The organism is Acidovorax sp. LjRoot129 (genome assembly GCF_964253765.1).
Lineage (GTDB): Bacteria > Pseudomonadota > Gammaproteobacteria > Burkholderiales > Burkholderiaceae_C > Acidovorax.
Window position 1 is genome coordinate 3,823,229 of the sequence record NZ_CAXUSE020000001.1, and the last position, 57,671, is coordinate 3,880,899.

The 57,671-nt window shown below is 67.2% G+C and carries 44 protein-coding genes and 1 pseudogene (2 of these 45 running past the window's edge); 18 read left to right on the forward strand and 27 right to left on the reverse strand.

The window, feature by feature from the left end:
- The 6 genes from ACSQ3Q_RS17525 to ACSQ3Q_RS17550 all read left to right on the forward strand — a co-directional run.
- Positions 1-260: the 3' portion of an ABC transporter permease gene (locus ACSQ3Q_RS17525; protein ID WP_436135607.1), read on the forward strand. The gene continues 535 nt to the left of window position 1, outside the view; the window shows 260 of its 795 coding nt (coding positions 536-795); its start codon lies beyond the left edge, outside the window; the stop codon is at positions 258-260.
- 6 nt (positions 261-266) lie between these two features.
- Positions 267-593, forward strand: coding sequence for a (2Fe-2S)-binding protein (locus ACSQ3Q_RS17530; RefSeq protein ID WP_436135608.1), 327 nt, complete (start codon positions 267-269; stop codon positions 591-593).
- On the forward strand, positions 590-1,996 hold the full coding sequence (locus ACSQ3Q_RS17535) for an FAD-dependent oxidoreductase (RefSeq protein WP_436135609.1): 1,407 nt from the start codon (positions 590-592) through the stop codon (positions 1,994-1,996). Before ACSQ3Q_RS17530 ends, ACSQ3Q_RS17535 begins: the two co-directional genes overlap by 4 nt.
- Positions 1,993-3,180: an NAD(P)/FAD-dependent oxidoreductase gene (locus tag ACSQ3Q_RS17540; RefSeq protein WP_436135610.1), complete on the forward strand. Its 1,188-nt coding sequence runs from the start codon at positions 1,993-1,995 to the stop codon at positions 3,178-3,180. Before ACSQ3Q_RS17535 ends, ACSQ3Q_RS17540 begins: the two co-directional genes overlap by 4 nt.
- Before the next feature lie 44 nt (positions 3,181-3,224).
- Complete coding sequence (locus ACSQ3Q_RS17545) at positions 3,225-4,295, forward strand: ABC transporter substrate-binding protein (RefSeq protein WP_436135611.1); 1,071 nt, start codon at positions 3,225-3,227, stop codon at positions 4,293-4,295.
- Positions 4,296-4,513: 218 nt separating this feature from the next.
- Positions 4,514-5,500, forward strand: a complete 987-nt coding sequence (locus tag ACSQ3Q_RS17550; RefSeq protein WP_436135612.1) for a c-type cytochrome — start codon at positions 4,514-4,516, stop codon at positions 5,498-5,500.
- Positions 5,501-5,719: 219 nt separating this feature from the next.
- Here the strand turns inward: ACSQ3Q_RS17550 and ACSQ3Q_RS17555 are convergent, their stop codons facing one another.
- The 9 genes from ACSQ3Q_RS17555 to ACSQ3Q_RS17595 form a co-directional block, all read right to left on the reverse strand.
- Positions 5,720-6,478 carry a plastocyanin gene (locus ACSQ3Q_RS17555; protein ID WP_436135613.1) on the reverse strand — a complete coding sequence of 253 codons (759 nt, stop codon included), beginning with the start codon at positions 6,476-6,478 and terminating at the stop codon, positions 5,720-5,722.
- A gap of 7 nt (positions 6,479-6,485) precedes the next feature.
- Positions 6,486-6,950 carry a group I truncated hemoglobin gene (locus tag ACSQ3Q_RS17560; protein ID WP_436135614.1) on the reverse strand — a complete coding sequence of 155 codons (465 nt, stop codon included), beginning with the start codon at positions 6,948-6,950 and terminating at the stop codon, positions 6,486-6,488.
- Between the two features lie 21 nt (positions 6,951-6,971).
- Positions 6,972-7,904: a DUF3034 family protein gene (locus ACSQ3Q_RS17565; RefSeq protein WP_436135615.1), complete on the reverse strand. Its 933-nt coding sequence runs from the start codon at positions 7,902-7,904 to the stop codon at positions 6,972-6,974.
- Positions 7,905-8,022: 118 nt separating this feature from the next.
- Positions 8,023-9,282 (reverse strand): HupE/UreJ family protein, encoded by a 1,260-nt coding sequence (locus tag ACSQ3Q_RS17570; RefSeq protein WP_436135616.1) that lies wholly within the window; start codon positions 9,280-9,282, stop codon positions 8,023-8,025.
- A 20-nt stretch (positions 9,283-9,302) separates the two neighbouring features.
- Positions 9,303-10,448: a hypothetical protein gene (locus tag ACSQ3Q_RS17575; protein WP_436135617.1), complete on the reverse strand. Its 1,146-nt coding sequence runs from the start codon at positions 10,446-10,448 to the stop codon at positions 9,303-9,305.
- A gap of 103 nt (positions 10,449-10,551) precedes the next feature.
- Positions 10,552-10,800 (reverse strand): hypothetical protein, encoded by a 249-nt coding sequence (locus ACSQ3Q_RS17580; protein ID WP_436135618.1) that lies wholly within the window; start codon positions 10,798-10,800, stop codon positions 10,552-10,554.
- A 16-nt stretch (positions 10,801-10,816) separates the two neighbouring features.
- The gene (locus ACSQ3Q_RS17585) at positions 10,817-12,370 is read right to left on the reverse strand and encodes a DUF4331 domain-containing protein (RefSeq protein ID WP_436135619.1); all 1,554 of its coding nucleotides are present in this window, start codon (positions 12,368-12,370) and stop codon (positions 10,817-10,819) included.
- Between the two features lie 143 nt (positions 12,371-12,513).
- Complete coding sequence (locus ACSQ3Q_RS17590) at positions 12,514-13,308, reverse strand: anti-sigma factor (RefSeq protein ID WP_436135620.1); 795 nt, start codon at positions 13,306-13,308, stop codon at positions 12,514-12,516.
- A 12-nt stretch (positions 13,309-13,320) separates the two neighbouring features.
- Positions 13,321-13,896, reverse strand: coding sequence for an RNA polymerase sigma factor (locus ACSQ3Q_RS17595; RefSeq protein WP_436135621.1), 576 nt, complete (start codon positions 13,894-13,896; stop codon positions 13,321-13,323).
- A gap of 257 nt (positions 13,897-14,153) precedes the next feature.
- Between ACSQ3Q_RS17595 and ACSQ3Q_RS17600 the strand changes: the two genes are divergently transcribed.
- Positions 14,154-14,561 (forward strand): c-type cytochrome, encoded by a 408-nt coding sequence (locus ACSQ3Q_RS17600; protein WP_436135622.1) that lies wholly within the window; start codon positions 14,154-14,156, stop codon positions 14,559-14,561.
- Positions 14,562-14,576: 15 nt separating this feature from the next.
- Here the strand turns inward: ACSQ3Q_RS17600 and ACSQ3Q_RS17605 are convergent, their stop codons facing one another.
- From ACSQ3Q_RS17605 to argH, 7 genes are all read right to left on the reverse strand, one after another.
- On the reverse strand, positions 14,577-15,743 hold the full coding sequence (locus ACSQ3Q_RS17605; protein WP_436135623.1) for an alpha-hydroxy acid oxidase: 1,167 nt from the start codon (positions 15,741-15,743) through the stop codon (positions 14,577-14,579).
- 354 nt (positions 15,744-16,097) lie between these two features.
- Complete coding sequence (locus tag ACSQ3Q_RS17610) at positions 16,098-18,380, reverse strand: bifunctional diguanylate cyclase/phosphodiesterase (RefSeq protein ID WP_436135624.1); 2,283 nt, start codon at positions 18,378-18,380, stop codon at positions 16,098-16,100.
- A 159-nt stretch (positions 18,381-18,539) separates the two neighbouring features.
- Entirely contained in the window at positions 18,540-21,014 is a 2,475-nt protein-coding gene (gene pbpC, locus ACSQ3Q_RS17615) for a penicillin-binding protein 1C (protein WP_436137028.1), read from the reverse strand.
- A 150-nt stretch (positions 21,015-21,164) separates the two neighbouring features.
- On the reverse strand, positions 21,165-21,611 hold the full coding sequence (locus ACSQ3Q_RS17620; protein ID WP_436135625.1) for an SRPBCC domain-containing protein: 447 nt from the start codon (positions 21,609-21,611) through the stop codon (positions 21,165-21,167).
- A 132-nt stretch (positions 21,612-21,743) separates the two neighbouring features.
- Positions 21,744-27,758 carry an MG2 domain-containing protein gene (locus ACSQ3Q_RS17625; protein WP_436137029.1) on the reverse strand — a complete coding sequence of 2,005 codons (6,015 nt, stop codon included), beginning with the start codon at positions 27,756-27,758 and terminating at the stop codon, positions 21,744-21,746.
- Positions 27,759-28,032: 274 nt separating this feature from the next.
- Positions 28,033-29,025 carry a Bug family tripartite tricarboxylate transporter substrate binding protein gene (locus ACSQ3Q_RS17630; RefSeq protein ID WP_436135626.1) on the reverse strand — a complete coding sequence of 331 codons (993 nt, stop codon included), beginning with the start codon at positions 29,023-29,025 and terminating at the stop codon, positions 28,033-28,035.
- Between the two features lie 48 nt (positions 29,026-29,073).
- Entirely contained in the window at positions 29,074-30,546 is a 1,473-nt protein-coding gene (gene argH, locus ACSQ3Q_RS17635; RefSeq protein ID WP_436135627.1) for an argininosuccinate lyase, read from the reverse strand.
- Positions 30,547-30,597: 51 nt separating this feature from the next.
- Here argH and ACSQ3Q_RS17640 point away from each other — a divergent pair, with 51 nt between their 5' ends.
- Positions 30,598-31,884, forward strand: coding sequence for a sensor histidine kinase (locus ACSQ3Q_RS17640; RefSeq protein WP_436135628.1), 1,287 nt, complete (start codon positions 30,598-30,600; stop codon positions 31,882-31,884).
- Entirely contained in the window at positions 31,865-32,629 is a 765-nt protein-coding gene (locus ACSQ3Q_RS17645) for a LytR/AlgR family response regulator transcription factor (RefSeq protein WP_436135629.1), read from the forward strand. Before ACSQ3Q_RS17640 ends, ACSQ3Q_RS17645 begins: the two co-directional genes overlap by 20 nt.
- Positions 32,630-33,008: 379 nt before the next feature.
- On the opposite strand, the gene ACSQ3Q_RS17650 is transcribed toward ACSQ3Q_RS17645, so the two are convergent.
- Together ACSQ3Q_RS17650 and ACSQ3Q_RS17655 are read right to left on the reverse strand one after the other, a co-directional pair.
- A complete protein-coding gene (locus ACSQ3Q_RS17650; RefSeq protein ID WP_436135630.1) occupies positions 33,009-33,842 on the reverse strand; it encodes a ZIP family metal transporter in 834 nt (277 codons plus the stop codon).
- A gap of 127 nt (positions 33,843-33,969) precedes the next feature.
- On the reverse strand, positions 33,970-34,866 hold the full coding sequence (locus tag ACSQ3Q_RS17655) for a dienelactone hydrolase family protein (protein WP_436135631.1): 897 nt from the start codon (positions 34,864-34,866) through the stop codon (positions 33,970-33,972).
- A gap of 255 nt (positions 34,867-35,121) precedes the next feature.
- Between ACSQ3Q_RS17655 and ACSQ3Q_RS17660 the strand changes: the two genes are divergently transcribed.
- Positions 35,122-37,545, forward strand: coding sequence for a PAS-domain containing protein (locus tag ACSQ3Q_RS17660; RefSeq protein ID WP_436135632.1), 2,424 nt, complete (start codon positions 35,122-35,124; stop codon positions 37,543-37,545).
- Here ACSQ3Q_RS17660 and ACSQ3Q_RS17665 read toward each other — a convergent pair.
- The 3 genes and pseudogenes from ACSQ3Q_RS17665 to ACSQ3Q_RS17675 form a co-directional block, all read right to left on the reverse strand.
- Positions 37,514-38,482 carry an amino acid ABC transporter substrate-binding protein gene (locus ACSQ3Q_RS17665; RefSeq protein WP_436135633.1) on the reverse strand — a complete coding sequence of 323 codons (969 nt, stop codon included), beginning with the start codon at positions 38,480-38,482 and terminating at the stop codon, positions 37,514-37,516. The genes ACSQ3Q_RS17660 and ACSQ3Q_RS17665 overlap by 32 nt on opposite strands.
- Before the next feature lie 58 nt (positions 38,483-38,540).
- The gene (locus ACSQ3Q_RS17670; protein WP_436135634.1) at positions 38,541-39,320 is read right to left on the reverse strand and encodes an aspartate/glutamate racemase family protein; all 780 of its coding nucleotides are present in this window, start codon (positions 39,318-39,320) and stop codon (positions 38,541-38,543) included.
- A gap of 12 nt (positions 39,321-39,332) precedes the next feature.
- Positions 39,333-40,223: pseudogene (locus tag ACSQ3Q_RS17675) on the reverse strand (transporter substrate-binding domain-containing protein).
- A 414-nt stretch (positions 40,224-40,637) separates the two neighbouring features.
- Here ACSQ3Q_RS17675 and ACSQ3Q_RS17680 point away from each other — a divergent pair.
- On the forward strand, positions 40,638-41,852 hold the full coding sequence (locus tag ACSQ3Q_RS17680) for a D-amino acid dehydrogenase (protein WP_436135635.1): 1,215 nt from the start codon (positions 40,638-40,640) through the stop codon (positions 41,850-41,852).
- A 64-nt stretch (positions 41,853-41,916) separates the two neighbouring features.
- Here ACSQ3Q_RS17680 and ACSQ3Q_RS17685 read toward each other — a convergent pair whose 3' ends face one another.
- The 3 genes from ACSQ3Q_RS17685 to yghU form a co-directional block, all read right to left on the reverse strand.
- The gene (locus tag ACSQ3Q_RS17685; RefSeq protein ID WP_436135636.1) at positions 41,917-42,843 is read right to left on the reverse strand and encodes a LysR family transcriptional regulator; all 927 of its coding nucleotides are present in this window, start codon (positions 42,841-42,843) and stop codon (positions 41,917-41,919) included.
- A gap of 382 nt (positions 42,844-43,225) precedes the next feature.
- Complete coding sequence (locus ACSQ3Q_RS17690) at positions 43,226-43,858, reverse strand: glutathione S-transferase family protein (protein WP_436135637.1); 633 nt, start codon at positions 43,856-43,858, stop codon at positions 43,226-43,228.
- 20 nt (positions 43,859-43,878) lie between these two features.
- Complete coding sequence (yghU, locus tag ACSQ3Q_RS17695) at positions 43,879-44,790, reverse strand: glutathione-dependent disulfide-bond oxidoreductase (protein WP_436135638.1); 912 nt, start codon at positions 44,788-44,790, stop codon at positions 43,879-43,881.
- 412 nt (positions 44,791-45,202) lie between these two features.
- On the opposite strand from yghU, the gene ACSQ3Q_RS17700 reads away from it, so the two are divergent.
- Positions 45,203-45,727, forward strand: a complete 525-nt coding sequence (locus tag ACSQ3Q_RS17700) for a GFA family protein (RefSeq protein WP_436135639.1) — start codon at positions 45,203-45,205, stop codon at positions 45,725-45,727.
- Between the two features lie 148 nt (positions 45,728-45,875).
- On the opposite strand, the gene ACSQ3Q_RS17705 is transcribed toward ACSQ3Q_RS17700, so the two are convergent.
- Both ACSQ3Q_RS17705 and polA read right to left on the reverse strand, forming a co-directional pair.
- Complete coding sequence (locus ACSQ3Q_RS17705; RefSeq protein WP_436135640.1) at positions 45,876-46,640, reverse strand: SDR family oxidoreductase; 765 nt, start codon at positions 46,638-46,640, stop codon at positions 45,876-45,878.
- A 117-nt stretch (positions 46,641-46,757) separates the two neighbouring features.
- The gene (gene polA / locus ACSQ3Q_RS17710) at positions 46,758-49,616 is read right to left on the reverse strand and encodes a DNA polymerase I (protein ID WP_436135641.1); all 2,859 of its coding nucleotides are present in this window, start codon (positions 49,614-49,616) and stop codon (positions 46,758-46,760) included.
- 54 nt (positions 49,617-49,670) lie between these two features.
- Here polA and ACSQ3Q_RS17715 point away from each other — a divergent pair, with 54 nt between their 5' ends.
- From ACSQ3Q_RS17715 to ACSQ3Q_RS17730, 4 genes are all read left to right on the forward strand, one after another.
- Complete coding sequence (locus ACSQ3Q_RS17715; RefSeq protein ID WP_436135642.1) at positions 49,671-50,030, forward strand: hypothetical protein; 360 nt, start codon at positions 49,671-49,673, stop codon at positions 50,028-50,030.
- Positions 50,031-50,163: 133 nt separating this feature from the next.
- Entirely contained in the window at positions 50,164-51,114 is a 951-nt protein-coding gene (locus ACSQ3Q_RS17720; RefSeq protein ID WP_436135643.1) for a homoserine kinase, read from the forward strand.
- A gap of 235 nt (positions 51,115-51,349) precedes the next feature.
- On the forward strand, positions 51,350-52,198 hold the full coding sequence (locus ACSQ3Q_RS17725; protein WP_436135644.1) for a BPSS1780 family membrane protein: 849 nt from the start codon (positions 51,350-51,352) through the stop codon (positions 52,196-52,198).
- Positions 52,149-53,009 (forward strand): iron dicitrate transport regulator FecR, encoded by an 861-nt coding sequence (locus ACSQ3Q_RS17730; protein ID WP_436135645.1) that lies wholly within the window; start codon positions 52,149-52,151, stop codon positions 53,007-53,009. The genes ACSQ3Q_RS17725 and ACSQ3Q_RS17730 overlap by 50 nt, the downstream gene beginning before the upstream one ends.
- Positions 53,010-53,112: 103 nt before the next feature.
- Here ACSQ3Q_RS17730 and ACSQ3Q_RS17735 read toward each other — a convergent pair whose 3' ends face one another.
- Complete coding sequence (locus tag ACSQ3Q_RS17735) at positions 53,113-55,344, reverse strand: PhoX family protein (protein WP_436135646.1); 2,232 nt, start codon at positions 55,342-55,344, stop codon at positions 53,113-53,115.
- Between the two features lie 312 nt (positions 55,345-55,656).
- Between ACSQ3Q_RS17735 and ACSQ3Q_RS17740 the strand changes: the two genes are divergently transcribed.
- Together ACSQ3Q_RS17740 and ACSQ3Q_RS17745 are read left to right on the forward strand one after the other, a co-directional pair.
- Positions 55,657-56,877, forward strand: a complete 1,221-nt coding sequence (locus ACSQ3Q_RS17740) for an imelysin family protein (RefSeq protein ID WP_436135647.1) — start codon at positions 55,657-55,659, stop codon at positions 56,875-56,877.
- A gap of 2 nt (positions 56,878-56,879) precedes the next feature.
- Positions 56,880-57,671, forward strand: the 5' portion of a protein-coding gene (locus ACSQ3Q_RS17745; protein ID WP_436137030.1) for a di-heme oxidoredictase family protein. It continues 690 nt past the right edge of the window; 792 of the gene's 1,482 nt are visible here — the first part of the coding sequence; its start codon is at positions 56,880-56,882; the stop codon falls past the right edge of the window.

A 57,671-nucleotide genomic window follows, 5' to 3' on the forward strand; every position in this document is an offset into this window, starting at 1 on the left:
CGCTGCCGATGATCTTGCCGGGCGTGACGGGCGGGTGGATGCTGGCCTTCATCAACAGTTTTGACGAAGTGACCATGTCGATCTTTGTCACTTCGCCCAGCACGGTGACACTGCCGGTGCGCATGTACATGTACGCCACTGAATCCATCGATCCGCTGATGGCGGCCGTGTCGGCGCTGATGGTGGCGGTGACCGCTTTTGCCATGGTTCTGCTCGACCGCGTGTATGGCCTGGACCGTGTGCTGGTTGGCCGGAAATGACGCAACATGACTGAATCCACCGCCCTGCTGCACCGCGTGGCAGAAACCTCGCGCCGCGCGGTGCCCTTCATGCTGGACGGGCGCCCCACCACGGCGCTCGAAGGCGACACCGTGCTGACGGCCATCCTCACCCAGCGTGCACAGCTGCACCGCAACGAGTTCAGCCACGAGCCGCGTGCTGGCTTCTGTTTGATGGGCGCCTGCCAGGACTGCTGGGTGACGACCAACAGCGGCGAGCGCCTGCGCGCCTGCAGCACCTTCATCACACCCGGCATGGCGTTGCGCACCGAAGCCGCCGACGCGGCCACCTTTGCCAGCGGGGGCCAGCCATGACGACGGCGCCTGCTTTGCAACCCGTGATCGTGGGCGCAGGCCCGGCCGGCATCCGCGCCGCGCAGACGCTGGCGGCGCACGGCGTGAGCCCCGTGCTGATCGACGAAGCCGCGCGCGGCGGCGGGCAGATCTACCGGCGCTCGCCTGCGCACTTCCAGCGGACCCCCGCCACGCTGTACGGCACCGAGGCAGCGCGCGCAACCGACTTGCACAGCACGCTGGATGGCCTGCACGCACAGATCGATTACCAGCCCGACAGCCTGGTGTGGAACGCGCAGAGCGGCCTGCTGGACGTGTTGCACGGCCCCATGCAGACCACGCGCACCGTGGCGTACGGCCAGCTCATCGTGGCCAGCGGCGCCACCGACCGCGTGCTGCCCCTGCCGGGCTGGACACTGCCGGGCGTCTACACGCTGGGCGGCGCACAGGTGGCACTCAAGTTCCAGGGCTGCGCCATTGGCAGCCGGGTGGTGCTGATGGGCACCGGCCCGCTGCTGTACCTGGTGGCCTACCAGTACGCCAAGGCCGGCGCCATGGTCGCTGCGGTGCTCGACACCGCGCGCTTTGCCGACCAGCTGGCCGCCGTGCCCGCCATGCTCACGCAGCCTGCGGTGTTTGCCAAAGGCGTGTACTACGTGGGCTGGCTGCGGGCGCACGGCGTGCCCATGCACAGCGGCATCCGCCCCATGCGCGTGCTAGGTGAGGACCGTGTGGCCGGCGTGGTGTGGGCCGATGGCGCGGGGCGCGAGCACACGCTGGACTGCGACGCCGTGGGCTTTGGCTACGCGCTGCGCTCTGAAACACAGCTGGCCGACCTGCTGGGCTGCCGCTTCGCCTGGGCCCCCATGCACCGCGCCCACCTGCCCGAGCGCGATGCCGCGGGCCGCAGCAGCGTGCAGGGCGTGTACCTGGCGGGCGATGGCGCGGGCATCCTGGGCGCCGACGCGGCCGAATGGGCCGGCGAGCTGGCCGCACTGGCTCTGCTGAAGGACCACGGGGCGACCGTGGATGCGGCGCGCATGCAGACACTGCAGGGCCAGCTCAGCCGCCTGGTGCGGTTCCGCCAGGGGCTGGAACGCGCATTCCCCTTCCCCACCGACTGGGCCACACACGCGCCCGATGCGCTGGTCGTGTGCCGCTGCGAGAACATCACGGCCGGCGAGCTGCGCGCCTGCGTGCGCGAGAGTGGTGCCGACGAGATGAACCGACTGAAAGCGCTTACCCGCGTGGGCATGGGCCGCTGCCAGGGCCGCAGCTGCGGCGTGGCCGCGGCCGAGATCCTGGCCCAGGCCACCGGCCAGCCCGTGGAGCGGGTGGGCCGCCTGCGCGGGCAGGCGCCGATCAAGCCGATACCGATCCAACTGCAGACCCGGCAGACCGCCGACGCGGGAGCCGGCGCATGAGCCGCAGCACCAGCAACACCCGCAGGGTCAAGACCGACGTCGCCATCGTGGGCGGCGGCATTGTGGGGGCATCGGCCGCACTGGCCCTTCGCCGCAAGGGCGTGGACGTGGTGCTGCTCGAACGCGACCTGTGCGGCTCGCGCTCCAGCGGCGTGAACTACGGCGGCGTGCGCCGCCAGGGCCGCCCCCTGAGCCAGCTGCCGTTGGCGCAGCGCGCCCATGACATCTGGGCACGCCTGCCGCAGCTGATCGGCACCGATGGCGAATACGCGCGCACCGGGCACTTCAAGATTGCGCGCAGTGAGGCGGACCTCGCTTCGCTGGAGCACTACGCCGCCCAGAGCCGCGACTTCGACCTGGGGATCGAGCTGGTCTCAGCCGCACGGCTGCGCGTCCAATGCCCCTGGCTCGGCGGCCGTGCGGTGGGTGGATCGCTGTGCGCGCAGGATGGCCAGGCCAACCCGCGCCTGGTGTCGCCCGCGTTTGCAATCGCGGCACAACGCGCGGGCGCGCAGATTTTCGAGCGCTCGCCGCTCACCCACATCGAGCACAACGGCCAACAGTTGTTCACGCTGCATTCAGGCTCGGCGCTTGAGGTGCAGGCACCGGTAGTGCTCAACTGCGCAGGTGCATGGGCCGGCGCCATGGCAGAGCAATTTGGCGAACCCGTGCCGCTGCGCTCGGGCCACCCGGCCATGATGGTCACCGAGCCCCTGCCCTACTTCATGCACTGGAGCCTGGGCGTGGAAGGCGGCGGCATCTACTGCCGCCAGGTAGCGCGCGGCAACCTGGTGCTGGGCGGCGGCTCGGGCGTGGGGCTGGACGATGACCGCGCCCGCTCGGAGCGCAGCGCCATCGCGGCGCTCACGGTGCAGGCCATCGAGCTGCTGCCGGCACTGAAACACGCGCACTTCATCCGCACGTGGAGCGGCACCGAAGGCTACCTGCCCGACCGCCAGCCCGTGCTGTGCAAGAGCCGCACGACGCCCGGCCTGATCCATGGCTTCGGTTTTGCGGGTGCGGGCTTTCAGATCGGACCCGCCGTGGGCGAGGTGCTGGCGGAACTGGCCCGCGACGGGCAGACCAGCACACCCATCGACGCGTTTTCCATCGCGCGTTTTGACGAGTCGCCAGCGCCCATCGCTTCTGCCACTGCCACCACAACCACAGCGCAGGCCCACTGAGCCCGCCGATCTCTCACCCCCCTTACCCCCGAAAGGCAATCACCATGAACTTCGCTTTCCGCTCTCACGCTTTTCTGCGCCACGGCCTGCTGGCTGCGGCTGCCGCAACGGCCCTGGCCGCCAGCGGCATGGCTGGCGCACAAACCAAGACGATCTACATCGGCATGAATGGCGGCACCATGGAGAAGGCGTACACGCAGTACGTGTTCCCCGCGTTCGAGAAGCTCCACGGGGCCAAAGTGGTGGTGGTGCCGGGCACGTCCTCCGACATCCTGGCCAAGGCCCAGGCCAACAAGGACAAGCCGCAGATGCACGTGATGTTCCTGGATGACGGCGTCATGGTGCGCGCCATGGGCATGGGCCTGTGCGAGAAGCAGCGCCCCAACCCGCACCTGAACGACATCTACCCGGCAGCCCGCTTCAAGGACGACTTGGCCAGCGGCGTGAGCCTGGGCATGACGGGCATCGCCTACAACACCAAGATGTTTACCGAGAAGGGCTGGGCGGCGCCCACCTCGTGGATGGACTTTGCCGACCCCAAGTTCAAGGGCAAGGTGGTGTTCCAGTCCATGCCGTCGTCGTCGTTCGGCCTGCATGGCTTCTTGATGTTCAACCGCATTCAGGGCGGCAACGACAAGAACGTGGAGCCAGGCTTCAACAACTGGGCCAAGACCATCGGCCCCAACGTGCTCGAATACATCCCGAGCTCTGCCAAGATCTCCGAGATGGTGCAGACCGGCGAGGCCGCGATGTTCCCGCTGACGCCCACGGCTGTGGCTGCGCTCAAGACCAAGGGCATTCCGGTGGAATACGCACAGCCCAAGGAGGGCTCGGTGGTGCTCATGACCGGCCAGTGCGTGATCGCCAAGAACAGCGAACCCGAGCTGGCGCAGAAGCTCGCTGAGTTCTTGCTGAGCCCGCTGGCGCAGGCCAACGTGCTGCAGTTCGGCGCGCAGATCCCCACCAACCCCAAGGCACCGGCCGTGGGCGAGGGCGCGGCGCAGGTGGCGCAGATCAGCCAGTGGATGAAGAACGCCGTGACGCTGGACTGGGACAGCGTGAACGCGAACCGCCCGGCCTGGAACACGCGCTGGAACAAAACCATCGAGCGTTGAGCATCGCGCGTCGAGCCGGGGCGCGAGCGGCAGTGCCTCGGCTTCGACAAGCTCAGCCCGAACGGTAGGCACACCTGCGGGCCATTTGCCACAACGACCTGTGACAAATGTCACCAGCCCCGCAACACCCTGCGCCAGCAGAGTGCGCCAAACCGCTTCTTCGACTTCAGAATCCGCCGCCTGAACACGGAATTCATTCGAAGAAGAGGGTCCCCACCATGAAACGCTGGATCAAATGGACTGCAGGCGGCGCACTGCTGCTGGGCATGATCGTTGCCGCCACCGCAGCCAGCGGCCTGTACCTGGCCGAGCAGCGGCGCAACCGATACATCGACATCAAGCCGCGCCCAGTCGCCTACACCACCGACGCGCAGACCATCGAACGCGGCCGCTACCTGTACACATCGCGCGGCTGCACCGACTGCCATGGCGCGCAGGGCACGGGCCGCGAGTTCGTCAACGACGGCAAGGGCACGCGCATCGCCGGACCCAACATCACCTCGGCCGGCGTGGTGGGCCGCTACCAGCCCGAGGACTGGAACAGCGTCATCCGCCACGGTGTGAAACCCAATGGACGACCCGTGCTGGTGATGCCCAGTGAAGACTACAACCGCTTCACCAACGATGACCTGAACGCGCTGGTCTCGTACGTGCGGCAGCTGCCCCCGCAACAGGCCACGCAACAGGCGGTTGTCGACCTGCCCCGCCCCGCATGGGTGCTGTACGGCCTGGGCGTGATCCCCGACGCGGCCGCGCGCATTGACCACCAGCTGGCGCCCTCGCGCCCGGTGCCGGCCGGCGTGACGCTGGCCAACGGCCAGTACGTGGCCAACATGTGCATCGGCTGCCATGGCGCGACGCTGGAAGGGGGCAAGATCCCCGGCGGCCCGCCCGACTGGCCGGCGGCTGCAGACATCCGCCCCGGTGCCCAAAGCGCCAACAGCGCCCTGGCGCGCTACCCCAACGCGGCCAGCTTTGTGGCCATGCTGCGCACCGGCAAGCGGCCGGACGGTACGCCCATCCAGGTGATGCCGTTCGAATCGCTGGGCCAGCTGAGCGACGTGGATGCGCAAGCGCTTTACCTGTACCTGAACGCCCCCGCTGGCAGCGTGAAAGTGGACACCCTGGGCGCCACGGCCGGCAGCCAAAAGAGCAGCGCCAACGCCGTGCCCTCCGTGGCAGGCGGGCTCAAGCTGCCGGGTTGACCGAGGGGCAAGATCCCAATTGCGCGGCGCTGCTCCCAACCGTTCGGGCTGAGCCCGTCGAAGCCCTGCGCAGCGTTTCGACAAACTCAGCGTGAACGGTTGTGTCTCTTTTCAAAATCAGGGTAGCCCGACGTGAGCTACGCTTGACCAAACAAGAAGAAAAGACAGAGAACCTATAGACGGACCCGCGCCTGCGGTGACCCATCCATGCCTCGAAGGTCAGCTCCCGGAGTGGGCATGCGCGCCGTGCGCGGGCGCAAGGCTGTAGGAGCCGGCGGGTCCGCCTGGCGTGTTGGACGGCGCAGCAGGCGGAGCCCGGCGCACGCGCGGCACCACGCTAAGTTGCACGCTGTCGAGCACCGGCCCCGGCACCACGTTGAGCGCCTTGCGCGGCAGGTCGACCAATTGCTCGGCGTGCCACACGCGGACCTGGGCGGCGCCGTCGGGCACGGCCGGAAACCGCGCAATGCCGTCGTTGTCGGTCTTGAGCGTCCAGGCCGAATCGGTCACGAACACGTGCCCACGCATGGAGCCGTGCAGGTGGCAGCCCAGCAGCACCACGCCGGGCGCATCGAGCTTGACGTCGGCAGAGTTGGCCGGCTTGCCGTCGGCCTTGCCCGCCAGCCGCAACTCGAAGTTGGTGCTGCTGGCCGATGCACCCGGCGCCGCTGCCGCCGAGGCCGCGCCCGTGGGGTTACCACGCACATGGTGGTCCCAACGGTCCTGGTTAGTAAAGCGCACCGTGGCGCCCACCGGCACTACCGTCACCGCGGGCAAGAAACGCATCTTTTCCTGCTCGATGGTCGGGCTGGCCTGCAGCAGGCTGGGCTGCGCGCCCGCTGCGTTGCCGGGGTACACCACCACCACGGCGTCCGGCACGGGCTTGCCGTCGCGGTCCAGCACCTGAATTTGGACATTTCCGGCGCTAGCGCTTGTCCACAAAGCGCAAGCTGCTATCAAAACAATAGTATTTTTCATGGGCGGTTCAGCGGATGGTGATCACGTCGCGGTGCATGGGCGCAAGCAGAGCCAGCAGGCGGTTTTGCTGGGCGAAGGGTATGCCCTGGGCATCCATGGCGCTTTGCAGCACCTCCACCAGGGCGTTGAAATGGCCCTTGTTGATGTCCATGTCGGCATGGGCCGATTTCATGTCAGCGCCTTCGTATTTGCAAGGCCCACCGCTCAGTTGGCAGATCTGGTCGGTCAGGCTCTCCTTGAGGGCCGCAGGTTTCACGTCCTTGAAGTGCCCGCCGATGCGTGGGTCGAGCACCACGCGGTTCACAAAATCGTCCATCAGGCGGGTGATGCCGGGCTTTTCGCCCAGGGCCTGGTACAGGCCGGCGGGCGCCGCCATGGGAGTAGCCGGCGCGGGCTGCGCCAGGGCAGCAGGCGCCCACCAACAGGCGGCGGCCAGGCTGAAGGCGGTGAGGGTGTTGCGCGAGATCGTCATGGGTTCTCTCCAGAGCGGGGCTTAAAACGCCACCTGGGCCGACAGGTAGTAACCCGTCTGGCGGCGGTTGTTGGTGATGCCAGGCACGATGCGCCCCAGGTCCACATAGGCCAGGGTCACCGAAACGTTCTTGGTGGGCGCCCAGGCGATGAAGATGTCCTTCCAGTCGTCCTCGCGCAGCGCGGCGCCCAGCCCGGCGGCGGCGCCCAGCGCCTGCAGGTTGTTGGGCTTGAAGCGGTACTCGGCACCGACTGCGAGGTTCTTGCTCAGCAGGTAGGCGATCGAAAACTCGGGCTGCAGGCTGCGGCTGTGCTTGCCCGGCGCGGCCGAGCCAAAACCCAGCAGGCCGTTCTGGTTGGCATTGGTGTAGCGCAGCGTGCCGTTGACCAGCACGCTCTGCGCGAGCAGCAGCTTGGTGGCGCTCACGTACACGTCGGTGCCGCTGGTCTTGGTGCCCAAAAAGTCCAGCACCGAGCCGATGGAGCCCGGGCGTGTGCGCTTGTGCTCCAGCCCCACGGCGATCTGCGGCATCCACGAGTCTGCGTCGAGCACGGCGTCCCCCGCCACCTTCACCTTGAGACCTATCACGTCCATCTTGATGTGCTGGCCCGGCGCCACGCCAAACGGCGCAATGCCGTTCAACGCCAGCGCGGGCGAGGCATCGAAATCCTGCCGTGCCAGCGAAAGCTCGACCCGGTCGTGCAGGCCCACGGCCACGCCGTAGCCGTTCAAGCTGTAGTCCTGCGTGGCGGCCCGCGTGGCATAGCCGCTGAAACCCACCTCGCCCGCTGTGGCGTTGGTACCGATCACGGCCCACGGCGTGAGCCCGCCCCCTGCGGCCCCACCGATGCTGCTGACGCCCCCCGTGAGCAGCAGCTTGCCGGTGTCGGCCTGGGCGGCATGGGCAGCCAGCAGCAGCCCGACGGACATCGCGAGCAATCGCGGATTCTTCATGGGAGGCTCCTATTTGTTAAAAAATGCTTCGGCGGTGTAGTTACGCACAGTAACTGCAGACAGATGCAAATGCCAGAGCTCGACTGCGGGTCTTTGCAGAAGCTCGCTGCCCTCTCTGTCAACTGGAGTAGGCAACGCGCTGTACCGTCCAATACACCGACAGCATCAGCAGCGCCACCGAGCCCCCGCGCAACACCACCGTGCGGTACAGCGCCCAGCGGCCCAACACGACAGACACCGCGCACCACACGGCCACGAGCATGAGCTGGCCGGCCTCGACCCCCAGGTTGAACCCCGCCAGCGCCCAGACCAGCAGACTGCCTGGTACTCCCGCCTCGACCAGCACGCCCGAGAAACCAAGCCCGTGCACCAGCCCAAAACCCAGTGCCAGCCAACTGCTGCGCAGGCCCCGCACCGGAAACAGGTTGAGCAGCGCCGAGATGCCGATGCTGATCGCGATGGCAGGCTCCACCCAATCCCCCGACACAGTGACCCAGCCCAGGCCCGCCAGCGCCAGCGTGACCGAGTGGCCCACGGTGAAGCAAGTCACGGTAATTAGCAGCGCTTTGAGCCCAGCCAGCTCCACCCAGGCACCCGAAGCCACTTTCGCCGCCGGGGGCGTTGTTCCCGAAGTCGCGGCCGTCCGTTGCCGGGCCAAGGAAATCGGCAACAGCAGTGCTAGCAAAAAGGCCAGGTGGTCGTAGCCCTCCAGAATGTGGTGCACGCCCTCCGCCACAAAGTGCAGCAGCGTGGCCATCCCGCCGCGGGTTGCGCCAGCAACTTGCGGGCCCGCCCCCGCCACGGCATTGGCCGTGCTGATTGCAGCAGCGCGCAGTTCGGCGCTCGCGCGTCCATCAGGTGCCAGCACGGCCGCCAACGGCTGGCCGCTCAGCGTTCCGCCCACCAACAGGCGGTGCGTGGGGTCGATGCCCTGCATCAGGCCGTAGCGCAGGGCCAGGACTTCGGCCGGGGCGCAATTCAGCGTGCCAGCCAGGCGGGCATAGCGTCCATCCGTGCGTTGCTCCAGTGCTTCAAAGCGCCAGGTGGCAGTGACCGCCGCAGCGCCACACTGCCACTGCATGCCCTGGCCCAGCCATTGCGCCATCGCGGGCGCGGACTGCCGGACCTCACCCCAGGTGAGCTGGCGGTCGCCGTCGGCATCGAGCTGGTCGAGCGCGGCATCGACGTCCTTGAGCGCCACCGACATCGAAAGGCCGACCGTGCCCCCTGCAGCTGCCGCCTCCGCCGAGGCCGGCGCATCCGCTACGCGCAGGTACGCGTCGCTGGCCTTGTGGGCCCAGGCGCTGGGTGCCAGCACCGCGCAGGCCGCTGCCAAGGCCATGATGGCCACGAGCGGGCGCACACGTTTGAATTTCATCGTCCAGTCGGTGCCGCGCATCATTGGCCTTTCGGGGTTTGCCAGCGCGCCAGGCGCACATCGCGCAGGCCCGCTTGCTGCAGGGCCTGCCGCACCGCCTGGTGCCCGGCCGCGTCGCCCGATTGTTCGGACGCCTGCAGCGCCAGCCACCAGTCCAGCGGCTCTTTCTGCAGTTCAAGATTGGTGCGGGCGGCTTGCCACGCAGCGGCCGGTTGTGCGTCCAGCCACAGGGACAGCATTGCGCGCTCTCGGGCATGGGCGTCCAGGCCTTCGCCCCGCGCGCCGATGGCGGCAAAGCGGGCCTTGATTTCCAGCGAAAGGGGCTGCCACGCAGCATCCCCCGTCAACCGCAGGGCATGCGCACGCCGCAGCAGCACGGCGTCGCTGTCGGGCTGGCGGCGCAGCACCTCCAGCGCAGCGTTTGCACGGTTGCGGCGCAACAGCAGGTCGGCATAGGCCAGCGCCGTGTAGCCGTCGGGTGCGTCGGCCAGGCTGCGGCGGTACGCGGCATCCGCTGCGTCATCGCGCCCTGCGCGTTCGTCGCTCTCGGCCAGCAGCGATGCAATCCAGGCCCGCTGGGCCGGGTCGCTTGCCGCCTGCTGTAGCAAGGCGGTAAAGCCGCTGCGCGCCGCATCGTGCTGGCCCTGGAGCGAGCGGCTTTCTAGCAGGCAGGCAGTGGCATACAGCGCAGCGCCGTGGCGCGCCACGTTGCGGCACGCGGCTTCGGACGCCGCGTAGCGACCCGCCACGCGCTCCAGCGTAGCGAGCGTGAGCCAGCCCTGCACCTGCGCGGGCTGCGCCTGCAGGGCACGCTCGAGCGTGGCGCGTGCGGCGGTGAATTCGTGGCGCCCTTGCTCCACGGTGGCCTGCAGCACCAGCAGCTCGGGGGGTGCATCGGGCTGGCCCCACCAGCGCGACAGCGCGGCCTGTGCACGGCCGAGGTAGCGCGGGTCGGCGGTCTCGCGCGACAGCGTGATCCAGCGGCGGGCAGTGACGGCGGCAGCCTGGGGCGTGGCCGGGGCCACGCTCACGCGCTCGGGCAGGCGCTCGACGACTTCAGCGTCGGGACCTGGCCGCAGGTCCTGCGGCGGGGTGGCGGCCCATCCGGTGCCAAGCCAAAACACCAGGCACAGGACGGCGCAAAAAGGGTGGGCAGGTTTTTTCATGGGCGGGCTCGGGCAGCAATCGAAGTTGGGGGAGGCCAGCTCCCCCAGGGGCAAACCTGGCTGCGCGCCATCAACGGCGCGCAGCCAGGCGCAGCGCGAGAACTCAGAGCCGCGAATCAGGCTCTTCGGTCTCGGTGCTGGACAGCACCAACTGGTCCACCGCGAGCGGCTCGGCGGTTTCCGACGTGCCGCTGGCCACGATGGGCTGCACATACGCAAACGCGTTGACCGTCACCGGGCCACCGCCCGGGTCGGCCGTGTTGTCGCCACCACCGCCGCCGCCACAGCCGGTGATTGCCAATGCCGCCACCGCGGTCAGGGCCAGATGTTGAATCCGAAGGGTTGTTGGCATGGTGTTGCTCCTCCGTTCAGAAGTTCTTGGCGCCGGGCAGCGGCGGGTTCACGTACGGGAACGCCGTGCGGTAATCCGTCGCCTTGGTGCGCGAGCCGTCCACAAATGCCACGCCTCCTGCAGGGGCGTCGGCGGGCTTGCAGCCCACCTTCAACGCGTCCGTGGCACCGGTCACCGTGCACAGCGCACCCATGGCCACGCGCAGCGACACGTCCACCACGTCGTCGCCCAGTCGGCGCCCGTTGGGGAAGCCCGCGGCGTCGCCTGCAACCACACCCAGGGAGTTCTGCGCACTCGCCGCCGTGGCCGCAATGCCGGTGTTCAACCGCAGCATTTCGGCCAGCGGGCCGCCCGAACCCAAGGCTGTGATGTTGCCCGGGCGGTTGACGGTGGGCAGCCCCGTGAGAAACGCGGTCATCAGATCGGTGCGCGGGAAGTTGGTGGGAGCCTTGGCACCGAACAGGACCTCGATCAGTGCGGGCAGCGTGGGATGCGTCACATAGTCGGCAAAGTTGGCCGCATCGTCCTTGGGCCGGGACGCGTTGAACTTGTCCTTGTCCTTGAGGCCGATCACCACTTCATTGACCAGCGGCATGCCCAGGCGCGAGACCTGCGTCCATGCGCCGCCGGCCTTCTCGCTGGCCTGCAGGCCCGAGTCCGGCTTGCCGTTGAGCAAGCGGGCCTGGCGCAGGCTGGCCGTGGTCCAGCCGCCGATGACCTTCTCGCCCGAGGCCGCCGTCAGGCAGTTGGTGGGCACTTCGACCGCGAGCGAGGTCACGTTCTTGTCGGCGATCTGCCCGGCGCCGAAAGCGGCTGCGTTCGACTCGCTGGTGATGACCGCAGCGGGCGCGTTCACCAGGTCGAAGATCGTGCCCAATGACACCGGGAAGGGGTCCTGCCGCTGGCCCACAAACACTTTGCCAGGCGTGGAGCAGCCGGGGATGTTGATGCCATAGACATATTTGCCGGCATAGGCGTCGTAGGCAGCTGCATTGCCCAGCGATTTTTCGCCGATGTAGTCGATCGGCTTGGTGAAGGTGGTGCCACCACCGGCCAGGGTGATCTGCTCGCGCTTGCCCGTGCGGCGGTCGCCACGCACGATGAACATCTCATACTCTTCGCGGTACGCCAGCGGATCGGCTGCTGTGCCACTGATGCCACCGGCGTTGCGCAGCGGGATCGCCACCTTCTTGCGCGCACCATCCGGGCCGATGTCCAGCGTGATGCCGTTGCCGCCGTTGTTCAGCGTGTTCTTGAAGCGGAACTGGAAGGTGATGTCTTCTGCCGCATCGCCGTTGTTGTCGATGTGGATCTCGTACAGCGCATTGGGGTCCAAGCTGAAGTAGTTCGGGCCGCCGTAGGCATCCTGCAGGGGCAGGTAGTTGGCGATCATGGTGACAAAGCCCGCTCGGCCGGCTTCGTAACTGCTAAACAGGTAGAAGTCGGCGCCGTCGACCTTGGGCTGGGTCGTGATGAACGGTGCCTCGCGGTGGCTGGACGCCAGACTGACGCCTGCTGCGCAGGCGCCTAAGGCGGCCAGCGCGACCAGACTGAGTTTCCTCAATTGCATGGAGATCTCCTCGTAGATGGATGTGGGATGCCAATAGCACCCCACCTCCAATACGGCCAAGAGACTCCACTGGATTCAGCCGTTGCCGATCTCCTTGGCACGACAGGCGACCAGCACCCACCGGCGCGCTGACGGCCTCCCGATCAAGTCGCCTTGCGGATCAGCGCGCCCTTGAACAGCACCGGCCCCGTGGGGCCCGTCGCGCCCGGCACGCCGCCCAGCGGTTCCAGGCTGATAGCCAGTGTCGGCACCTCTTTCACGTCGCCTTCCTGGGCCGCAAGCTTGAGCAGCTTGTCGTGCCCCAGCACGCCCAGGGATCGCGGCCCGCCGGCGGGCGGTAAGGCCCACAGCTGAAGCGACTTGTCCGCGCCTTCCTGGAAGCCGCCCACGCGCTGCAGCACCAGCTGGTTGTGCTTGGGGTCGTAGGTGACCAGCATCGAGGCCGCAGCCTTGTCGTCGGCCAGCACGGCCACATACTGGATCTGCGGCGTGGTTTGCAGTTGTTGCTGCAGCGCGGCAATCTGCGCGCCAGTGGTGGCGCGCAGCCCACCGTTGACCTGCACGCCCACCACCACCGCTGCGAGCGTGGCGATAGCTCCAGCGGCCGCTGCGCCGCGCCATACCAGCAGGTTGCGCCACCAGCCCACAGGGGCTGCAGCAGCAGATTCAGCCGTGCGCGCTGCGCGCATCGCTGCCGCGGCCTTGTCAGCCTGCACCAAGTTGTCGATGCGCGTCCACACCGCAGAGGCGGGGTCCACCGCGGGCTGCAGCTCGGTGAGGCCGGCCCAGCGGCTGTGCCACACCAGCGCAGCGGCGCGCACCGTGGCGGATTCGCGGGCCAGGGTTTCAAAGCGGCGGCGGGCGCCACCGCGCAATGTGCCCAGGGCATAGCTTGCGGCAAGCCGCTCCAGCAAGTCGGGGTGTTGGGTGATATTCATAGCAGCAGCTCCTTACGCATATCGCGACATGCACGTACGCAGTTGCTCAAGACCCCGGCGAATCCATGTCTTGACGGTGCCCAGCGGCAGCTTGAGCTGCTCAGCCAGCTCGGCGTGGCTTTGGTCGCGCAGGTAGGCCAGGCTGACCACCTCACGCTGTTTGTGATCGAGCTTGCCCAGGCATTGGTGCAGGGCAAACGACTGCTCGCTCGCATCGGCAACGTCCATGGGGTTGGGCGAATCGCCCTCCAAGGTCTCGCCCAATGCGTCGTCCAGTTCATTCATGAGGTCGGAGCGGTCGCTGGTGCGCTTGCGCAGCGCATCGAGCGCGCGGCTGCGCACAATCAGCCCCAGCCACGCCATGGGCGGACTCAGCGAAGCCCGGTAATTGCCGGCCGAGCGCCAGATGCTGAGAAAGGACTCCTGCAGCACATCCTCGGCCGCATCGCGGTTGCGAACCACGCGCAGGGCCAGGCCGAAAAGCCGCGACGAGGTGCGCTCGTACAGCCTTTTCAGCGCGGTGTCGTCCTGCGCGGCGATGCGGTCTAGGAGGTCCATCAGTTCGTGGTCTGGTTGGGGGGTGCTCATGCGCCCATTCTCTGAGATTGATCAGTTCTTACGGGATTGCAGGGGCTTGCTGTAGGTGAATACGCCACAGCGGGCCATCTGGATGTGGCTGCAGGCAGAAAACGTGCTCGCGGGCGCCCACGCCCTGCCGGGGCCGGGCAACACAGCTTGAAAGCGGAGCGCTCCTTGAATCCACCCTGCAGGCCCGTCCGTATTGCAGAGGCTGCTGCGGGCACCCCGCCAGATGCACCACCAACACCCATCGCCCGCCGACCGCCATGAAACGCCCCGCCCCGCTGCCCTCTTTACGTCTTGCCAGTGTGGTGGCAGCCCTGCTGTGGGCCGCACACAGCCCTGGCGCGGCCCAGTCGGTGGAGCGCGGCCGTGCCGTCTATGCGGCGCATTGCAGCGCTTGCCACAGCGTGGCCCTGCACGGCGACGGCCCCGCGCACGTGGGCGTGGTGGGCCGCCGCGCGGGGGCCTTGAAAGACTTTGACTATTCGCCCGCGCTGCGCAACAGCAAGATCCTGTGGACGCGCGCCACGCTGAAGGCCTGGCTGACCAATCCCGAGGCATTGATCCCGGGCCAGGGCATGGACTACCAGCTGGACGACGAACGTGAGCGCGAAGACGTGGTGGCCTACCTCGCCACGCTCAAGCGCGTGCCGATGGTGGGCACGCGTTGAGCCCTCACGGCGAGATCACGCCGTGGGATAGGTGCCGGGCAGCAGGATGGAGCGGTCCACCGTGTTGATGTTGGTGTGGCCGCAGAACGCCATGGTGATGTCCAGCTCGCGCTGAATGATCTGCAGTGCGCGGGTCACGCCGGCCTCGCCATAAGCACCCAGGCCGTACAAAAAGCTGCGGCCGATCAGCGTGCCCTGCGCGCCCAGTGCGCGGGCCTTGAGCACGTCCTGCCCGCTGCGGATGCCTCCGTCCATCCACACCTCGATGTCCTTGCCTGCCGCCGCCACAATGCCGGGCAGCGCGGCGATGGAGGATGGCGCGCCATCGAGCTGGCGGCCGCCGTGGTTGCTGACGATGAGCGCATCGGCGCCGCTGTCCACCGCCAGGCGCGCGTCTTCGGCGTCCATGATGCCCTTCAAGATCAGCTTGCCGCCCCAGCGCTTCTTGATCCACTCCACATCGGCCCAGTTGAGCTGCGGGTCAAACTGCTCGGCTGTCCACGACGACAGGGACGACAAGTTGCCCACGCCTTTGGCATGGCCGACGATGTTGCCAAAGCTGCGGCGCGGGGTGCCCAGCATGCCCAGGCACCAGCGCGGTTTGGTGGCCAGGTTGATGAGGTTGGCAATGCTGGGCCGCGGCGGCGCTGACAGGCCGTTCTTGATGTCCTTGTGGCGCTGGCCCAGGATCTGCAGATCCAGCGTCAGCTGCAGGGCCGAGCAGTTGGCGGCCTTGGCGCGGTCGATGAGGCGATTGATGAAGTCGCGGTCGCGCATCACATACACCTGGAACCAGAACGGATGGCGGCCCGTGTGTTCGGCGATGTCCTCGATGGAGCAGATGCTCATGGTCGAGAGCGTGAACGGGATGCCGAACGCCTTGGCCGCCTTGGCGCCCAGGATTTCACCGTCGGCATGCTGCATGCCGGTAAGGCCCGTGGGCGCAATCGCCACCGGCATCGCCACGTCCTGGCCGACCATGGTGGTGCGGGTGCTGCGGCCTTCCATGTTGACGGCCACGCGCTGGCGCAGCTTGATGCGCTCGAAGTCGGCCGAGTTGGCGCGGTAGGTGCCCTCGGTGTACGAGCCCGAATCGGCGTAGTCATAGAACATGCGCGGCACGCGGCGCTGGGCCACCACACGGAGGTCTTCGATGCAGGTGATTTTGGACAGGTCGGGCACGCGAAGTCTCCAGAGGCTAGAGGGTGAACAGGGTGGGCAGCAGTACAGGCAAACAGGCTGCGGGGTCTGCGGGGTCTGCGGGGTCTGCGGGGTCTGCGGCGGATGGTAGGCAGTTGCGCCGCGCGCGGCCATCAAAATAATTTGCGCGGGGCTGCAACAAATTTTCATCGCCGAGCAAGGCGGCGCGTGGCAGCGGGATCCTTGGTCGATTGATTTTTGAATAAAAACAGGCTCCAGCGCTTATCCCATAAGCGCTAGCAGCTACATATTTAATAGCAAACGGTTTAGCAAGCCTTACCGCGCTCAACCGGCTTGCAAGGCTGAACGTACCCGCCATCCGACCGTGGCCAGCGGCTATTTCGACGGGCCCGTTGCAGGGTTGGGCAACACCACCTCGGGCTCGGTCTCCGGGCCGCGGTACAGCATGAAGCGCATCCGCCCGCCACGTTTGGCGGCGTACATGGCGCTGTCGGCGTGGCGCGAGAGTGCGTCGAAGGTGTCGCCATGCTGGGGGTACAGGGCAATGCCGCCGCTCAGCCCGATCTGCACGAAGCGGCCCGCCAGTTCAAACGGCGCATCACACGACGCGAGGATCTTGCGCGCCACGTTGCACGCGGGCTCGGCGCCGTCGAGCCCCGGCAGCAGCACCACAAACTCGTCGCCGCCCTGGCGGCACACGGTGTCGGACGCGCGCACGGCGGCTTTGAGGCGCTGGGCAAACTGCACCAGCAGCAGGTCGCCCACATCGTGGCCCAGGCTGTCGTTGACGGCCTTGAAGCCATCCAGATCGAGGTACATCACCGCCAGGCAGTGGCGGTGGCGCCGCGCCTGGGTGATGGCCATCTGGGCGCGGTCGTGCAGCAGCACGCGGTTGGGCAGGTCGGTCAGCGCGTCGTACTGGGCCAGGTGGGCCATGCGCTCGGCCATCACCACCGATTCGGTCACGTCGCGCAGCACGGCCACGGCGCCCGTCACCACGCCGTGGCGGTCGGTGATGGGGCTCGATGTTTTCTCCACCTGAAAGCGCTGGTCGCTGGTGCGGTGCACGATCACGCCGCGCACCGAGCCGGCCACCTGGCCGCTCTCGATGACCGCCAGCAGCGAGCTGGCCAGCACGCCATCGTTGTGGTTGCTGCGCAGCACCACCACCTCGTCGATGCGGCGCCCGGCCGCGTCAAACGCCTGCCAGCCCGTCAGGCGCTCGGCGGGCGGGTTGAGGTAGGTCACGATGCCGCGCGCGTCGGCGCACACCACGGCGTCGCCGATGGACTGCAGCGTGAGGCGCACGCGCTCTTTTTCGTCGAAGAGCTCGTCTTCCATGCGTTTGCGGTCCGAGATGTCGGTGACCTGGACAAAAACGCCGCGCACCTTGTCACCCTCAGCGTCTGGCAAAAACGACGCCATGGTGTGGCGCCGCACGCCGCGCACGTCGACGAAGGTGCGCTCGAACAACTGGGGGTCGCCCTGCAGCGCCCGCTCGAGGAAGGGCTTGGTTTGCGCAAAGTAGTCGGGGCTGTCGAGCTCGCTCAGGTGCATGCCGCGCAGCGTTTCGGGCTGCACGCCGAACCAGTCGAAGTAAACGCTGTTGGCATACCGGTTGCGCAGGTCGTCGTCCCAGTAGCCGATCATCGAGGGCAGGTTGTTGAGGATGGTGCGCGTGTTGCGCTCGGCCTCGCGCAGCAGCCCGCTGACCCGCTGGCGCAGCGTCAGTTCGCGCACGAAGAGTGTGGCCAGCCCGACGCAGCTGATCATGAGCAACAACGCAAAACCGCCCAGCACCCACGCGCTGCGGTACCACTTGGCCAGGATGGTGTCGGTGGCCTGCGCGACGTTGAGGATCAGCGGGTAGCGCCCCACAGGGCGGAAGGAATACATCCGCTCCATGTTGTCGATGGTGGAAGTGCCCACAAAGGTGCCCGTGCCCTCCGCCTGAAAGCGCAGCATGTTGGGCGTGCCGGCCAGGCTGCGGCCCACGTCGGCATCGCCGTAGGGAAAGCGGGTGATGACCACGCCATCGCTGCGAAACAAGTTGACGCCGCTGTTGAGCCCCATGTCCAGCGAGCCGAACAGCTCGTTGAAGTAGCTCAGGCTCACGTTGCCGACGACCACGCCGGCAAAGCTGCCGTCAGGGCGGTAGTAGGCGCGCGACAGCGGCAGCACGTTGACGCCGGTCACGCGCGAAGGCACGGGCTTGCCGATGTACAGGCCCTCGTGCGCTCCGTTCTGGAACACCGTGAAGTACTCGCGGTCGGCCAGGTTGATGCGGCGCGGCGACAGCGGGCGGGAGTCGAGCAACACATTGCCCTTGTCGTCGAGCACCATCACGTCGCCCGCGCCGCGAACGCGCAGCGAGTTGTCGAACACCACGCGCGAGCGCAGGTCGGGGGGCAGCGCCCACACCTCGGGCTGGCTCACCTCGCGGACAACGCCTTCGAGCGACTTGTCGAAGGTGTCCAGCGCCCAGGTAAGCCCCTGCTCCAGCGTGCGCGCCAGGTTGGCATTGGTCTGCGCGGCGTAGTTCCACTCGTCGGTGCGGATGGTCCAGATGGTGCGGGCAAACAGCGCGCCGATGCCCAGGGAGACGAGGAAGGCCAGCCAGATCAGGCGGTGGGTGAAGAACTGGCGCAGGAAGGGCATAGAAATATCTTGTAACGATTCTTGGCCCTGTAATCAATCAATACCCCCACGGGGGCTTGCCCTGCGGCCGGCCCGGGCAAGCCCAAGCCGCGCTGCCGGCGGCGCTGGCGGGATGCGCGCCCAATGAACGCTCCACCGTATGCGCGGGATTGGCCGCCGTCAATGCGCACTGGCCCGGGGTGTTGCACCCAGGGCACCGGCGCCACGCACCTCGATGCGGATCTCGTCGAGCACCTCGCCGCGCGCATCGGTGAGCTGCACCACATGCCGGCCCGGCCACGGCAGCCAGGCCACGCGCGCGCCGCGGCCCAGCGGCTTGCCGTCCATGCGCCACAGCAGCCCCTGGCCGGTGGCAGTGAACTGCAGGCGCTGCCGCTCGGGCGGGATGTCCGGGTCCAGCGCGACGATGGTGCCGGGCGCCGGGGCGGTGATGCGGGCGGCCGGGCCGGGGCTGGAGCCGCCCGTGGTGGCTGTGTTGTTGGCCTCGGCAGCGGTCGCGGCCGCCTGGGCGGGGCCGCGCGTGGCATTTTTCAAGCCTTTTTGGCCTCTAGCGCTTGCTGTATCTGCGCTATCAGCTCCTGAATCAATAGCAAACAGCGTTTGCTGCGTGCCCTGCACAAACCATTCGTCGCGCGCGGCCTCCAGCGGCTGGCGTGTGTCGGCTGCACCTTTCCCTGTACCTGCACCTGCAGCGCGGCCTGCGCTGGGGCCCCGCGGCGCCGCATCCGCATCCACAGCCGCAGCGGCGCCAAACCGCACCGGGGCGCGAACCAGCCCCGCGGGCGCCTTGGGCGCACGGCTGGGTTCGCGGGCGTGCAAAAAGCGCATCACCGCGGCCCAGATGGGCGCTGCACCGCTGGTGCCGCTCACGTCGTGCATGGCGGCGCCGCTGGCGTTGCCCACCCACACGCCCACGGTGTAGCGCTCCGACCAGCCCACGGCCCAGTTGTCGCGCATGTCCTTGCTGGTGCCCGTCTTCACCGCTGTCCAGAAGCGCGTGGCCAGCACGCTGTCGGTGCCGAAGGTGCGGGCACGGGCGTTGCCGTCGGACAGGATGTCGCCCACGATGAAGGCCGCGCGCGCATCGAGCCCGGGGGTGAACACCGGCGGGCGGCCCGGCGCGGGCGCGGCCAGGGCGACCGGGCTCAGGCGCCCGCCATTGGCCAGTGTGCCTGCAATAGGACTGGCCCGCCCGCCGTTGGCAAGCGTGCGATAGGCATTGGTCAGGTGCAGCAGTGGCACCTCGGGGCTGCCCAGCGCCAGGCTGTAGCCAAAGTAGTCGCCGCTTTCGCGCAGCGGCATGCCCACCGCACGCAGCTGGCGGTGAAACGCGTCGGGCGAGACCATGACCAGCGTGCGCACCGCCGGCACGTTGAGTGACGCGGCCAGCGCGGTACGCACCGACACCCACCCCTTGAACTGCCGGTCGTAGTTCTGCGGGATGTACAGCCCGCCCGCCGTGGCGATGTGCGCGGGCGAGTCATCCACCAGCGACGCCGCGGTCAGCCGCCGCTGTTCAATCGCCTGTGCATACAAAAACGGCTTGAGCGTGGAGCCCGGCTGGCGCAGCGCCAGCACGCCGTCCACCTCGCTGGCCTGGCTCAGCTGGCCCGACGAGCCCACCCACGCCAACACCGCGCCCGTGGCGTTGTCGAGCACCAGCACGGCACCGTCTTCCACGTTGCGCCCGCGCAGCTCGCGCAGGTGCTGCTGCAGGCTGGCGACGGCAAAACGCTGCAGCGGCGCGCGCAGGGTGGTGGACACACGCTCGGGCACCGGGCCGGCGCGGTCCTTGAACTGCTGGCGCAGCAGGTGGCGCGCAAAGTGCGGGGCCACGCCCTCGCTGGCGTCGAACGCGCGGCGCTGCAGTGCGGCGGTGGTGTACACGTCGAGCGCATCGCAATCCACGCGGGGCGGCGGGGCCGCAACCGGCGCAGCCGCAGCGGGTTGCGCCGCGCCGCGGGTTGCGGCCTGTGCCACTGGCTTTTGGGGCGGCAGGGCCTGCATATCGCGCAGCACCCCGCAGGCGCGCTGTGCGACCAGCGCTGGCCGCGCGTTGGGCGCGCGCACCAGCGCGGCAGCCACCGCCGCCTCGCGGTCGTCCAGGCCGTGCGCCGCCTTGCCAAACAGCGTGCGAGACAGCGCGTCGATGCCGACCAGCTCGCTGCGGAACGGCACGAGGTTGAGGTACGCCTCCAGCACCTGGTCCTTGCGCCAGCGCCGGTCCAGCACCTGCGCCGCCACGGTCTGCCCGAGCTTTTGCACCACGGTGCGCCCGCCAGGGCCCTGGCGCCAGTCCCCGTCCAGCAAACCTGCCAGCTGCATGGTGATGGTGCTGGCCCCGCGCGCGCGCTGGTTCCACAGGTTGCCCCAGGCTGCGGCCGACGCGGCACGCCAGTCCACACCGCTGTGCTCGAAGAAGCGCTTGTCCTCGCTTAGCACCAGCGCCGTGCGCAGCGCGGGCGAGATGTCGGCCAGCGCCACCCACTGCCCGCGCCGCACCGTGGCATCGGTGCGCACGCGCTGCAGCACCTCGCCCTCGCGCGACAGGATCTGGGTGTCGGAGGGCTTGAAGTCGGCGCGCACCTCGTCGAAGGACGGCAGGGCGTGCGCGCTTGGCACCCCCAGCAGCATGGACAAAGCCACGGCAGCCACAGACCGTGCCGCTGCCAGTGGTACGCCGCAGAGTAGCCACGCGTCCGGCACGCCCCTATGCCGGGCCATGGACGCACCCCAGCCGGCCGACTGATTGCCACTGCGGGGCGAACGTCTGCGCAATGCCCATCACCCGCCCGACTCCAGAAATGTCTTGTAGTTATCGAGGATCGCCTGCCAGCCCGCGCGCTGCTGCTCGGGCGGGAAGGTGGTGTCGGGGATGAAGCTCTGCCGCACCTCGGTGCGTCCGCCGGGCAGGTCGACAAAGTCGACCACCACCTCGCGGTGCTCACCCAGCGCGTAGCGCAGCCGCCGGTGGGGCACCACCTCGGTGAAGGTCCCGGCGAAGTCGAACCCCATGGAACCATCCTTGGCCTCCATGCGGTAGCTGAAGGCACCACCCACGCGCAGGTCGTTTTCGGCGTGGGGGCAACACCACTCGGGGCTGGTGAAGTTCCAGGCGGTGATGGCGGCCGGGCTGACAAAAGCCTGCCACGCACGTTGCGCATCGCAGCCGACCTCGACGGAGACGGTGAGCAGGGAGTGTGTTGGCGGGGGGGTGGAAGCATTGGTCATGTTCATGGCTCCTTGGAACGTCGTGGCACCGGTGACTGCTGCCGCGCGGACAGTGCCGCCGGATTTTGCCGTGGTTGGGTGGGCGAACCCTTGTAAGCAGGGCAGGCACGCGGCCTGCCCCGCCGCAGCGGCTTACTTGCCCGCCTCTACCTTCACGCGGGCGTTCGGTGCCTCGCCAAACATCTCGGGTGCATACATCGCCTCCACCCGGCTCGGGGGCAGCGCGAAGTCGCCCACGTTGTTCAGGCGCACGGTGTACTCCATCTTGACGACTCCCTTGGGCAGGTACTCGTAGTAGCTGCGGAAGGACTCGAAGCTGCGCTCCTCGAATGCGGGCCAGCCCGCGCCGCTCTTGGGCTTCTCGCCCTGCGTCGCGATAGCCGAATCACGCCCCAGGCCACTGCCCAGGATGGTCGCGCCGCCCGGGATCGGGTCGGTGATGGCCACCCAGGTCATGTCGGCGCTGGCGTTGACTTCCAGCGTCACGCGCAGCACGTCGCCGCGCGTGTACTGGCCTGCGGGCAGCGACTTGTTGGCCTGCTCCACCGGCGTCACGGTCTTGGTGATGCTGTACCCCGCGGCAAACGGCGCCTTGAGCTGGACAGCGGCCACCGACTGCAGCGTGAGCCACGGCTTGCCCGGGCCCTGGTGCGTGACGGCCAGTTGCTCCTTGCCCCCCGCCTTGCCTGCAGTGGCCGACCAAGGCAGGAACATGCCGTTGTTCTTCAGATTGCCCGGCGAGGCGGGCGCGCCAAACCACGTGCCCTGGTGCGGCGCACCGGTCACGTCGGTGGTTTTCACGCGCTCGACCTTGCTCCAATCGACAGCGGCGTTGTTGCCTCCCATGGCGGCTTTCGTGGTGCCCGACACTGGTACGGCCTCGAACTTGGCGCTGAACTTCTCCAGCGCCAGCCCGCCCCACAGGTTGGCCGTGGTGGTGTGCCACGCCCCGCCCTGCTGGCGGCTGATGAAGCCGTTGGCCAGGCGCCCCATGTCGTCCTTCCAGGTCGGGTCGTCCATCACGGCCAGCATCAGGCGCGCGGTGTTCACGTCGCCGTTTTGCATCAGCCACCACCAGTAGTCGTCCTGTTCGGTGCTGAAGATGAGCTTGGTGCCCTGGAACGACAAGCGGCTGCGCAAGATCTGCTGGGCCTCGGCCAGGCGCTTGTCGCGCTCGGGCACATCGGCCACGCGCTTCAAGATGTTCACCCAGTCGATCACCGCATGGGTGGGCCACTGGTTGGGCGCGATGGTGATGCTGTTCACCATGCGGCCCTGCGCCTTGCCGTAGCGCGAGAGCGCCTCGATGGCGGCGAGCTTGCGCATGTCCAGGTCTTTGCGCGGGCTCCAGAAGCTGCGCTCGATGCGGCCTTCGATGAAGGCGATCAGGCCACGCTCCATCGGGGCACGCACGTCGTCCGGCAGCGCAAAGGCGGAGTTGACCGCGGCAGCCTCGTGCGTGGCCGCCAGCACATAGGCCGTGAGCGTGTCGCTGCCCCGGTTGGCATCGCCGTCGCGCGGCGGGAAGTAGTTGGCCAGGCCGTCGCTGTCGAGGTAGGTGGGAATCTGAGCCACCACGGTCTGCCACAGCGCGCCGTCGCGCAGACCCACGGCCTTGCTGGTCTTTTGCTCCAGGCAGGCGAAGGGGTAGCGGGCCCACCAGTCGCGCACGCCGGGCAGGCCTTCGGCCAGCTTGGGCTGCAGCGACATCTTGAGGCCGCCGCGGCCCGGCAGTGCATCGGCGGGCGGGTTCACGTCCAGGTTGAAGCTGCCGTCCACCTGCACCAGCGTGGCCTGCTGCACCGTGAGGGGCACGGCGGGGATGATGCGCTGGCGCGCCTTGAGCGCATCGCGCGCGCCACTGACCGTGTCCTTGGCTTCGATCTCCCAGAGGATGGACTCCGACCGCGTCTGCGCCAGCTGCGCCGGGGCCGTGACGTTCCACGCCACCTCGCGCGCCTCGCCGGCCGGGATGTCCACCATCTGCGGCTTCAAGTCCAGCAGCGTGGCGCGCGGCGACACCTCGACCTTCATCGCGGCCTTGGTGGTGTTGCGCAGCGTGAGCTGGGCACGAAACTGGTCGTCCTCGCGCACCAGCGGCGGCAGGCCGCTGATGATCTGCAAATCTTGCGTGGCGCGGATGCTGGTGCTGCCGGTGCCGAACAGGCCGGTGGACGCATCCGCCACCGCCACGATCTTGAAGGTGGTCAACGCATCGTTGAGCGGCACCGTCACCTTGGCCTGGCCGTTGGCATCGAGCACGATGGCGGGCTCCCACAGCAGCAGCGTCTCCAGCAGCTCGCGCGTCTGCGCCTTGCCGCCACCACCGCCCGCGGGCACGGCCTTCTTGCCGTAGTGGCGCCGGCCGATGATCTCCATCTGCGCGGTGGATGTCTCCACGCCCCAGCTGCGGCGCTGGAGCATGGCTTCGAGAACGTTCCAGCTGTTGTTGGGCATCAGCTCGAGCAGCGCCTGGTCCACCGCGGCCACGGCCACTTCGGCATTGGCTGCGGGCTTGCCGCCGGGCAGCGTGGCGGTGATGGTGACCTGCGCCTTGCCGCGCACGGCGTAGCTTTCCTTGTCGGCCGCCACCTTCACATCGATCTGGTGCGCCTGGGTGCCCACGCGGATCTCGGCCAGGCCCAGGCGGAACGAGGGTTTGGACAAATCGACCAGCGCCGTGGGCGCCTGGTATTCCTTGCCTTCGTACCAGAAGGACGTCCACCACTCGCGCGGCGCCTTGAAGCCCCAGGTGAAGAAGCTGTACCAGGGCACCTCGCGCAGTCGGCCGCGCAGGGCCAGCACGCTCACGTACACATTGGGCCCCCATTCGGGCCGGATCTTGAGGCTCACGGTCGGGTCTTGCCCGTTGAGCTGCACCACCTGCGTTTCGATGATGCCCTCGCGCTCCACCGCCACGAGGGCGGTCGCATAGCGAAACGGCATGCGCACCTGGAACTTGGCGGTCTCGCCGGGCTGGTAGCTCTTCTTTTCGGGCAGCAGGTCGATGCGGTCATGGTCCTCGCCACCAAACCACAGTTCGCCCTGGCGCGTGACCCACACCGACGATGCGGCCACGCTGGTGTTGCCATCCTTGTCAGTGGCAGTCACCACCAGTTCCACCTCACCGGCTACATCGAGCTTGGACTCGCACAGCAGCAGGCCGCGGGTATCGCTCTTGCCGCTGCACAGCGTGCCCAGGTCCTTGGTTTCGGTCTGGTTGTCGTAGCTGTAGAAGCCGCCCACCATGCGCTTGCGGGTGGTGGTGGTGATGCGCGCAATGGCCTGCACCTGCAGCGAGGTGTCGGCGGCCGGCTTGCCGTTGTGCTGCAGTGCCAGCGCCTGAAAGCGGATCTTCTGGCGGGCCGAGACCCAGCCTTCGGTCTTGACGCCTGCCACCACGCCGGCTGGCCACAGGGCCTGCACGCTGCGCAGGGTCTGCACCTCGCCATTCGGGTCGGCATAGGTGGCTTCCATCACCAGCTCCTGCGGCTGGCGCGCCTGGGGCACGTTGTCGATGGTGACTTTGCCGGCGCCGTCCTTGTTCAGCGTGAGCGGCAGCTTGTCGGCAATGACGCGCGCATCCTGGCTGGCAGCGGCCTCCTCGTCGTCACTGCTGGCCGCCGCTTGCTCGCGCGGGCGCGGCGGGTTGAAGCTGAAAGCCTCGTAGTCGCTGTAGTTCAGCGCCTTGCCGCGCACCATGGCCGACACACGCACCGGCAGGTTGGCTGCGCCACCGCCCGACACATAGTTGATCTGCACGTCGGTGGGCACGGAGCGCACGCGCACCAGCGCCTTCTTGTCGGCGGGCGCGATGCGGCCCTCCAGCACCGGCAGGCGGAACTCCTCCACGCGGAACTCGCCGGACGTGAAACTGCGGCCACTGTCGGACTGGTTGCGCAGCTCGACCTGGTACATCCCCAGCTTGGCGGCCGGGGGCACGGCAAAGGTGTTTTGCGCGCTCAGGCCGCCACTGGGGGTGCGGCGCCAGACCAGGGGTTGCTTGAACTGCTGGCCGCTGCCCACATGCGTGATGACCAGGCTGTCGGGGCCGGTGTCGGGCACGCCGAAGCCCTTGCGGGTTTCGGTGCGCAGCAGGTGTTTCATCGACACCGTTTCGCCCGCGCGGAACAGCGTGCGGTCGAAGATGGTGTGGGCGCGCTCATCGGGCTCGGGCGTGCTGCTGGTGGGCACGTTGAAGCGCCAGGGCTCGATACCGCGCTGCCAGTCGCTCCACGTGAAGGCCATGTCCTCCACGCCGTCGGCGCCCTTGCTGCGCGCGCTCACAAAGTAGCCGCGGCTGCCCTCGTACTCGCCATCGCCTTCACCACAGGTGGAGGGATCGGTCGAGACGCCTTCCAGCCGCGCCAGGCCCTGCGCATCGGTCACGCCGGTGGCCACTTCCTTGCCCACGCAGTTGGACACGCGCACCTTGGCCCCCTCCACGGGCTGGCCCTTGTCCAGCGTGGTCACCCAGGCCATCGCGTTCTCGCGGCCCAACTTGAAGTGCACGCCCAGGTTGGTGACGAGTGCGGAGGTGCGCACATACATCGTGCGTGCGTCGCCGTGGCGGTCATCCAGCAGCGAGGCCCCCAGCTTTTGCGAGGCGATCTCCACCACGTGGAAGCCGGGCGACAGCGGAATGCCGACCACCTCGAACGGGCGCACATCGCCGCTGGCGGGCTTGGGCAGGTCCAGCGTCTTTACGCCGCCCTTGCCCGCGAGCAGCGACACCATGCGCGTCTGCACATACTCCCGGTCGTCGTCCAGTACTTTGGGCAGCGGGCCCGTCACGTCTCGGCGCGCCTGCTTGCGCTGCACCGTGTAGTTGTCGTAGCGCTTGACCTTGCGAAACCACGCAATGATTTCGGCGTCGGTGCCGGGCGTGAAGGTGCTGACCTTGCCTGCCGGCGCTGTGGGGGTGGGGGTTGCGGCCGGGACGGCGCCTTGTGTGCCGGGCTGCAGGCCCTGCACGCGCAGCTGGGCTTCGACGTTGCGCAGCGTCACGGGCAGCAGCGCGGGCGGGTTGTCAGACGCCGGACCTTCGGCAAAACGCTCCACGATGCCAAAGGACGCGGCGGCGAACTTGGCCAGCGGCGGCATGCCACCCGTGGCCACCTTGAGCGGAAAGCTGTCGATATTGCTCAGCGCGCGGCCCGAGGCGTCCTTGAAATCCTTGGGCAGCTCGAGCGTGAAAGCGGTGCTTTCGGCCAGCGGCGCACTGAACTGCACGCTGCTCACCAGCGCATCGGCCTGCGCACCTTCGGCGCCGCCCTCGATCTGCGGCTTGAGGGTGTCTTTTGCCGACTTGAGGCGGATCGCCGCCGCCAGCTTGCGCGGCACCGGCGCGTTGAAGGACAGCTGCATCGGGCGGATCGGCAGGCAGGCGGCCTGGGCATTCTCGCGTTCGCAGCTGAATTCGGCCGAAAACGGCTCGCGCACCTTGAAGTCAAAGCGCTTTTCCACCGTGTTGGCCACACCGCTGGGGGTGGCCACGCCCTTGCCAAACACGATTTGGACTCGCGAACCGGAGGTGAACCGCCGGTTGCAGGCGAGCGTGGCGTACTGCAAGGGGTCTTTCGCCGCGTTTTTTTCCAGGCCCAGTGTCTTCAATATTTCGGCGCGCTGCAAACCCTCGATCAAACGCACCGGGACGCGCTCGCCCACGCCTTCCACCGTGCACCATACGTTGGCCTGGACGCTGGCGGTGGTGGCGGAGCCGTTGAACTGCAGCACGAAGAACTGCTCTTCGTCGATGGGTACGTAGGGGCTGGGACGGATGTCCTGGACAAACGGGCCACCGCTATTGAATTGATAGCTTAAAGTGCCCTTCAGATCAGCGCCAGCGGCCGATTTGAATCCGGTTTTGACGGTGGCGGTGCAGCGCACGCCGGGCGGCAGGTCGCGCTCAAAGTCAAACACCCACTCGCGTTCGCTGGTCCAGCGGCCGGTGCCTTTGGTGGCGCTGGCGTCGCTGCAGCTCAGGGCCAGCGGTGCTGGCGCCTTGGGGTCGCCAAAATTGACGGCCGCCCCGTCGAATTTGGCCACCACCTGGCGCACGCGCGCCACCTCGCCTTGCGGCGAAAAGCTGGTGATCTGCAGGGCTTGTGCACCCCAGGCCGCCAGCGACAGGCCAGCGGCCAACATCCATTTTTTTGCGTTCACGCTTTCCCCTCCGAAGGAAGCGGCGAGCGTAACAAAACGGCACCGATACCGGCACCGCGTTGCACGCGCTTACGTGTTGAGCGTGACTTTTTGCCGAATCGGAGGGGTCGGAGGGTGCTGCTCTGATTTGCACCGCACCGCGGCGCACAAACGCCGGGAAAGCGCCCGGCGAAATGCTATCGAATAGATAGCTATTGGCGCTTATCCATCAAGCGCTAGATGGCAATTTCATGCTTTATTTTGGCACCGCTACCGATCACTGCGCCACAAATCCGCTAGTCTTGATGATGCGCGTCCAGGCCTCGGTGTACGCCTTCTCCCGCGCACCCAGCTGCGGCGGCGTCATGTGGCCCACGGTGAGGCCCATGGCGGTGAGGTGGTCGCGCACGTCGGGCAGGGCCACGACCTTGGCGAGTGCGGCCGAGAAGTCGGTGATGAACTTCTGCGGCGTGCCGGCAGGCGCGTAGATGCCGTAGTACGGCAGGTCTTCAAAACCCTTGAGGCCCATTTCGTCGAACGTGGGCACGTCGGGCATGGCGGCCTGGCGCTTGGTGCCCAGCACACCCACCACGCGCACCTTGCCGGCCTTGTGGTTCTCGATGAAGTCCTGCACCGACGCCACGCCCGCGCCGATCTGGTTGCCCAGCATGTCGGCCATCATCGGCGCGCTGCCGCGGTAAGGCGCCGATACCAGGTCCAGCTGGTACTTTTGCCCCAGCAGCTTGACCAGAAACTCGGGCGTGGACGCAGGCGCCGGAATGCCCACCGCGCCCTTGCCGTTGCCTGTGGTCTTGACCCAGTTCACATACTCCGTGAACGACTTGGCCGGCGTGCCGCCCGACACCGCGAACGCGTTCACGAAGGTGGCAAAGCCGCCCACGGGCACAAAGTCGCGCGCGGGGTCGAAGCCCGGGTTCTTCACCACCTGGGGAAGGATCGAGATGGTGTGGTCGTGCGTGAGGAACAGCGTGGTCCCATCCGGCGCCGCGGCCTTGAGCGCCTGTGCGGCGATCTGGCCGCCGGCACCCGGGCGGTTTTCCACCACCACCGGCTGGCCCAGCTCGTCCTTGAGCTTTTCAGCCAGCGTGCGCGCAATGGCGTCGGTGCCGCCACCCGGCGGGAAGCCGACCAGCAGGCGGATGGGCTTGGGGGTCTGGGCAAAGGCCAGGCCCATGGTCAGCGCGACGCCGGCCAGGGCACTGGTGCGCACAAGCCGGGACAGCAGGCTGCGGCGAGAAGGGGTCGTCATGGAAGAACTCCGGATCTGTGGTGGTGCGTTGCAGCGTTGCCGCAAAAATCAAGCCAAGCGGGCGCGGTGGCGTGCGACCTGCGCGCGCACCTGGGCGGGCGCCGTGCCGCCCAGCGTGTTGCGGGCGTTGAGCGAGCCGCGCAGGCTCAGGCACTCGTACACGTCCTTTTCGATCTGGGGGTGAAAGCCCTGCAGCACCGTGAGCGGCAGCTCCGACAGGTCGCACGCGTGCGAAGTGGCCGCCTTCACGGCATGCGCCACCGTCTCGTGCGCGTCGCGGAAAGGGAGGCCCTTTTTGACCAGGTAATCAGCCAGGTCGGTGGCAGTGGCGTAGCCCTTGAGCGCAGCCTGCTCCATGGCCGGCGCGTTGACGGTGATGCCGCCCTCCTTGTTGCCCGTGGCGGGGTTCAGCTGGCCGCCGACCATCTCGGCAAAGATGCGCAGCGTGTCCTTGAGCGTATCCACCGTGTCGAACAGTGGCTCCTTGTCTTCCTGGTTGTCCTTGTTGTAGGCCAGTGGCTGGCCCTTCATCAACGTGATCAGGCCCATGAGGTGGCCGACCACGCGCCCGGTCTTGCCGCGCGCGAGTTCCGGCACGTCGGGGTTCTTCTTCTGCGGCATGATCGATGAGCCCGTGGTGAAACGGTCGGCGATCTTGATGAAGCCGAAGTTCTGGCTCATCCAGATGATGAGTTCTTCAGAGAGGCGGCTCACATGCACCATGCACAGGCTGGCGGCGGCGGTGAATTCGATGGCGAAGTCGCGGTCGCTCACAGCGTCCAGGCTATTCTGGCACACGCCTTCCATCCCGAGAGTTTTCGCCACGCGCTCGCGGTCCAGCGGGTAGGTGGTGCCGGCCAGGGCCGCGCTGCCCAGGGGCAGCACGTTGGTGCGGCGGCGCACGTCGGCCATGCGCTCGGCGTCGCGCTTGAACATCTCCACATACGCGAGCATGTGGTGGCCAAAGCTCACGGGCTGGGCCACCTGCAGGTGGGTGAAGCCGGGCAGGATCACCTCGACATTCTGTTCGGCCACGTCCACCAGCGACACCTGCAGTTCTTTCAGCAGATCGCCAATCAGATCGATCTCGCCGCGCAGCCACAGGCGCACGTCGGTGGCGACCTGGTCGTTGCGGCTGCGGCCGGTGTGCAGGCGCTTGCCGGCATCGCCCACCAGCTGGGTCAGGCGTGCTTCGATGTTGAGGTGCACATCTTCCAGATCGAGCTTCCATTCAAACGCGCCGGACTCGATCTCGGACGTGATCTGCGCCATGCCGCGCTGGATGGAGGCGTGGTCCTCCTGGCTGATCACGCCCTGCGCCGCCAGCATCTCGGCGTGCGCCAGGCTGCCTGCAATGTCGGCCTGCCACAGGCGCTTGTCGAAGAACACGCTCGAGGTGTAGCGCTTGACCAGGTCGCTCATGGGCTCCGAAAAGAGCGCCGACCAGGCCTGTGCCTTGGTGTCGAGCTGGTTGTGGGATGGCGCAGACGGCGTGGCGCTGGTGGCTTGGGCTTTGGACATAGGAGGGCAATAATCCGGAGGTTCAGACACCCGGACAACCCGGGCGCCGCAATGCAAAACACGCAAATTTTATCGACCCCGCCTCCACCGCCGGATTCCGACACGCCAGGGGGCGCTGCGCGAAGCCTGCGCGCAGGGCCGGGCCTGGCGCGCAGCGGCAGCGGGGGGCCACCGCGGCGGGCGCTGGTGTTTGATGCCTGCCAGGTGGGCGTGGTGCTGCGTGCCGTGCTGTTTGTGGAGCTGGTAGTGGGTGTGGGCGCCATGTACGGGGCGCGCAACCCGGTGGAGTGGCTGGCCACGCTGGCGCTGCTGACGGGCGGTGCCCTGCCGGCCACGCTGGTGTGGCTGATCACGGCGTGCAGCCTCAAGACCCTGCTGCAGCGCCTGTCGACCGCGCAGCAGTACGTGGCCGGCGTATTGCTGGGCGCCTTGGCCGGCGCCTACGCGTGCGGCATGCTCACGCTGGTGTCGCAAACCACCTCGCCACCGTGGCTGGCCTGTGCGGCCACTGGGGCGCTGCTGGCGGCCATCCTGGTGGCGGCGCTGGTGCTGCGCGCACGGGGCCGCACGCCGGCGGCCACCACCGCGCGCCTTACCGAGCTGCAGTCGCGCATCCGCCCGCACTTTTTGTTCAACACCCTCAACAGCGCGATTGCGCTGGTGCGCGACGAACCGGCCAAGGCCGAGTCGCTGCTCGAAGACCTGTCCGATCTGTTCCGGCATGCACTCATCGAGCAGGGCGAGTCGGTCACGCTGGCCGAAGAAGTCACGCTGGCGCGGCGCTACCTGGCGATTGAGGAAGTGCGTTTTGGCCAGCGCCTGCAGGTGCAGTGGAGCCTGGACCCCCGCACCGATGGCGCACGCCTGCCGCCGCTGCTGCTGCAGCCGCTGGTCGAAAACGCGGTGAAGCACGGCGTGGAGCCTAGCGCACGCGGCGGCAGGCTGCGCGTGCTGACCGAGCTGCGCGGCAGCCGCGTGGTGGTGCGCATCACCAACACGCTGCCGTCCAAGGACGGCCGCGGCGGCAAGGACGACGAGCCCTCCACCAAGGGCCACGGGATCGCATTGGCCAATGTGCGCGCCCGCCTGGCCCTGCTGCACGATGTGCAGGGCGAGTTCACCGCCGGCGTGCAGGACGGGCTGTACCAGGTCCGCATCACCCTGCCCGCACCCGAGCAGAAAAAAGACCGCGTGCCGCGCCCCGACGACCGGGCGACAGGCAGCGCCCGAGGCCGACCGAACGGCAGCAAGAGCGCCCCACCGCCGCGCCGCAGCGCGGTGCCCGCCACCGAAGACCCCACCCCGCCCCCAGACGACCATGAACATCCTCATCGTTGACGACGAAGCCCTGGCCCGCAGCCGCCTGCGCACCCTGCTGTCCGACTGCGCCGACGCGCCTTCGCTGCAGCGCCTCTCGGTGGCCGAGGCCGCCAATGCCGGCGAGGCGCTGACCCAGCTGAGCGCGACCGGCGGGCGGGCGTTTGATGTGGTCCTGCTGGACATCCACATGCCCGGGCAGGATGGCCTGGCCCTGGCGCATGCCCTGCAAGCGCTGCCGCACCCGCCTGCCGTGGTGTTTGTGACGGCGCACATGGACCACGCGGTGAGCGCGTTCGAGCTGGACGCGGTCGACTACCTCACCAAGCCCGTGCGCCGCGAGCGCCTGCAGCAGGCGCTGGCCAAGGTGCAGCGCAGCACCCGCACACCCGGCTCTGCAGCGGCCGCCGCGCCCAGCGTGGCCGACGGCGAAACCCTGCTCATCCAGGACCGCGGCCGCACCGAGCGCCTGCCGCTGGCCGAGGTGCTGTACTTCAAGGCCGAGCAGAAGTACGTGACGGTGCGCACCGCCACGCGCAGCTACATCATGGACGGCGCGCTGAGCGAGCTGGAAGCCAAGTTTGCGCCGCGCTTCATGCGCATCCACCGCAACGCCCTGGTGGCCCGCCGTGCCGTGCGCGCGCTGGAAAAACATTACGACGCCGAGGAAGGCGAAGGCTGGGCGGTGCGGCTGCAGGGATCGACCGAACTGCTGGCGGTGTCGCGGCGGCAGGTGGCGGCGGTGCGGGAAGAGTTGGCGAGATAAAACGCTGGCCTGAGGCACGCTCGCCCTGGCGACACAGGCCAGGGCCCCTGCGCCTTGAGCCTGAGCCGCCTGCGCGGGCAGCTTGGCGCGGTAAGTAGCTCAGCCCTGAAAAGGAACGCCACCGACGACTCGGTGGCGACAGCTCCATGGCGGCCCCGGTATCAGCTGCCAGCATTTTTCGCTGATTGCTATTTTATTGATAGCTAAAAGCGCTTGATGAACAAGCGCTAGCGGCCTAAATCGCTTCAAAACCGTCAGGACACGCACCCCATCAACGCCCACCAGCGCGGAACTGGCTTCGGCCGGCAGCCGGCGGCGCTACCGGAGGTGAAGCGCCCAGCGCCTCAAGCAATCACGCCCAGCGGCTCCAGGCTATCCATCAATGCCCGTGTGCTGCGCCACTCACCAACGTCACGATGACCATGCCCGCGATCAGCCAGGCGATCTGCGCCACGGTTTCGCGGGCTGTCAGGCGTTTTTGCAACTGGGGGATCAGGTCGGCCAGGGCCACATACACAAAGCTGCTGGAGGCCACGGCCAAAAAGTACGGCAGCAGGTCCTGCATCTGGCCCACCAGGAAGTAGCCCACCGCGCCACCCAGCGCCGTGACCGCGCCGGCCAGTGACACCTTGACCAGCGCCATGCTGCGATTGGGGCTGGTCTGGCGCAACACCACCAGGTCGCCCATGTGGTGGGGCACTTCGTGCGCCAGCACCGACACGGCGGCGATCACGCCCAGGCGTATGTCGGCCATGAAGGCCGATGCGATGAGGATGCCGTCGCCAAAGCAGTGAACGCTGTCGCCGGTGAGCACGGCCCAGCCACCGGACCGGGGAGCGTGATGGTGGTGGTGCACATGGCCGTGGTCATGGCCTTCGTGGGCGTGGTCGTGCGCGTGATTGCCGGACGGCGCTGGGTGGCTGTGCTCGTGCCCGTGGTGCCAGAGCTCGGCCTTGTCGAGCAAAAAGAAGAACACCACGCCCACCAGCAAGGTGGCAAACAGGTCGTGGGCGCCGGCCTGGCTTTCGAAGGCCTCGGGCAGCAGATGCATGAAGGCCGTGGCCAGCAGTGCGCCCGCCGCCAGGCTCAGCAGGTGCTGGGGGCCCACGCTGTCTGCGCGCCCGCCCAGGCCCAGGCGCATCAGCAGCGCGGCCAGCCACACGCTGCCAATACCGGCGGCCAGGGTGGCCAGGATGATTGCTACCAAAGTCATAGCTACTTGTGCTTTATGAATAAGCGCCAGGGCTTATTTTTGTATCAAATTCTGGCGCCGCGCCGCGGGGCAAAAAAAGCCGCCCATCGGGGCGGCTTCGGTTGCGGCAGCGGGCAGGCCGCGGCGGTCAGACCACGCCGTGCTTCTTGAACCAAGCCAGCGCCCGCATCCAGCCATCGTCGGCCGCTTCCTTGCGGTAGCTGGGCCGGTAGTCGGCATGGAAGGCATGGGGCGCGTCAGGGTAGATCACGAACTCCGATGCCTTGGCCTGCGGCGAACCACTGGCCAGGGCAGCTTTCATCTTATCAACCGTGTCAAGGGGGATGCCGGTGTCTTTTTCGCCGTACAGGCCCAGCACCGGCGCCTTGAGGATCGGGGCGATCTCCACGGGGTGCTTGGGCGTGAGGTCGCTGGGCTGGCCCACCAGCCGGCCGTACCAGGCCACGCCCGCCTTCACCGGGCCGTGTGCGGCATACAGCCAGGTGATGCGCCCGCCCCAGCAAAAGCCGGTGATGCCCACGCGGGCAGCGTCGCCGCCATTGGCGGTGGCCCACTGCACCGTGGCGTCCAGGTCGGCCATCACCTGCGCATCGGGCACCTTGGACACCACTTCGGCCATGAGCTTGGCCACTTCGGTGTACTGCGCCGGATCGCCCTGGCGCGCATACAGCTGGGGCGCGATCGCCAGGTAACCGGCTTTGGCAAAGCGGCGGCAGGTGTCGGCGATGTACTCGTGCACGCCAAAGATCTCCTGGATCACCAGCACCACGGGCAGGCCCGTCTTGCCGGCAGGCGCGGCGCGGTAGGCCGGCACCTTGAAGCCATTGACCATGAAACTCACCTCACCCGCTGTAAGGCCGTCGCTGGACGTGGCGATGGCCGTCTGCGCCATGATGGGCGCGGCGGCAGCGGCGTAACCCAGGCCCAGCGCAGCTTGCAGCGCGGTACGGCGGGTGGCGCCGGATTCGGTGGTGCGGCCGGGCAGCAGGGCGTGGGCGTCGGAGTGCAGGTCGTCAGTGAGCATCGGTTTCTCCAGCAATGAGAAGGGTGGATGGGACAGGGAGGCGGCCCTGGAGTCTAGGACGTTTACGAACCCGGTGCAGACCGGCCCCCGCGCTTGGGGGAATTTATGGATGACATGCCCACGACTTTCTGCGAACCTGTTTAAGCCCTGGCCAAACCGCAGCCCCATTGCACCTCGGTGGTGCGACCGCGATGTTGGCCTTGGCACCGCAACGCCTATCGCGGCCGACATTTCACCCAGACCGACCGACAGACCATGAACCCTGCTCCGCCGCGCGACGACCCCACGGCCTTGCCGGTGGTAGCTGCCTGTGGCCTGGGCGGGCTGGCTCTGCTGGGGTGGGCGTTGGCCAGCCACACGCTGCACACGCCAGCACGCACGGCGCTCATCTGCGCAGGGGCCATGCTGTTGCTGGTGGCCGGCCTGCACTGGCGCATGGCGCACCGCACCCAGCGGCTGCAGGCCGAGGCCCATGCAGCGCAACACGCGGCGCAGCGGGCCGGCGCGCAGCTGACGGCCACGCTCGACATCCTGCCCGCCGGGCTGGCCATCTACGACGCGGACGACCGCCTGGTGCTGTGCAATGCCCGCTACCGCGAGGTAGCGCCCGGGGTCTCGATGCACCTGGACTACGGCACACGGTTTGAAGACGTTCTGCGCCGCATCGCCGCGTCGGGCGAGATCCTCGAGGCGGAGCCCCACATCGAGGCCTGGATCGCCACACGCATGGAGCGCCACCGGCAGGCCGCAGGAACCGCCCTGCAAGAGGTGCGTGGCGACCGCTGGGTGCAGCTGACCGAGCGTGCGCTGGCGGGCGGCGGCACGGTGGTGATGCGCACCGACATCACCGACGCCATGCACAAGGAGCGCGCGCTCAAGCAGGCGCTGCAGCATGCCGAGCGCGCCGAACGCAGCCTGCGCGAGGCGGTCGATGCGATGCCGGCGGGCCTCGAAATCTACGACGAGCAAGACCGCCTGGTGCTGTGCAACGAGCACATGGCGCGTCTGCGGCCGCAGGTGCCGGTGGAGGCGCTGCTGGGCAAGACCTACGAAGAGCTGCTGCGCGAAGGGCTGCGCCATGGTGTGCCGCAGGAGGCCGCGGGGCAGGAGGAGCTCTGGCTTGCGCACGAGCTGGCCATCCGCGGCCACCGGCCCGGCCCCGAGGTGCGCCGCTACCCGGGGGGCGTCTGGATGCACATGCACGAAAGCCGCACGCCGTCGGGCATGACCGTGTGCGTGCGCCTGGACATCACCGACCTCATCGGCCAGCGCCAGGCGGCCGAGGCGGCGCGGCAAGAGAGCCAGCAGATCCGCCAACTGCTCGAGCGCGCGGTGGAGGCCCTGCCGGTGAGCATCGAGATCTTCGACGAGCAGGACCGGCTGGTGCTGTACAACCAGCAGCTGTCGCGCATGTACCCACACATGAACTATGCGGAGCACCTGGGCCGCAGCTTCGCCGACATCCTGCGGCACTCGGTCGACCGGGGGCTGATCCCCTCGGCCCAGGGCCGCGAGGAGGCCTGGATCGCCGAGCGGCTGTCCGAGCACGGCAGCCGCACTTCGAACCTGGTGCAGCGGCTGGCCGATGGGCGCTGGATCAACATCTACGAAACCCGCACGCCCGAGAACTACGTGGTGGCTGTGCGTTTGGACATCACCGACCTGATCGAGCAGCGTCAGGCCCTGGAGTCCGCGCAGCACGCAGCCCAGGAAGCGCGCCAGCTGCTGCACGACGCCGTGGAGTCGCTGCCCGAAGGCTTTGCGCTGTTTGATGCCGACGACCGGCTCGTGGTGTGCAACGCCCAGTACCGCAAGCTCTACCCCATCTCGGCGCCCATGATCGTGCCCGGCAGCACCTTTGAAGAGATTGCACGCTACGGCGTGGAGCGCGGCCAGTACCTGGACGCCGTGGGCCGCGAAGAGGACTGGATCGCACAACGCGTGGCAGACCACCGCGCCGCCGACCACGCCATGCTGCAGCGCCTGCCCGATGGGCGCTGGCTGCAGGCCGACGAGCGCCGCACGCCGCAGGGCGGCATTGCGGGCGTACGCACCGATGTGACGCAGCTGGTGCGCAAGGAGCAGGAGCTGGCCGCCGCCAACGAAAAGCTCGCCCTGCTGTCCACCACCGATGGCGTGACCGGCATCGGCAACCGCCGCCGTTTTGACGACCGGCTGGCCACCGAATGGCTGCGCTGCGCGCGCCACCAGGCGCCGCTGGCGGTGGTGCTGATCGACATCGACCACTTCAAGCTCTACAACGACCACTACGGCCACCTGGCAGGCGACGAATGCCTGCGCCGCGTGGCGCAGCTGCTGCAGGCTTCCATCCGCCGCGCTGACGAGGTGGCCGCCCGCTACGGCGGAGAAGAGTTCGTGCTGCTGCTGCCCGATGCACCGCTGGCCGATGCCGTGACCGTGGCACAGCGCTGCCTGGACAGCTTGCACGGCGCCGCCCTGCCCCACCCACGTTCACCCACCGCCCCCATGCTCACCCTGAGCATTGGCGTGGCCAGCCTGGTGCCGCGGCCCGAGGTGGGCTCCGACACCCTGGTGCAGGCGGCCGACGCCGCGCTGTACCGCGCCAAGCACGGGGGGCGCAACCGCATCGAGGTGTTCGCACCCCACCCAAGCCCCGCGCACCCCGCTACTGCGGCACGTAGTCCGACGGATATTTGAGCGAGTCCACCAGCAGGTGCGACATGCGCATGCCCAGGTTCAGGCCCTTGGGCGGAATGGGCGAGGTGAACCATTTGTCGTACAGCCGATGCAGCTCGCGTGTGTGGATCAGCCGGCGCAGCTCTGCGTCCACCACGGCCTTCAGTTCGGGGTTGTCGCGCTCGAAGGCTACGGCGTAGGGCTCGATCGTCATGGGCTTGCCGATGACCTTCAGGTCCTCCGGGCGGCTGTGGCTGGCGCGCAGGCCGAACAACAGCACGTCGTCCATTGCAAAACCTTCCACCTTGCCGTCGACCACCCAGCCGAACCCCTCGGCATGGTCCTTGGCGGGCTCGATGCGCACCCGGATGGCCTTGGCCGCAGCCTCGCGCGCCAAGGAGTCGATGTTGGTGGTGCCTGCCGTGGACGCAAGCGCTTTGCCGTCCAGGTCTTCAATGCGCGAATATGGCTTGCCGCTTTGCACCACGATGCGCGAGGACGCGATGAAGTGCGCGATGGTGAAGGCCACCCGCTGGCGGCGCGCCGCGGTGTTGGTGGTGGAGCCACACTCCAGGTCGACCTCGCCCTTCTCGATGGCGTCGAACCGGTTGCTCGAGGTCACCATGCGGTAGGCCACGCGGGGTTCGCGCAGCTTGAGATGGCGGCCCAGTGCCTGCGCAATCTGCAGGCAGACATCCACGCTGTAGCCCATGGGGGTGCCATTGGCCACATACGACATGGGCACGGACGATTCGCGGTGGCCAATGACCACCACCCCGCTGGCCTGGATGCGCTGCAGGGTCTTGCCTGCGGTGCCGGGCGATGGCTGTTGGGGCGGCAGCGCTGACTGCGCACTGGCCATGCCCGCCACGGCAGCAAGGCACATCGCGAGGCCCGAGCGCCATGCCGACTCCCGCGCGCGGACCCGCACCGCCGCCTCTGTCTTGAGGAATGCCATCACTTTGCCTTCAGAGAAAAGGGGGCGCGCCGCAGCCGGAATGGCGCGTGCACGCGCTTCAACAGGTAGGGGCCATCTCGCGGTAGGCATGCCGCGCCAGCGCCGAGGCCAGCACCACCGAGGGGTTGACCAGCGACAAGCCCGGCAGGCGCGGGTGTTCGGCCAGGGCCAGCGGAATCTCGGTACAGCCCATGATGAGTGTGGACACGCCGTGGCGCTGCTGCAGCGCGAGCGACACCGACTCAAACCGCTGGCGCGCCAGCGTGTAGTTGCCGGCCTTCACGCCGTCGTAGATGCCCTGCATCAGCAGCTCACGCTCGTGCATCTCGGGCACAAAACAGCCGATGCCGGCGCGCTCCAGCTCGCCTTGGTAGAGGCCCGCGTCGTAGGCACCTTGCGTGGCCAGCAGGCCCACGCCGCGCACCTCGCGCGCAGCCATGTCGGCGACCACCTCTTGCACGCCGTGCAGCACCTCCAGCTGAGGAAACCGCTGCTGCAGGATGCCGTGCCAGGCGTGGGCCGTGTTGCAGGCAATGGCCACCACGCGCGCGCCCAGCGCTGAGAGCCGCCCCGTAGCCTGCAGCAGGGGTTCGGCCGGCTGGTGCGCGCCCGGGCGCGTGTCGTGCAGGGCCGCCGTGCGATCAGGGATCGGCACCTGCGCCAGCCAGTGTTCGGGGTAGGCCTGGTCGTGCACCGGAATGCCGAGGGCCCCCATGTGCTCGGTGCAGGCCTGCACGAACAGGCGCACAAAATCCGCCCCGGCAGCCGGCCCCATACCCCCCAGGATGCCCACCACCTGCGTGGCGGGGTGGTGGCGTGCAGACACACAAGAAAGCATGCTCGCGCCGCCTTACTGCGCTGGCTTGTCGCTCTGCGCGACCAGGTTCTCGCGCAGTTCCTTGCTCATCGGCAGGCTCAGGTTCTGGTTGCGCGGCGGCACGGGCGCGTTAAACCACTTGGCGTAGAGCTTTTCGAACTCGCCCGACTTCATCATCCCGCCGATCACGCCGTTGACCAGCGTCTGGAACTGCGGGTCGTCCTTGCGCAGCATGCAGGCGTAGGGCTCGACCTGCAGCGAGTCGCCCACCACCGCCCATTCGGCCGGGTTGCGCACATTGCCCATCAGGCCAAACAGCAGGATGTCGTCCATCGCAAACGCCTCGGCGCGGCCGCTGTCCACCAGCAGCACGGCATCGTCGTGGTCCTTGCCCAGGACGATGTCCATGTCGAGATTGTTGTCGCGGTTGTACTTGCGGATCACCTGCGCGTTTGTGGTGCCCGAGGTGCTGGCCACCTTCTTCTTGGCCAGGTCGGCGTAGTTCTTCACGCCCGAGGTTTTCTTGGTGAGCAGCCGCGTGCCGGTTTAGAAATAGTTGATGGCAAATTGCACGTCCTTGCCACGCACGCTGTTGTTGGTGGTCGATCCACACTCCAGGTCGATGGTGCCGTTTTGCAGCAGCGGGATGCGGTTTTGCGAAGTGACGGCCTGCAGCTCGACCTTGAGTGCCGGGTTGTTCACACGCTTTTTCACGGCGTCGACCACGGCGTTGGTGATGTCCACCGCAAAGCCTACCGGTGCGCCTGGCCCGGCCAGGTAACTGAAGGGCACCGACGACTCGCGGTACGCCACGGTGATCTTGCCGGACTCGGCAACCTTCTTGAGGGTGTCGGCGCTGACCACAGTGCTAGCCAGCAGGCCAGAAGCCACGATGGCGGCGGAGGTGACGGCAGAGAGCTTCATGGAAATCCCTTTGTGCAAAAGCAGATGGATGGAGGCAAAAACGAACCAACGATAGACAGGCAATCGAACTGAAAACCTGGCGAACAGACGATCGGATGAATGCAAAAAAACCGGAACGCAGGGCCACTGTAGAAATTTGCGCTGCCTTTGAACAATTCATTTGCGCAGGGTGGCCATGACCAAAAGTTATGCCGCCAGTTTGGTGCACACGGCCGCACCATCCAAGTGCTTGCAACAGGCATCTTTTTCCCGAAGGGGGGGCGCAGCTGTGCGGCGCGTCAGTCCCGGCCCCGCACATAACTTCTTGGCATGGCCTCCCATGGCATTGGCATTGTTCAAGCGCAGGCCCCCGCCCTACATTGACTTCCACCCACCCATCTATCCACCCACCCACTCACTCACAAGCCACACACAATGCAGGTATGTGTTCTCGGCGCAGGCATCGTCGGCCTGGCCACCGCGTATGAACTCCACCAGCGCGGCTTCAAGGTGACCGTGGTCGACCAGGCCCAGCCCGGCACGGGCGCCAGCGGCGGCAACGGTGCGCAACTGAGCTACAGCTACGTGCAGCCGCTTGCGGACGCAAGCATCTGGCGCCAGTTGCCACGTCTGCTGTTGTTGCCCCATTCGCCCCTCAAACTGCGCCCGCAATGGGACCCGCACCAGTGGCGCTGGGGCGTGGAGTTTTTGCGCGCCTGCAACCGGCACACGTCAGAGCGGAGCACGCGCCAGCTGCTGGAGCTGGCCGCGCTGAGCCGGCAACGGCTTGAGGCCATGTTGCAGGCCGAGCACCTCGACTGCGACTTTTCGACCACCGGCAAGCTGGTGCTGTACGACACGCCCGCAGGTCTGGCCGCAGCGCGCCGCCAGATGGAGCTGCAGCAGCCCTGGGGCAGCGCGCAAACGGCCATATCTGCCGCGCAGTGCGTGGCGCTGGAGCCCGCCCTCGCCCACTACCGGCACCACATCGCCGGTGCCATCCACACGCCCAGCGAATGTGCGGCCGATTGCCTCAAGGTGTGCCAGGGCCTGCAGAGCCTGCTGGCCGCACGCGGGGTACGCTTTGTGCTCGGTGCGCGGGTCGATGGCTTTGTGCGCCAGGGCCGACGCATCGTGGCGGCGCAAACGAGCGCCGGAATCATCGAGGCCCAGCAATTCATTCTGGCTCTCGGCAGCGCCAGCCACCAGGCCGCGCAGACACTGGGGTTCCGCCTGCCCATCTACCCGCTCAAGGGCTACAGCATCACGCTCGACATCGCAGATGCCAGCGGTGCGGCGCCACGCGTCAGCGTGACCGATGCAGCCCGCAAGGTGGTCTTCGCACGCATTGGCCAGCGGCTGCGGGTGGCGGGCATGGCGGAGCTGGTGGGGCACAACCACAGCATTCCACCCGCGCGCATTCAGAGCCTGTGCCAGGCCACCAGCGCACTGTTCCCCGGTTGCAGCGACTTTGCCGAACTGCGCCCGTGGACCGGCATGCGCCCCGCCACGCCCACCGGCGTGCCCATGGTGGGCCACCATCCCCAGGCGCCAGACAACCTGCTGCTGAACACGGGGCACGGGGCCTTGGGCTTCACGCTTGCGTTCGGTACGGCAGCCCAGGTGGCGGAGCTGCTCGCGCCTGTCTGATCTTTCTGCCCTGCGGTGAACTCGACCCGCTGCACACGGGCCCCGCGCTACAGACACCGCCCGTTTACTCGACCACGGGCACGCCCACGGACTCCATCGTCTCGGCCACCGCCTGCCGCATGCAGCGCGTCATGGCGCTGGCCAGCAGCGAGCTGGGCCGGTTCACCGTGCGCAGTGACTTGATGGGCACGGCAATGTGGGGCGCGAGCGCCAGCACATCGACCTTGCTACGGTCCGCCGAAGCGGCGGTGCACGCATCCACGATCGCCACTGCGTGCCCGTGGTGCGCCAACGCCAGTGCCGCATGGTAGGTCTGCACGGTGATGGCGGTGTTGAGCCCCACGCCTGCCTCGCGGCACGCATGGCTGACCACCGTGCCAATCGGGTCGCGCACATCCAGGCGCACCACCGGGGTCTCCGCCAGGTCGGCAAGGTGCACGGTGCCCGAGCGCACCAGCGCTGCATCGAGCATGCCCTTGGGCGCCACGCACAGCATGCGCCCATCGGCCAGATGCTCCTGCGTGAGCGAAGGGTGCGCCACGGCGCTGAACACAAAGCCCACGTCGGCTTCTTGCAGCACCAGGGCCGAGATGATCTGCGGCGAGTGCAGCGCATCGATGGTGATGACCACATCCGGATGGGCCTGGCGAAAGAACCGCAGCGCGCGCGGCAGCACTTCGTAGCTCAACGCAAGCACGCTCAGGATGTGCAGCTCCCCCTCGCGCCGGTCGCCCTTCAAACTGTTGGCCAGGCGCTGCACGTCATCGAGCTGTGTGAACAGGCGCTCGATGTGCGGGTACAGCGTCTGCGCCTCGGTGGTGGGGACCAACCGGCCCTTGACGCGGTTGAACAGGGGGAAGCCCAGTTGCAGTTCGGCATGGGCCAGGATGCGGCTGACCGCGGGCTGGGTGACGTTGATGAGGCGGGCCGCCGCACTCACGCTGCCGGTGAGCATGACGGCGTTAAAAACTTCAATGTGGCGAAGGCGCATAGGTTAAGAACCTGTTGAATGTCTTTTTCGGGTCGCACAAATGCCTCGCCGGGATGGGATGCTAGGCGCGGTGCGCAGTGGATAGCACCGCTATCCACAAGCGCCGCAACGCCGCAGACCGCCCGGCAAGGCACTTGCCCGAAGGGTTGGAGTGAAATCGGGTGATTGGACGCCCAGGCTGCTTGCATGGGCACGAGCCCACGCGGCGCATCCTAAGCATCCACTCCTCCCGATTGCACTCCAATGCGATCCCCAAAAAGACATTGAACAGGTTCTAAAGATGCAAGGAACGCGCCGGTTGCGCAATCCTTGAATCTCCCCATTGCAGAGACGGATGGCGGCGACCGGCGCGGTAAATCGCTTTGCGGAAGCAGCGGCAAGACTACAGGGACATCGACGGCCGCGCCGCCATGGCCGCACGCCAGCGCAGCAAATGCGGGTGCTGCTCGCCCGGCTTTTGTCTGACCACACGCGCAAAGTCCACCGCCACCACGGCCGTGATGTCCGCCACGCTGAAGCGATTCGTGGCGATGAATTCGCGGCCCGCCAGACGCTCGTTCAACAAGGCAAAGAACTGCGCCACCCGCACCAGACCACGCTCGGCCAAGGCAGGGATCTGGGGGTAGTCCACCGCGCCTGGCAAAGCCCGGTTGGCCATGGCGGGCGCACTGTTGCGCAGCGCCTCGGCAATGGCCAGCAGGCCTTCAAACTCCATGCGCCAGTTCCAGCTGGCGACCTCGGCTTTCTCCGCAGGCGTGTCGCCCAACAGCGGCGGGTTGGGATAGCGGGCTTCCACATACGCGGTGATCGCGGCGTTGTCGGCCAGCAGCAAGCCATCGCCGGTACGCAGCGCGGGCACTGTGCACTGCGGGTTGATCTGCCGGTAAGCGTCGCCCAGTTGCTCTCCGCTGCGCAGGTCCACCTGGACGGTGTCGTGGGCAACGCCTTTTTCTGCCAGCAGGATGCGCGCGCGGCGCGGGCTGGGCGCCGTGGCGCAGTCGTACAGGGTGATCATGGTGGCGCCTTGCAAAGCACTCAGCGGGCGGGCGACGTAGCGGAGGAAGCCGGCGCTGCAGCGTCCAGCTTGTCCTGCGTCTTTGTATCAAAGTCGCTGGCCTCATGCCGCTCACGCAGCTGGTTAGCGGGGTCGCCCGTGACACGATTCACCTTGCGTCCCCGCTGCACCGCCGGGCGCTTGGCAATCTGATCGGCCCAGCGCACCACATGCGTGTACTCATGCACCTGCAAAAACTCGCCGGACTCATAGGCCTGGCCCTTCACCAGCAAGCCATACCAGGGCCAGATCGCGATGTCGGCCACCGTGTACTCGTTGCCAATCAGAAACTCATTGTCGGCCAGCCGTTGGTTCAGCACATCGAGCTGGCGCTTGACCTCCATCGCATACCGATCAATCGCGTATTCAATCTTGGTGGGCGCGTAAGCGTAGAAGTGCCCGAACCCGCCACCCAAGAACGGCGCACTGCCCATCTGCCAGAACAGCCACGACAGACACTCGGCCCGCGCCGCGCCACTGGTGGGCAGAAAGGCGCTACCGAACTTCTCAGCCAGGTACATCAGGATGGCGCCGGATTCGAACACCCGCACCGGGTTGGCCGCATCGCTGCGGTCCAGCAGTGCGGGGATCTTGGAGTTGGGGTTCACCGACACAAACCCGCTGCCGAACTGCTCACCCTCGTTGATGCGGATCAGCCACGCGTCGTACTCCGCCCCGCTGTGGCCCAGAGCCAGCAGCTCCTCCAGCATCACGGTTACCTTGACGCCATTGGGCGTGCCCAGCGAATACAGCTGCAGCGGGTGGCGGCCTACTGGCAATTCCTTGTCATGCGTGGCACCGGCGATGGGCCGGTTGATGCTGGCGAACTTGCCGCCGCTCTCTTTGTTCCATTGCCAGACGGTGGGTGGGGTGTAGGGGATGGACTCGGGCATGCAGGGGCTCCAGGCAAATGTGGGACAGACGGCCATGCGGCCACGCGTTGCCTGACGAGTTTAGCGATCACCCTGCGCGCCTGCATGCCCGCTACGCATACCCTTTTCGGCGACACTTCCAAGCCCTTTCATGCCGCAAGGCAAGGCTGGGGGGCCCGCTGAGCCATTTGTGCCACTGGGCGCGCCCAGCGAAGACAACTGCACCCGGTGGCGACCCAGGGGCAATTCCTTGTCATGCCCCTGCGGTGGGCCGTTGATGCTGGCGAAATTGCCGGCATCGCGATGGCGCTGCCCCGATAACAGTGGAGGATGACTTACCTCGGATTACTACGGCGTTGGGCGCAACCTCACAAACATTGCGCGACGCGATGAGTTAGAAGACCATGGGTGGCCTTTAAAAACGGAGAAAAACATGCGCTTGGAAGGGTCCTGTCATTGCCAGAAAATCAGGTTCACCGTAGAGGCCGCTGAGCCGGTCCCCTTCATGCGTTGCTACTGTTCCATCTGCCGCAAGACGGCTGGAACCGGCGGCTACGCCATCAACCTGGGCGCGGACACCCACAGCATGCGAGTGGTGGGGAAGCGCTACCTGCGCATCTATCAGGCGACTTTGCGCGATGACGTGGGTTCTCGCTCCAAGGTGAGCCAGGCGCGGCGCTATTTTTGTGCGCGGTGCGGAAGCGCACTGTGGGTTTGGGACCCGCGTTGGCCCGACCTGGTGCACCCTCACGCAGGTGCTATCGACACGCCGCTGCCCCTTGCTCCAGAAAACGTGCACATCATGCTCGACTCCAAGGCACCATGGGTCGAGGCTGAGGGTAGCGAAAGCGATCCCCGTTTCGCCAAGTACCCGAGCATGTCGTTGGCTCAGTGGCACCATCACTGGCACTTGGCCCCGCCGACCAAGATGCCGGCAAATCCGGATGTCGATCAATAGCCCGACTGTCTCGGTGCGTGCCACAACGGATCAAGAAGCAGAGTGATCAGGTGGTGCGGCCGCTTGTTATCCCGCACAGCGCTCGAACAGCCTGGACGACCATTTGTTGCCAAGTCGGCGTGTCCGGCGCAAACCTCTACCAAGACTTCTACCCCCGGCCCACAAACGGCATCTTGGTCGCCATGACTGTGTGGAAGAGGACGTTCGCCTCCAACGGCAGATTCGCCATGTAGAGGACTGACTGCGCCACAACTTCGACGTCCATCAAGGGCTCCACCGCAATCTCGCCGTTGGCTTGTGGGACGCCTTTCGCCATGCGAGCAGCCAAGTCGGTCATGGCGTTGCCAATGTCGATCTGGCCAACCGCAATGTTGTAGGCACGGCCGTCTAGCGCTGCCGTTTTGGTCAAGCCCATCACCGCATGTTTGGTGGCGGTGTAGGCCGCTGAGTTGGGCCTGGGTGCGTGCGCAGAAATCGAGCCGTTATTGATGATGCGCCCACCTTGCGGGCTCTGGTCGCGCATGACACGGAAGGCCTGTTGCAGGCAATAGAACATGCCGTTCAGGTTCACATCCACAACATCGCGCCACTGCTGCGGCGTCCACTCCAAGAAAGAGCCCGGTGGGTTGCCCCGACCCGCATTGTTGAAAAGCAAATCCACTCGTCCAAAGCGTGCAACCGCCTTCGCAAAGAGGCTTTCAACGGCTGAGGCATCGGTGACATCCGTGGCAACGCAAAGGATCCTGTCAGCGGCGCCGTGAGTTGCGTTCGCTTGCGCTTGCACTTCATCCAGGTGTGCACTGCGGCGACCGGCCAGTACAAGACGGTAACCAGCGCCTGCCAGCGCGAGCGCGACTGCTTTCCCTACGCCGGACCCTGCGCCGGTGATTACTGCTACTTTGTCGTTGTTCATGGTACGGAGGTATGAATGAAGGTGGCAAGCGACTGGAAGTCCACGTGATGTTTGATTTGCCAACCTGAAATTTGCAAAGTGAAAACCGCTGGGCAATCTATTGAGAGATGCCTTCGCTCAATGCGCCTTATCCCAATTCGGCCCGACCCCCACCTCCGCCAGCAACGGCACCTTGAGCTCCGCGACCTCCGCCATCAATCGCGGAATGTGCGTACGGATCCACTCGACTTCGCCTTCGGGCAATTCAAAGACCAGTTCGTCATGCACCTGCATGATCATCTTGATGCCCGGCTTGTTCGCGTCCAGCTCCTGCTGCACCGCCACCATGGCCTTCTTGATCAAATCTGCCGCCGTGCCCTGCATCGGCGCGTTGATGGCAGCACGCTCTGCCCCGCTGCGGCGCGGGCCGTTGGGGGAGTTGATCTCGGGCAAATACAGGCGGCGGCCGAACACGGTCTCGACATAGCCCCGCGCCTTCGCCGAGGCCTTGGTTTCGTCCATGTACTGCTTCACGCCGGGGTAGCGCTGAAAGTAGCGGTCGATGTAGGCCGCAGCGGCCTTGGTTTCGATGCCCAGGTTCTTGGCCAGGCCAAAACTGCTCATGCCGTAGATAAGCCCGAAGTTGATGACCTTGGCGTAGCGGCGCTGCTCGCTGCTCACTTGATCGACCTCCACACCGAACACCTCGGCAGCCGTGGCGCGGTGCACGTCCAGGCCGTTGCAGAAGGCGTGCAGCAGCGATTCGTCACCGCTGATGTGCGCCATGATGCGCAGCTCGATCTGCGAGTAGTCGGCGCTGGCAATCACGCAGCCCGCAGGCGCCACGAAGGCCTCGCGCACGCGGCGGCCTTCGACCGTGCGGATGGGGATGTTCTGCAGGTTGGGGTCGTTGCTCGACAGGCGCCCGGTGATGGCCACGGCCTGGGCGTAGTGCGTATGCACGCGGCCGGTGCGCGGGTTGGCCAGGGCGGTCAGCTTGTCGGTGTAGGTGCCCTTGAGCTTGGACAGGCTGCGGTGCTCCAGCAGCTTGGCGGGCAGCGGGTAATCCTCGGCCAGCTTTTCCAGCACCTCTTCGTCGGTGCTGCGCGCGCCCGTGGCGGTTTTCTTGACCACGGGCATGCCGAGCTTGTCGAAGAAGATTTCGCCGAGCTGCTTGGGTGAGCCCAAGTTGAAGGGCTGGCCCGCGATCTCGTACGCCTCTTGCTCCAGCTGCATGATGCGCTGGCCAAGCTCGTGGCTTTGCTGGGCCAGCGTGGCAGCGTCGATCAGCACGCCATTGCGCTCGATGCGGAACAGCGTTTCGCTGCTGGCCAGCTCCAGCTCGTAGATGCCGCGCAGCTTGTCTTCGGCCTCCAGCATGGGCCACAGCACGCGGTGCACGTCCAGAGTCTGGTCGGAGTCTTCGCACGAGTAGGCCGCGGCCTTGTCCACCGCCACCTGGGCAAAGGGGATCTGGTGCGCGCCCTTGCCGCACAGGTCTTCGTAGCTGATGCCGGTGCGCCCGGTGTGGCGCTCGGCCAGGCTGGCCAGGCCGTGGGGTTTGTGCACTTCCAGCACGTAGCTTTGCAGCATGGTGTCGTGCGCGTAGCCCTTCACGTCGATGCCGTGGTTGGCGAACACGTGCTTGTCGTACTTGATGTGCTGGCCCAGCTTGGGGCGGCTGGCGTCTTCAAGCCAGGGCTTGAGCCTGGCCAGCACTTCGTCCAGCGGCAGCTGATCGGGCGCGTCGGGCCCGGCATGGCGCAGCGGGATGTAGGCGGCGGCGCCGGGCTCGACGCTGAAGCTGATGCCAACGATCTCGGCGCGCAGTTCGTCGAGCGAGGTGGTTTCGGTGTCGATGGCGGCCAGCGGGGCGGTCTGCAGGCGTTCGAACCAGCGGTCGAAGTCGGCCCAGGTGAGGATGGTTTCGTAAGACACCTCGCGGCCCTGCGCGGCCTCAGCCACGAAGTTCACCTCGGGCGAGGCGAACAGGTCGCCGCTGGCACCGGGCAGCGTGGCCGTGGTGTTGGCGGGCGCGTTGGGCTCCAGGGCGCGGGCCAAGCCCTTGAAGCCGAATTTTTGATAAAAATCGCGCAGCGCGCTGGATTCTTCTGGCTTCATAGCTATTGAATCAATAGCAGGCAAGCCGTCTACATGGCCGGCGAGGTCGCAGTCGGTCTTGATGGTGACAAGTTGCCGCCCGGTGGGTAGCCACGGCAGCGCGCCGCGCAGGTTCTCGCCCGCCACACCCTTGATCTCGTCGGCCCGGGCGATCAGTGCGTCGAGCGAGCCGTATTCGTTGAGCCACTTGGCGGCGGTTTTGGGGCCGACCTTGGGCACGCCGGGCACGTTGTCCACCGTATCACCCACCAGCGTCTGGTAGTCCACCATCAGCGTGGGGGCCACACCAAACTCGGCCGTCACGCCGGCCACGTCGCGCTTCTTGCCGTTCATGGTGTCGATGATGGTGATGTGCTCGTTGACCAGCTGCGACAGGTCCTTGTCGCCGCTGGAGACGATCACCTCCACACCCTGCGCGGCCGCCACGGCGGCCAGCGTGCCGATCACGTCGTCGGCTTCGACGCCCGGCACGCACACCACGGGCCAGCCCAGCAGGCGCACGACCTCGTGGATAGGCTCGATCTGCGCACGCAGGTCGTCCGGCATGGGCGAGCGCTGGGCCTTGTATTCGGGGTAGATCTCGTCGCGAAAGGTGGGGCCGCTGGCGTCGAACACGCAGGCGGCGTAGCCCGACGGGAACTCGCGCCGCAGGGCCTGCAGCATGTTGACCATGCCGCGGATCGCACCGGTGGCCGGGCTGTTGGGGTCGCCGGGCACCGCGCGCAGGTCGGGCATGGCGTGGAAGGCACGGTAGAGGTAGCTGGAGCCGTCCACCAGCACCAGGGTTTTTTTGCTGCCCGGCTGCTCCGGGGGCTGCGGCGGCTGACCGCCAGCGGGGGCGGATGAGCTGGGGGATACGGGGGATTCTTCGGTCATCCGCGGATTGTGCACGCGCAGGCCCGTGGCGGCCGGCGCTCTACAATCCCGCCCATGCGCGCTGTTCACCTCCTTTTGCTGCTGGCCATGGCCTCCGGCTCCGTCCTGGCCCAAAATTCAAGTCCAAATGCCCCCCAGGGCACAGCTGACAAGCGCGAGGCGCTATCAGAACCAGAGCAAACGGGTGGCCGCGGCAACCAGCGCACCGAGCGCATCCGCATCGAAGACGAAGGCAGCCGTGTGGACGAATTGCGCGTCGGTGGCCAGACCCAGACGATTTCTGTGCAGCCCAAGACCACCAACCTGCCCGGCTACGAAGTGCAGTCACCCGACGGCGCACGCAGCCGTGCCGGCAGCAACAGCGGCGCAGAGACGACCACCGCCCCGCGCGTGTGGAACGTGCTCAAGTTCTGAAGCGTTAGGCGGCGCGCGTACGCACCGCAGCATCCCAGCCGCTTTCGGGGCGCCCTCGCCCTCGCACGCCGCCCCTATCAGTCCTCCCCCGTCAGTCCTTCACCCCAACCGCACCCTGTTGCACCCCTGAGCGATGGCCGTTTTTACTGAAGTCTCCAACACCGAGGCGCAAGAGCTGCTGCGCCGTTTGCAACTGGGTGAACTGGTGGAGCTGCGCGGCATCGAGGGCGGCATCGAGAACACCAACTACTTCCTCACCAGCGACCAGGGCCAGTTCGTGCTGACGCTGTTCGAGCGCCTCACCGCCGAGCAGTTGCCGTTCTACCTGCACCTGATGAAGCACCTGGCGCACGGTGGCGTGCCCGTGCCCGACCCGCATGCCGACCGCGACGGCGACATCCTGCTGTCGGTGTGCGGCAAGCCCGCCGCGGTGGTCAACAAGCTGCGCGGCAAAAGCCAGCTGGCGCCACAGGGCGTGCACTGCGCGGCCGTGGGCACGATGCTGGCGCGCATGCACCTGGCCGGGCGCAACTTTGATCGCCACCAGCCCAACCTGCGCGGCCTGCCCTGGTGGAACGAAACCGTGCCCGTGGTGCTGCCACACATCGGCCCTGAGCAGGCAGCGCTGCTGCGCTCGGAGCTGGCCTACCAGAACCACGTGGCCGCCAGTGCTGCCTATGCGGCCCTGCCAAGCGGCCCGGTGCACGCCGACCTGTTTCGCGACAACGTGATGTTCGAGGGCGAGGAGCTCACGGGCTTCTTCGACTTCTACTTTGCCGGTGTGGACACCTGGTTGTTTGACCTGGCTGTGTGCCTGAACGACTGGTGCATCGACCTGCCCACGGGCCGCCACGACGCCGAGCGCGCCAAGCGCATGCTCGACGCCTACCAGGCCGTGCGCCCGCTCTCCGCGGCCGAGCGCGAGCTGCTGCCCGCCATGGCGCGCGCGGGGGCGCTGCGGTTCTGGATCTCGCGGCTGTGGGACTTCTACCTGCCGCGCGAGGCCTCGATGCTCACGCCCCACGACCCGACGCACTTCGAGCGCGTGCTGCAAAACCGGATCGCGCGGCCTCTGCACCCTTGAGCCGACGTTGGCCCACGTGCGCGCACCGGTCACCGCACGCTGCACGAACCGAACAAACCGCACCAAGCCAGATTTCGGACTTCTGCCCCGCTGACCCGGACACCCTGCGCGGCGTCGGAAAAGCCGTGCTGGAGTAAATTCAGCGCTATTCCCAACCGCCACCGCCTTGCCTGCAGCGCGCCCTAGCCGGCACCTGGGCCCGGGCGCAGCCACCTTTTTCTTCCCGATTGCATTCATGAAACTCCACATCGTTCCCGCCCGCACCGGCATGGCCTGGGTCAAGCTCGGGATCCGCGCGTTCTGGCGGCAGCCGATGGCGCTGGCGGCGCTGTTCTTCATGACGATGGCGTCCATGTCGCTGGCCACGCTGATTCCGCTGGTGGGCCCGGCCATTGCACTGGTGCTGCTGCCGTCGGCCACGCTGGCGATGATGGTGGCGGCGGCTGAGGCCACGCAGGGGCGCTTCCCCACGCCGGCCGTGCTGCTGGTGGCTTTTCGCACGGGGCGACAGCGGCTGCGCGACATGCTGACGCTGGGCGCGCTGTACGCCGTGGGTTTCCTGGGCGTGATGGCCCTGTCGGCCCTGCTGGATGACGGGCAGTTTGCCAAGGTGTACCTGGGTGGCGCGCCGCTGAGCAAGGAGCTGGCGGAGGACGCATCGTTCCAGAGCGCCATGTGGCTGGCGATGGCGCTGTACCTGCCGCTGTCGCTGCTGTTCTGGCACGCACCGGGGCTGGTGCACTGGCATGGCGTGCCGCCCGTCAAGGCGCTGTTCTTCAGTATCGTGGCCTGCATACGCAACTTTGGCGCCTTCTTTGTCTACGGCCTGGGTTGGCTTTTTGTCTTCTTGCTGGGTGGTGTGGTGGTGACCCTGGTGACCGCGCTGCTGGCCGTGCTGGGCTTGGCGGGTGCGGCGTCGGGCGGCATCATGGTGGGCGGCGCGATGATGCTTGCGGCCATGTTCTTCACGTCCGTGGTGTTCACCTTCCGCGACTGCTTCGAGCCGCCCTACCACCCCGCCAACGAGGCGCCCCATGACGACGCACCGCCCCCACCACCCGCTTCAACTCCTGGGCCGCTCTGAAGACGAGCTGCTCTGGCACCGGCGCCGCAGCCTGCTGCAGGCGGCGGCGGTGTGGGTTGCAGCTGGCGGCTGGGCGGGCGCCCAGGCCCAATCGCGCAGCAGCATCGTGGAGCTGCGCGGCGACGTGCGGCGCAATGGCGAGGCGCTGACGCCGCAGCACAGCATTGCGGCCGGCGACCGCATCGAGACCGGGCCTGCTTCGACCGTGGTGTTTGCGGTGGGCGACGGCGCCTTCATGGTGCGACAGAACTCGCACGTGTCGCTCGAGGGTGACACGCCCGCCGCCGTCAAGGTGTTGCGCCTGATCAGCGGCGCGGTGGCCAGCGTGTGGGGCCGGGGCGCAGACCGGAAGGTCATCCTGCCCACAGCCACCGCCGGCATCCGCGGCACGGGCGTGTACGCAGAGGTGTTTGCGGACCAGGGCAACCGCGGCTATTTTTGCAATTGCTACGGCACCGTGGACCTGGCGACGGGCACGGAGAGCGTGGTCAGCGAGGCGTCGTACCACCAGTCGTTCTGGGTCGAAAACGCACCCCGCAACGGCCGGCTGCTCACGCCAGCGGGCGCCATCAACCACACCGATGAGGAGATGGAGTTCCTCGCCAGCCTGATCGGCCAGCGCACGGCATGGCAGATCGCCGGGCGCAAGGGGACCAAGGACGGCAGCGGGCAGATGGGCTACCCGGCCGCGCCCGGGGGCAGCACACCAGCCGCGCCGCCTGCGCCCGCATCGCCTCCGCCTGAAGTTCCCGCTGCGCCCGCTCCGGTGCCTCGCGCCCGGCCGCCTTCGCCCTACGGCTCTGACTACTAGGCTCTGAAGCAAAAAAAGCCGACCTACAGGCCGGCTTTCGAGAGCATCGCGAGAGACAACGAGGATGGGCAAGCCCCTCACGCTGTCCTCAAGAATTCCCTTTTTAAGTACCGATGTTGCCGCCGTCGTTCTTGGTGATGACGATGGTGGCCGAGCGGGGACGCTTTCCTGCGCCATAGCCCGCGTTGGCAGGCCACTGGCTCTGGAACTTGGCAGCATCGGCCAGATTGGCCATGCCCGTGCCTTCACCCGGGTGCTGGATGTTCACGAAGATGGTCTTGCCGTCCGGCGTTTCGGCCAGGCCCGTGATCTCGGAACCCTTGGGGCCGACCAGGAAGCGCTTGAGCGTGTCCGGCGTGGCGGCCTTGCCCACCGGCGTGACGATGTCGAACTTGCTGCCGTCGGTCTTGGTGTAGGTCAGCGTCTTCTTGCTGCCATCGCCCACTTGACCAGGCACGGCCGCCAGCATCATGCAGTTGCTGGCATCGGTGTAGGCGCCGTCATCGGTCTGGATCCAGCAGATGCCCGTGGCCTTGCTGAAGGCCAGGCCGTCGGGGCTGGAGAAGTCCTGTTCGTCCGTCAGGGCCGAGATGTTGATCAGCGTCTTGTCGGCGCTGGCTTCGGCGCCAAACAGGTACACGTCCCAAGTGAAGGCCGAGACGGATGCGCCTTCCTTCAGGCGCACCATGTGGCCGTTGGGGTTGCCGTCCTGTTTGGTCGTGCCCTTCATGTCGGTGTAGGCACGGGGGTTGGCCGCGTCGGGCAGGTACTGGCCGCTGGCTGGGTTGGCGCTGCGGGCGCTGTTGTTGGTCAGCGTGAAGTAGACCTCGCCGTTGGCGGGGTTCACGGCGTTCCACTCGGGGCGGTCCATCTTGGTGGCACCCACGGCGTCGGCGGCCAGGCGGGTGTTGATGACGATGTCGGCCGCGTCGGCAAACTTGTACGTGGCATAGCCGCTGATGGCGGTGTTGGTGAGCGACAGCTCCACCCAGCTGCCCGTGCCGTCGGCGTTGAACTTGGCAGCGTACAGCTTGCCGCTGTCCAGGTACTTGTCGCCAATGGCCAGGCGGTCATTGGCGTTGGCGTCGGCCGGGTTCCACGTGGCGGTGGACACGAACTTGTAGATGTATTCGCCGCGCGAATCGTCACCCATGTAGATGGACAGCGGCTGGCCGGCCACTACCTTGCCGAACGCTGCGCTCTCGTGCGCGAAGCGGCCGAGGCCCGTGCGCTTCTTGGCCATGCGGGTCTTGTCGTAGGCGTCGATCTCGACGATGTAGCCCATGCCGTTCATCTCGTTGCGGTAATCGTCCGTGCCGTCCACCGAGGTGCCGGTCTTGCTGTTGTTCCAGCGCTGGTACTTGTCGTCGGCGCCGCCGGTTTCCCAGCCGTGGCGCGATGCGGCGCCTTGGTTGCGGCCATAGCGCTTGAGGGACGTCACGCTCTTGTCGTTGCCGCGTGCGGCATCGTCTGCGGCGCCGCGCGTGAAGTAGCCAAACCAGTTTTCTTCGCCGGTCAGGAAGGTGCCCCACGGCGTCTTGCCCGTGCCGCAGTTGTTCAGCGTGCCACGCGTGGTGGTGCCGGTGGGCGAGAACTTGGTGAACAGCTGCGCGTTGCCACGGGCCGGGCCCGAGATCTCGATGGGGCTGAGTGCGGTCAGACGGAAGTTGAGCGCCGAGTTTTGCGCATAGGCCCACTTGCCGCCGGACTTGGCCACTTCGATCACGGCGATGCCGTGCACGTCGGTTTCCTTGTCGACTTCGGCAGCCGGACGGGGCAGCGTGGTGGCCCCGCCATTGGCGTGCAGGAAGTACGAGGACAGCTTCTCGTCGGTGGTGGCTTCGTGGTTGATGGCCAGCAGACCGCGGTCGGTGGCGTTGTCGTTGCGCTTGGCGTCGGCACCCAGGCCGAACCATTCCATGCCGTCGTGGTGGTCGCCGGCGCGCTTGTCAAAGTCACCGTCGGTGCCGTCGTTCTTGTAAGCAGGCACGCCTGCGGCGATGGGGTCGCCCAGCGCAAACAACACACTGGCGGTGTAGCCGGCGGGGATCACCACGCTGTCGGCCAGGCTCTTGGGCACGGCGCCAAAACCCAGCAGCCTGGGGCCGGCAGGTGGAGGGGTAGGCGTCACGGCGGGGTCGTCACTGCCACCGCAGGCGCTCACGCCAAAACCGGCCAATGCGGCCGTACCCACCGAACCCACGCTGCCACGCAGCAGGCCACGGCGCGACAGGCGAGCGCCCAGCACCGCGTCAAACGTGGGGTTGGCGGAGGTGTTGGCGTTTTCGTTGTTGAAGTCAATGGCCTGCTCGGGCGCATCCACACGGTGGGTCATGGGGTCTTCCTCGGGGGTGTTGGTTACAAAGCCTGTGGAGCGTAGAAACACTGGATGACATCGACGTGAAGCTTTTGCGTCGGTTTGGTGACAGGGGTTCTCGACCCACTCCTGAGGGCATCATCAAATAAGAATCACTCCCATTTGTATAATCCGGCTTGCTCCCGCCAACCCAGCCAGCTGCCCGCGTCTACCGATGCGCGACCCCGTCCTCAGCCAGTGCGGCCCTGCGTTTAACCACCCCCTTGTTTGCGATGCGCGCACGGCCGTTGCCGCCTAGCGCCACTGCGTGACTCCACGGAAGACCCCTGCATGACCTTTCCTGCCCTGAAGACGTCCCTGCTGGCGGCGGCCTTGTCCGCCTGTGTGTTCAATACGGGGGTGGCTGCGCAGACCGGTACCGCCGCCACTGCAGCAACACAGACCCAACCAGCCCCTCAGCAGGCCGCAACGGCTCAAGCTGTGGCTGCCCACTACGCCGTGCTGGTGCACGCCAACTACGCCGACACGTTGGCAAGCGCCCAGGCGCTGCGCGAATCCGTGGCGGCCTTCACCGCCAAGCCTTCGGCCGACACGCTGGCCGACGCCCGCAAGAAGTGGCTGGCCGCGCGCGAGTTCTATGGCCAGACAGAGGCCTTCCGCTTCTACGGCGGGCCCATCGACAACGACAACGGGCCTGAGGGCCGCATCAATGCCTGGCCCATGGACGAATCGTTTGTGGACAGCGTGCAAGGCAAGCCCAATGCAGGGCTGGTGAACAACCGCAAGTTCGCCATCAACAAGAAGACCCTGTCCGCGCAGAACGAGCGCGGCGGCGAGGAGAACATCGCCACCGGCTGGCACGCCATCGAGTTCTTCCTGTGGGGCCAGGACCTGTCCGAGACGGGCCCGGGCAATCGCAATTTCGAGGACTTCGTGGACGGCAAGGCCCCCAACGCCGGCCGCCGCCGCCAGTACCTGAACGTGGTCACCGAGCTGCTCATCGACGACCTCACATCCCTGGTGAAGGCCTGGGCGCCGGATGCCAAAAACAACTACCGCAGCAAGTTTGTGAAGGGCGGCCAGGAATCCGTGCGCAAGATGCTGGTGGGCCTGGGCTCGCTCTCGCGCGGCGAGCTGGCCGGCGAACGCCTGGAAGTGGCCCTGAACAGCCAGGACCAGGAAGACGAGCACTCGTGCTTTTCGGACAACACCCACCGCGACGCGGTGACCAATGCCAAGGGCATCCAGAACGTGTGGCTGGGCGAGTACCAGCGCGCCGACGGCAGCGTGGTCAAAGGCGCCTCGCTGCGCGACCTGGTGGCCGCCAAGGACGCGGCGCTGGCCGACAAGACCACGAAGCAGATCGCGGCCTCGGTGGGTGCCGCTGAGGGCATCCAGGCACCGTTTGACCGCGAGATCATCGGCGGCAAGGACGCCCCGGGCCGCCAGCGCATCCAGAAGACCATCGACAGCCTCACGCAGCAAAGCAAAGACCTGGTGGCCGCAGCCAACGCGATCGGCATCACCAAACTGACCCTGGTCCAGCCTTGAGCATGCAGCTTTCGCAAGCCATTGGTCGCCAGCGCGCCCTGCGCCTGGCGGCAGCCAGCATCGGCATCGTCGCCCTGGGCGGCATGGGCTACACCGCGTTGACGGCAGCGCCCCAGCCCGACCCGCTGGGCGAAAAAACCGGCGGCGAAACCACGGTGTTCGCCACCGGGCGCAACGCCTTCTCGTTCCCGGCCGCCAACCTGTCCGATGAGGAGCGCACGCGCTTCGTCATTGGCAACTCGTTCTTCCGGCGCAACTGGGTGGAGGCGCCCGCGTCGACCAAGGCGCGCGACGGGCTGGGCCCGCACTTCATCGCGCGTTCGTGCGGCGGCTGCCACGTGCAGGACGGCCGGGGCGAGCCACCGGCCATCTTCAACCGCCTGGGCGAAACGAAGGACCCCACGGTGGCCTTGCTGATCCGCCTGTCCATCCCCGGCACCGACGTGCGCGGCGGGCCGGTGCACGACCCGGTGTACGGCGACCAGTTCAACAACGCGGCCATCCAGGGCGTCAAGCCAGAAGGCCGCGTGACCCTGCGCTACGACACCATCAAAGGCAAGTTCGCCGACGGCACGCCCTACACGCTGCAAAAGCCCACGTACGGTTTTGCCGACCTGGGCTACGGTCCCCTGCACAAGGACGTGATGACGAGCCCGCGCATCGCGCCGCAGATCATCGGCGTGGGCCTGCTCGAAGCGATTGCCGAGGCGGACATCCTGGCCAACGCCGCAGACCAGGCCGCTGCCCCCGGCCCCATCAAGGGTGTGCCCAACAAGGTGTGGGACGGCCCTGCA

Bases quoted from the DNA above. Each gene is read 5' to 3' on its own strand.
- ACSQ3Q_RS17530 (WP_436135608.1), top strand. From the start codon at position 267: ATGACTGAATCCACCGCCCTGCTGCACCGCGTGGCAGAAACCTCGCGC.
- ACSQ3Q_RS17535 (WP_436135609.1), top strand. From the start codon at position 590: ATGACGACGGCGCCTGCTTTGCAACCCGTGATCGTGGGCGCAGGCCCG.
- ACSQ3Q_RS17540 (WP_436135610.1), top strand. From the start codon at position 1,993: ATGAGCCGCAGCACCAGCAACACCCGCAGGGTCAAGACCGACGTCGCC.
- ACSQ3Q_RS17545 (WP_436135611.1), top strand. From the start codon at position 3,225: ATGAACTTCGCTTTCCGCTCTCACGCTTTTCTGCGCCACGGCCTGCTG.
- ACSQ3Q_RS17550 (WP_436135612.1), top strand. From the start codon at position 4,514: ATGAAACGCTGGATCAAATGGACTGCAGGCGGCGCACTGCTGCTGGGC.
- ACSQ3Q_RS17555 (WP_436135613.1), bottom strand. From the start codon at position 6,478: ATGAAAAATACTATTGTTTTGATAGCAGCTTGCGCTTTGTGGACAAGC.
- ACSQ3Q_RS17560 (WP_436135614.1), bottom strand. From the start codon at position 6,950: ATGACGATCTCGCGCAACACCCTCACCGCCTTCAGCCTGGCCGCCGCC.
- ACSQ3Q_RS17565 (WP_436135615.1), bottom strand. From the start codon at position 7,904: ATGAAGAATCCGCGATTGCTCGCGATGTCCGTCGGGCTGCTGCTGGCT.
- ACSQ3Q_RS17570 (WP_436135616.1), bottom strand. From the start codon at position 9,282: ATGAAATTCAAACGTGTGCGCCCGCTCGTGGCCATCATGGCCTTGGCA.
- ACSQ3Q_RS17575 (WP_436135617.1), bottom strand. From the start codon at position 10,448: ATGAAAAAACCTGCCCACCCTTTTTGCGCCGTCCTGTGCCTGGTGTTT.
- ACSQ3Q_RS17580 (WP_436135618.1), bottom strand. From the start codon at position 10,800: ATGCCAACAACCCTTCGGATTCAACATCTGGCCCTGACCGCGGTGGCG.
- ACSQ3Q_RS17585 (WP_436135619.1), bottom strand. From the start codon at position 12,370: ATGCAATTGAGGAAACTCAGTCTGGTCGCGCTGGCCGCCTTAGGCGCC.
- ACSQ3Q_RS17590 (WP_436135620.1), bottom strand. From the start codon at position 13,308: ATGAATATCACCCAACACCCCGACTTGCTGGAGCGGCTTGCCGCAAGC.
- ACSQ3Q_RS17595 (WP_436135621.1), bottom strand. From the start codon at position 13,896: ATGAGCACCCCCCAACCAGACCACGAACTGATGGACCTCCTAGACCGC.
- ACSQ3Q_RS17600 (WP_436135622.1), top strand. From the start codon at position 14,154: ATGAAACGCCCCGCCCCGCTGCCCTCTTTACGTCTTGCCAGTGTGGTG.
- ACSQ3Q_RS17610 (WP_436135624.1), bottom strand. From the start codon at position 18,380: ATGCCCTTCCTGCGCCAGTTCTTCACCCACCGCCTGATCTGGCTGGCC.
- pbpC (WP_436137028.1), bottom strand. From the start codon at position 21,014: ATGCTGCTGGGGGTGCCAAGCGCGCACGCCCTGCCGTCCTTCGACGAG.
- ACSQ3Q_RS17620 (WP_436135625.1), bottom strand. From the start codon at position 21,611: ATGACCAATGCTTCCACCCCCCCGCCAACACACTCCCTGCTCACCGTC.
- ACSQ3Q_RS17625 (WP_436137029.1), bottom strand. From the start codon at position 27,758: ATGTTGGCCGCTGGCCTGTCGCTGGCGGCCTGGGGTGCACAAGCCCTG.
- ACSQ3Q_RS17630 (WP_436135626.1), bottom strand. From the start codon at position 29,025: ATGACGACCCCTTCTCGCCGCAGCCTGCTGTCCCGGCTTGTGCGCACC.
- argH (WP_436135627.1), bottom strand. From the start codon at position 30,546: ATGTCCAAAGCCCAAGCCACCAGCGCCACGCCGTCTGCGCCATCCCAC.
- ACSQ3Q_RS17640 (WP_436135628.1), top strand. From the start codon at position 30,598: ATGCAAAACACGCAAATTTTATCGACCCCGCCTCCACCGCCGGATTCC.
- ACSQ3Q_RS17645 (WP_436135629.1), top strand. From the start codon at position 31,865: ATGAACATCCTCATCGTTGACGACGAAGCCCTGGCCCGCAGCCGCCTG.
- ACSQ3Q_RS17650 (WP_436135630.1), bottom strand. From the start codon at position 33,842: ATGACTTTGGTAGCAATCATCCTGGCCACCCTGGCCGCCGGTATTGGC.
- ACSQ3Q_RS17655 (WP_436135631.1), bottom strand. From the start codon at position 34,866: ATGCTCACTGACGACCTGCACTCCGACGCCCACGCCCTGCTGCCCGGC.
- ACSQ3Q_RS17660 (WP_436135632.1), top strand. From the start codon at position 35,122: ATGAACCCTGCTCCGCCGCGCGACGACCCCACGGCCTTGCCGGTGGTA.
- ACSQ3Q_RS17665 (WP_436135633.1), bottom strand. From the start codon at position 38,482: ATGGCATTCCTCAAGACAGAGGCGGCGGTGCGGGTCCGCGCGCGGGAG.
- ACSQ3Q_RS17670 (WP_436135634.1), bottom strand. From the start codon at position 39,320: ATGCTTTCTTGTGTGTCTGCACGCCACCACCCCGCCACGCAGGTGGTG.
- ACSQ3Q_RS17680 (WP_436135635.1), top strand. From the start codon at position 40,638: ATGCAGGTATGTGTTCTCGGCGCAGGCATCGTCGGCCTGGCCACCGCG.
- ACSQ3Q_RS17685 (WP_436135636.1), bottom strand. From the start codon at position 42,843: ATGCGCCTTCGCCACATTGAAGTTTTTAACGCCGTCATGCTCACCGGC.
- ACSQ3Q_RS17690 (WP_436135637.1), bottom strand. From the start codon at position 43,858: ATGATCACCCTGTACGACTGCGCCACGGCGCCCAGCCCGCGCCGCGCG.
- yghU (WP_436135638.1), bottom strand. From the start codon at position 44,790: ATGCCCGAGTCCATCCCCTACACCCCACCCACCGTCTGGCAATGGAAC.
- ACSQ3Q_RS17700 (WP_436135639.1), top strand. From the start codon at position 45,203: ATGCGCTTGGAAGGGTCCTGTCATTGCCAGAAAATCAGGTTCACCGTA.
- ACSQ3Q_RS17705 (WP_436135640.1), bottom strand. From the start codon at position 46,640: ATGAACAACGACAAAGTAGCAGTAATCACCGGCGCAGGGTCCGGCGTA.
- polA (WP_436135641.1), bottom strand. From the start codon at position 49,616: ATGACCGAAGAATCCCCCGTATCCCCCAGCTCATCCGCCCCCGCTGGC.
- ACSQ3Q_RS17715 (WP_436135642.1), top strand. From the start codon at position 49,671: ATGCGCGCTGTTCACCTCCTTTTGCTGCTGGCCATGGCCTCCGGCTCC.
- ACSQ3Q_RS17720 (WP_436135643.1), top strand. From the start codon at position 50,164: ATGGCCGTTTTTACTGAAGTCTCCAACACCGAGGCGCAAGAGCTGCTG.
- ACSQ3Q_RS17725 (WP_436135644.1), top strand. From the start codon at position 51,350: ATGAAACTCCACATCGTTCCCGCCCGCACCGGCATGGCCTGGGTCAAG.
- ACSQ3Q_RS17730 (WP_436135645.1), top strand. From the start codon at position 52,149: ATGACGACGCACCGCCCCCACCACCCGCTTCAACTCCTGGGCCGCTCT.
- ACSQ3Q_RS17735 (WP_436135646.1), bottom strand. From the start codon at position 55,344: ATGACCCACCGTGTGGATGCGCCCGAGCAGGCCATTGACTTCAACAAC.
- ACSQ3Q_RS17740 (WP_436135647.1), top strand. From the start codon at position 55,657: ATGACCTTTCCTGCCCTGAAGACGTCCCTGCTGGCGGCGGCCTTGTCC.